Here is a 57,671-nt window from a genome sequence, read left to right as displayed (position 1 = left end):
TTGGTGGACTGTTTGATTACTTCGCCAATAATGTTTCTCGTGCACCTATTGCTGTCAGACAAGTAGGAATGGAATGGATATGGCGCTTAGCACAAGAGCCACAACGCATGTGGAAACGCTACGTGGTGGGTAACCCGCTATTTTTAGCGCGAGTGTTAAAGCAAAAACAACAGCTAAATTTGGCCTCAGCCACCAGCCAAGCTAAGGCTCAGCCGCTATCAGCTATTTCAAATCACAACCGTCATTGGTACTTCTTTAAAATCAAATGTGGCCAATTTGCAAAACGCACATTCGATATTGTTGCTGCTAGCATTTTGCTAATTTTATTAGCGCCATTATTTGCGTTAACCGCATTAAGTATCCGAATTGAGTCGAAAGGGGCGATCTTTTTTTCACAAACACGCAGTGGCAAAAATAACCAAGCATTCACCATGTGGAAGTTTCGCTCAATGTATATTGATGCCGAGCAAAGGTTAGAAAAAATCAAAGAAAACAATGAAATGCAAGGTGGCGTCATTTTCAAAATGAAGCAAGATCCGCGTATTACCACCATAGGAAAACTTATCCGCAAAGCTTCAATCGATGAGTTACCACAACTTTGGAACGTGTTAATTGGTGATATGTCACTAGTTGGCCCAAGACCTGCACTACCTAATGAAGTAAGCCAATATCAGTTAAGCGACCGTCGCAGATTAGGGGTAAAACCTGGCATCACCTGCATTTGGCAAGTTAGCGGACGCTCAGATATTCCTTTTGATAAGCAAGTAGAACTGGACATTGATTACATCTACAAACAATCGCTTAAAGAAGATATCACACTGTTATTAAAAACTATTCCAGCTGTACTTTTGGCGCGTGGCGCCTACTAGGAGACCTTATGCAAGCTATCGTATTTGCCAACCGCAATGGAAATGAATTAGCGCCGCTAAACCAGCAATATTGCCCAGCGCTATTACCGCTAGCAAACAAGCCTCTAGTGGAGTACACCCTAGAAGATTTAGCGGATGCAGGCATAAGCCAAGTCAAAATGGTGATTTGCGCTGATGCAGAACAACTGGAAGCCCAAATTGGTAATGGCCAGCAATGGGGTTTGAATATTGAGTATTTTTTAAGTAAGCCACAAGAAGCAGTTAATAGCGTGCTTGCCAGAATGCATATCGATAACACCACCCAGGCATTAGTGGTTCGAGGCGATATATTAAGAAGCCCTTGCCTAGAGCGTTTTGTGGCATTTTCCAGCATGGTACCCACCAAATTTGTTCACGCAACAATGGAGCAGCGTAACCCTGGAATGATGATGCTACCCGCTGGCTGGAAACACAATCAATTGCTTAACTGGCCACTGCAAACCACAGCGGTAGATCATGATGATAGTATCGCCCAAGTGCTTCATGGTCAGTGCTTTTATTTAGACAGCTTATCAGGCTATGTGGCAGCCACTGAATTTGTGATTTGTAGCAAAATATTTAGCAGTAAAGGTCGCAAACACCAAACAGGCTCAAGCAACCAAAGCCTTATGGTTGAAGCCCAATGCGAGCTGCCGCAATTAGATAGCGCCGAGGTGTATGGCGCAATTGGTGAATACACCAAAGTGTCTCATAAAGCTCAATTAACTGATGCGGTGGTGGTGGGAAAATACTGCTTTATTGAAGATAGCCAGATCCAAAACAGTATTATTTTGCCTAATACCTATGTTGGGCCGCAATTATCGGTTAACAATAAAATCATTTCCCAAGACTTGATGATAGACCCACAAACCAGCAGTTGGAGCAAAATTGAAGATCAAAGTTTAATCGCCACATCGACCCAAAGCGCCAGTAATTACCACACGCTAATGCAGCGTGGACTAATGATGATGTTTTATATCTTACTGTCACCACTATTACTGACCTTATTTGTGGGCGCATTGATCATCAAGCCCAATAAACCACTGCTGACTGAAACCGTGATTAACAACCACAATAAAGCCGTTAAAGCGCACAAGTTTAATTTTAACAACAAGTTTTTTTCACTACTGCCACAACTTTGGTTAGCAGCCAAAGGCGATTTAGCCCTATTTGGCGCATCCAGTAAACATAAGCATTTGCATGACAGCAACACCACTTATGGCGTCTATGGTCCGGTGCAATTGAACTTTGACCAGCACACCCCTGATGAAGAAATACAAATGGTTGAAATGGAATTTGCCCAAGCGCAAAAGCCACTTTACCTAGCAAACATATTGCAGCAAAAGTTTCACAGCAAACAAGCTGACATCATCATTAAAAGCTAAATTGATTTTAAATTAGAGATTGCAGCTAATTACTGATTAAAAAGGATATTCATTATGAAAACCATCATTACATACGGTACATTTGATTTATTCCACTTTGGCCATGTGAGATTATTTCAGCGCCTAAGCAAAATGTGCGATCAACTGATTGTTGGGGTTTCTACCGATGAATTTAATGCCCTAAAAGGCAAGGCAGCTTTCTTTAGCTACCAGCAACGGGTAGAAATTGTGGCGGCTTGTAAATATGTATCAAAGGTCATTCCTGAGCATAACTGGCAGCAAAAATCAGCTGATGTTAGCCGTTTTGATGTTGATATTTTTGCCATCGGCGATGATTGGCAAGGTGAATTTGATTTCTTAAAAAGCCAGTGCGAAGTCATGTACCTCACCCGTACCGACGATATTTCAACCACTGAGATTAAAAATAACCTCGCGGTTAAATCTGTTAATGCGGCCTAAGCTTATTAGCAGTTTAGTGCTAAACTTTGTATTAAAAGGAATTTACAGTCAAGGAGACATTGCATGAGCCAATTTATTGCCAATAGCATCAAATATGTCATGACTCAAAGCGTATATTTTTTATCTGGCTTAACGCCAAGAACGCGCAAAGCAGTGATGGGGTGTTATAAAAATAAATTTGCCGATAATAGCAAATACCTGTTTTTACATTGGCAGCGCACAAAAACGATCCGCGCGATTTGGATAAGTGGCGATGGCGATGTTATCAGCGCATTAAACCAACAAGGCTATGAGGCGTATCACCGCTGGAGCGCCAAAGGGATTTATCATGCGTTAACCGCTGAGTTTTATTTCTATACTAGTTATATTGGTGATATTAATCAGTATTTTGCTAAAGGTGCCACCAAGGTTAATTTATGGCATGGCTCGCCGCTAAAACGTATTGAGTATGATATTAACAACGGCCCCTTATTAACGATTTATCACCCTAAAAGCCTGAGCGAAAAGCTTAACTCTGCAAGTTTATACCACCAGCAAAAAGTAAAGCCTGATCATATGATTGCCCCCAGTGATTTAGTGGCCAACCTTTTTGCCAGCGCCTTTAACATCAACCTTAACCAAATGCTCAATTGCGGTAATCCGCGCACTGATTATTACAGCCACTACCCCGAATCAAATTCCTTAGCTGATGAACTTAAGCAAATTAATCACGCTGACAGTATTATTCTTTATGCCCCGTCATGGCGTGACGCCTCTGCCCTTGCTGAAAAACAATCGAATCCTTATTTGCAAGCATTTGATTTTGAGTTGTTATCGGCTTATTTAGTTGCTAATAAGAAGCTATTTTTATTACGGCTTCACCCTAATGAAGCCCAACTTGGCAATGATATATCCAATTACCCTAACATTATTAATATCAGTGATTGGCAAGATACCTATGAAATTATTAATGAGGTTGATCTATTAATTACCGATTATTCGTCTTTGTATATCGATATGCTGCAAAGCCAAGCGGATATTGTGTTTTATCAATTTGATCAGCAGCAATATAGTACTGACAGCCGCCAATGCTATGACTATGCAGCGTCTATTCCTGCTGCGGGTAGGGTGATAACTGAATTTAGCCAACTTATGGCTTACCTTGCTACGTCGTTGGATAAAAACGATGCTAGTCAGCAAGCTGAGCATAAAAAAAATAGAGCTGAGTTATCTCAGCTCTATTGGCAATATCAACATATCAATGTGTTTGATTGTTTGGATGAATTTGTTAAGGCTAAATAAAACCCCATCAATGACTTACTAACAAGCGACTAGCGACTAGCGACTAGCGACTAGCGACTAGCGAAGCAGTGACAGTAAATCATCTGCATTACCTGTCCACTGGCTTTTAGCGCTGCCTGCAAGAATGCTATCAGCTAGGCTTTGTTTGTGCTGCTGCATCTCTTGAATTTTTTCTTCTACCGTCCCTTGGGCAATCAGTTTATACACAAATACAGGGTTGAGCTGACCGATACGGTGCGCCCTATCTGTGGCTTGCTTTTCGGCAGCCGGGTTCCACCATGGGTCAAAATGGATCACGGTATCGGCGGCGGTTAAATTAAGCCCTGTGCCGCCCGCTTTTAGGCTAATCAAAAACACCGGAATTTCACCTTCTTGGAAGGCGTCAATTTCAACCTGACGGTTACGGGTTTGCCCTGTAAGCTTGCTATAGCTTATGCCTAAATCAATCAACTCTTGCTCAATTAGCGCCAACATACCGGTAAACTGGCTGAAAATAAGGATTTTACGGCCCTCTTCAACCATCTCGGGTACATTTTCAGTCAACCAAGTGAGTTTGGCGTTATCTTTGACGTACTGCGCTTGCTCTAGCTTCACTAAGCGTGGATCACAACAGGCTTGGCGTAGTTTAAGCAATGCATCTAAAAACTCAATGTGACTGCTTGATACACCTTGTTTAGCAAACAATTCACGTAATTTTTTCTCCATCACTAAACGGATACTTTCATATAAATTACGCTGATCTTTTTCTAACTCTAAGGTTTGAATGATTATGGTTTTTTCTGGTAGCTCCGACATTACTTCGCTTTTGGTGCGGCGCAGTAAAAACGGCGCAATACGATTGAGCAATATCGCCGATTTTTCAGTATCAGCTTGCTTTTCAATCGGGCCTCTAAATTCTTTATTAAAGTAATTATGCTGACCTAATAATCCCGGTAAACAAAAATCCATTAGTGATTTTAACTCGCCTAAATGGTTTTCAAGTGGCGTACCTGATAAGCATAATCTAAATTGGCCTTTGAAGGTTTTAAGCGCTTGAGTGACTTTTGCTTGGGCATTTTTAATCTGCTGTGCTTCATCTAAAATAATATGCTCAAAGCTGTATTCGCTATAGAACAATTCATCACGCAAGATCAAAGGATAAGTGGTCACAATCACATCGTAATCTGCAATCTGCTCAAGTAATGCCTGACGTTTACTGCCGTGTACCACCAGCACTTTTAAACTTGGGGTAAACTTTTGTGCTTCTTTAAACCAGTTGCCCACTAAACTGGTGGGACAAACAATTAAACTGGGCCTAAATGCCCGTGGATTAACTGCGCTGCTTTGTTGCTTTGATTGTTTCGCTTTAAGTAAAAAAGCGAGCGTTTGCAGAGTTTTACCTAGCCCCATATCATCTGCAAGAATACCGCCTAATTGGTATTCTTTTAAGAAACACAGCCAGTCATAACCTTGCTTTTGATAGTCACGTAAGGTGGCATTAAGCCCTTCTGGCAGCGGCGCTGACTCTATGCCTTTAAACTCGGTAAGTTTATTGGCTAACTGTCTAACGCGCTCACCATTAAGTAACCGAATATCGCTTTCTGATAACTCATTCAATAAGTCAGCCCGATTGCGAGGGACTTCTAGTTGGTCGCCACCACCACGCTGGAATAACTCTTGGATAACCGAAATAAGCGGTTTAATGGTTTTGGCTTTAATCTTCACAAAGCGGCCATTAGGCCCTGGCAGAATGAGCTCCTGCTCGTCATCTGGCTCGCCATTTTGCTGCAGCCAACGGGCAACTAAACTTAATAAAGGTACACTTTGGCCATCAATATCAGCATTAAGTGACAGTGAGAACCAGCCGCTGTCTTCATCATCGTCAAGGTCAACTTCAATGTCGGCTTCAACAATATTAAGGTCAAACTCTGGGGCAAACTCTACGTTATAGCCTAAGTCTTCTAAGGTCATCACCCCAAAGGTGGTGAGCTGGGCCCACTCATTCACCATATCAGGCATTAAGCCTAAACTGTAAAAGCTACTGGCATGATTATAAGTCAGCAGGCTGTTATCAATAAGTTGCAGTTGCAAGCTTTGTAGTATCTGCACCACTTGCGCTTCTTGCTCAGGATCACGATGAATTTGATACTGCACTTTACCTTGCTTAATCAAGGTGATTTTTTCGCGAGCTAATTTGCCTGACAACAGCATATCGCCATAGCCAAACTGCAGCTGTAATACCGGCTGCATAACTGCGCTGTCGCTTAATTGCACCATGGTAAAAGTCAGCTTTGCGACTAATGGCTGCTCAATTTCATAAAATTCAATTTCACTGGGTACAGGGACACTTTTAGGGGAAAAGTGACGCAACATTTTATCGCTGATATCGTCGACTTTATCTAATGGCACTGGCGGCATTTGTTGCAATAGCTTTAATTTTTCAACGCTTAAGTCAGTATCCAAATGACCAATCTTTAGATAGTCTAAATCCATAAACATCGGTGGATTGGTGGCAATAAACTCCCAGTTTTCAAGCTCAGGCATGGTCATACTGATTTGCGTATGACGGGTATCAGTTTCTTGCCAAATAAAGTCTGGGGTTAATGCGCGGGTCATCTGAATTGGGGTGCGGCTTTCTTCCCAAAAGCAACTGCCAAGTTGGATCATCTTATTTAATGCCAGTGCGCAAATTTCACCTTCAAGATAGATTTTTGAGGCACTTTTTGAAGACGATAATAATAAGCTGATGATTTGGCTATCTTCAGCGTTAATCCACCATGGCAGATGATACTTCACATCATTTAACGCAACTTTACTGCCTTTGTTGTACTGCAGTTTTTTGTTTAATTTACTGCGTTTAAACTCAACAAAAATACCATGATGATCGCTTGATAACACAAAGATTATCCGTTCTTTATCTTCATCATCTTCGGTCTGTGTGAGGGTATCTTGCTTATCTAATTGTAAAATCCATTGGCTAAGACGCTGCTCTTCAACTGGCTTTTTATCCACTAACGCCAGTAACGCTGCGGCAACGTGCTTACAATTGCTAGCAACAGGGCAAGTACAATGAGATTTCATCACGATTTTATGATTGACATTGACCAAGCTGATGTCTTGACGATAAGGCTCGGTGGCGGTTCCTACCACATAGGATTCAACATTGTGGTTATCTTGACTGGCGTGAACGTCGAGTACCCGCCCTTCAATCAAATAATTCTGCGCCTTTTGCAGTTGAGTAGATGAAAATAGCTTAGCAACAAGTTCTAAGGTAATTTTTATTGGAAGATTAAACAATTTGGCAGACATGCATTATTCCATACGAGCAGTAGCAAAAGATGGCTACACAACAACGAGCGTAACCATCCATTCTATGGAAGATGCCTGTAAAATTCTACCGTGACATGCGCTTTAATTATTTTTTTTAAGGCTAATATCATAGAGTGCGTAAGCTAATTGATGCTAGCCTTGCAACTAGCCTTGTAATAAGTGCTCTTCAATGGCTTCAATTGCACGGGGTTTTCCTACCACCATCACAATGTCACGGCGCTCAAACACCCAATCATCCGGCGGTGGACTTATCTCCTCACCTTTACGTCTAACAGCTCGTGCTTCAACACTAAACTGCGACCAGTCAATATCGGTGAGTTTCTTGCCGATAGCATCTGCACCTGTATCTAACGCCACAGCATGCAGCAGTTCCAAGGTAAAGTCGGTTTCGGCGCCAGTGAAAAAACCATGTAAATATTGGTAGTGATTACGGCGCTCAGACTCTAAACGTTTAATAATTCTTGGTAGCGGCACGCCACATTTATACAGCACTTGCGACACCAGCATTAAACTGCCTTCGAGCTTTTCTGGAATAACTTGAGTGGCGCCAGCTTCTGTTAAATTTTCTAATTCAGCATCATCTGTAGTGCGAACAATAATTTTAGTTTCAGGGGCTAATTTACGTGATAATGCTAAGCAGTCTTCAACTTGCCTTGACTCACCAAAGGTGATCACCACCATGCTGGCTCGGCGAATACCAATTTGCTTTAACAAGCCCATTTTACAGGCATCACCAAAATAGACCGGCTCGCCTGCAGCGCGGGCTTCAGAAACACGTTTGGGATCTAAGTCCAGCACCACAAATGGCACCGCTTCGGTTTTTAAAAAACGCGCAATGGTTTGCCCTACACGGCCATAACCTAATATTAATACCAAGTCGCCATCATCAGGGCTGGGTAAAATGAATTCTTCATCCATTTGATCTTTACTATTGGTTTTACCCTCAATTTTTGCCGCAATATCAACACAATGCCTGACTAACCAAGGTGCGATGGACATGGATAACACCGCCACCATCACTAAAATGGTACTCATTTGAGTTTCTAATAGCTGATAATTAACCGCCAAGGCTAATACCACAAAACTGAATTCGCCCACTTGAGCCAAACTGATAGCCGTACTTAATGCCACTTTAAATTGCTCGCCCCCAAGCTTTAATAAACCAAACACCACTAAGATTTTGGTCATTAACACTGCAATGAGGATTAATAAAATTTGCCACCAAAACTCAACAACAATAGCAAAATTTAATAGCATACCGATGGAGATAAAAAACAGTCCCATCAGTAAATCTCTAAATGGTCTAATATCCGCTTCTAACTGACGTCGATACTGACTTTCCCCTAACAGCATCCCCGCTATAAAGGCACCTAACGCCATGGATAATCCCAGCCACTGGGTAAACGCCCCAGTAACTAACACCACCACTAAGGTTGATAATACAAACAATTCGTTAGAGCGAGAGCGGGCTACTTCATCAAAAATACGCGGTAAAATCCATTTACCAAATGACATCAATGCTAAAAAGGCCAAAATACCAGTGAACAGCCCCCAAGCGATTTCAACAGCGCCCATGGCTTCACTGCTAGGAGATAACAAAGGTAATACAATCAGTAGCGGTACCACGGCAATATCTTGAAATAACAGCACACTGACAGAGAGCTCGCCATGTCGGCGACGCATCCAGCCTTGATCATTAACCAGTTTTAGCACAATCGCCGTTGATGATAGCGCCACAGCAGAGCCAATCACCACCGCAGCAACCATATTTTGACCGAATAAGTAGGCGACTAAACCGGCAATTAATGCGGTGAATGTCACCTGAGCACTGCCTAAACCGAATACTGTGCGGCGCATAGACCAGAGCTTAGGAACCGAAAACTCTAACCCTAGGCTAAACATCAGCAGCACCACACCCAATTCTGCCACTGAATGCATTTGCGCTTGAGTAAACCAATGAAAGCCACTAGGCCCGCTGAAAACCCCGGTTAGCAGATAAGCTAAGATTGGCGGTAACCCAACTCGGCGTAACAAAGAAATTGCCACAATCGCAATGACTAGCATTGAGAGAATATGGATGAAAATACTGTGCTCCATAAAGGCATGTTCTCCGAGTCAATAAAATAACGATTAGATAAACAGTCTATTAACAAAGTGGCAAATTAACAATAACCTTATGAAAATGGTAAACAAAAAATAACAGGCATAGTTATTGCTTAATAAATTTATCAAACGGATAACAATTAGAAACTTGAAATCATCATTGGGATAATAGCTATGGACTACGCAGTAACGTCACAACCATACCCGAAGTTAACTATAAGTAAATCAGAAGCTTATTATAAAATAACCGATGAAGAACCTAGGCTTAATTTACTGGCAGTGTTACAGCAATTACACTCAAATTTAGACCCTGAAAGCGTTTTTGCCCGCTATGGCAAAAGCATCGGACAAGTTTTGCCGATCCGCGGCATCCAGCTTAATCACCAATTAAAACTGAATTGGGGTCGTTGCCAGGGACTCAGTATTCAGCGAGTGATCACCGGTTTTGGTGAGCCCTATAGCATTAAATATTACTTATCTACGCCACTGACACCAAGTCAAACAAGATTGTTAAACACCTTAGAAGAACTGTTCAATCAGCCATTACATAATGCCTACCAATATGCGCAGATGTCGAACCAAGCGATGTTTGATGCCCTGACTGGGCTAGGTAATCGCTATTATTATCGGCAAAGTATTAAGAGTGCACTGGCAAGAGCTAACCGAAAACAAGCTGATATTTCTCTGATTGTGCTGGACTTAGATAACTTTAAAAACCTCAATGATCAACATGGTCATAAACTGGGGGATACGGTATTAAAAGAGTTTGCTGATTTATTAAATGATGCTATCCGCAATACTGACCAAGCATTTCGAATTGGTGGTGATGAATTTATAATTATAGCCCAAGGAAAAGAACATACGATGACACCATTGTGTGAACGTATTATTGCGGCAATAAATAGCCACCCATTAACCAGTGCATTTAAGGTGCAATGCAGTATTGGGGTGGCTGAGTTTTTACCACCACAAACCCAAGACAAACTTTATGAAACTGCAGATATGGCGTTGTATGCAGCAAAAGCCGCGGGTAAAAACGGCTTTAAATTAAGTATGCAAACAAACGCCTAACTCGTTATGGCTGGCAAGATAGCGTTTATCAACCCAAAAACCAATGGCGGCAACTAAGGTGTCATTGTAAAAAATAAGCGGTATTTTATGCCTTTGCCAAGGTGGCACGGCTAGCTCCTGCCAAACTTTTTTAAGCTCACGGCCTTTATCACGAAAATGCGGCTGACAGCGAATACTGCCTTTGGCGCCAAATGAGATAGTCACTTGCTCCGTTGTCGCTAACCTTAGTCTTACTCCCGTTTGCGTTAAACCAATAGCGCAGTCAGCTAGCTGATTCATCTGCACGGTTAAACTCAATTGCTTGCCAGTACACAATGACTGAATATTGCCAATCAACTCAACATCATCTGGCTTTTCATTACTAACAGGCACCACAAATGCCTTGCCAGCAAAACGCTTTATTGAGTAATCACCACAAAAAATATCCACCTTGGCATCATCAGCGGCATAGATCAGCTGCTGTAAAATTTGTTCCAGCTGCGATTGAGACGGCAAATTAAACCCTAAAGATTGAATAAAGCCCCGCAGCAACAGGGCTTGCCATTGAGGTGTTTGGTCTGACAATTGCTGTAATTTAAAAGCGGGCAACTCAAATGGTGTTGCTGTATCAAGCCATGCGGGTAAGCGTGTATCAACTTCATCTTCAATCACTTGCTGCTGCTCAGCGCATAATTTAGCACTGCGTGATGCGGTGGTGGCAATACTTGGCCAGCGAGCTTTTAATCTCGGAATGATGTCATGGCGCAGAAAGTTACGGTCAAATTGCTCATCTTGATTACTTTCATCTTCAATGTGCTTAAGTTGGTTATCACTGGCAAAAGCTTCAATTTGCTGGCGAGTAACATCAAGTAACGGCCTAACAATCCAACTTTGATGATTAAATGGCTGCATGGCGCCCATGGCCGCTAAGCCCTTGGGCCCTTGACCACGTTTGAGGGCTAACAGTAAGGTTTCCAGTTGATCATCTTGATGATGGGCGGTGAGTAATATATCGCCTTGGTTAAGGTATTTTTTGAAGACGTTATAGCGGGCATCTCTGGCGAGCGCCTCTAAACTTTGCCGCGCAGCTTTATTAATCGCTACACGTTCTATCTGAATGGGTAACTGATAGTGCTTAGCCTGAGTGAGACAATGATTGACCCAATGCTCTGCATTGTCACTAAGTCCATGATGAACATGGACTAATAAGCAAGGGATATTAGGGTGCTGCTGGGCAAACTGGCTTAAACCATAGGCAAGGCATTCAGAATCAACCCCGCCGCTGTAAGCTAATACTAACTTAGCCTGAGGCTGTGCGTTTAATAGCACTAGCGCATGCGCTTGTATCGCTTTGCAAATATCTACGCTCAATGGATGCCTCTATTGCCCAAATGGCTCAGCAATGTGAGCCCGAAACCAAAGCCAGTTTGCTAAATTAATTAAACACGATTTTGACGTTTTTAGAGCCCACTAGACTTTCAATTGCCAGCATCAGTTCATCGGTTGGATTCACCCGCCATTCATCACCAAGGCGTAATTGGCCTGCTGCTTGTTGCTGCTGATAATTAATGATAACCGGCACACTGCCGTTTTTCCATGGCGTTAATGCTTGCTCAAATTGCTCAAGCCAAGTTTGGTTGATGTCATCAGCAGTAATGTTTATTTCCACTGCATTGGCAAAGTGGCTACGAGCCTCGCCAATTTCAATGATGTTGCGGGCAGTCATGCGATTGCCACCAGCAAAATCATCAAAGCTGACCTCACCTTCACAGATCAAAATTTTATCTTTTTCAAGCAAGTGATTAAACTTTTCAAACGCTTCAGTAAATAGCATCACTTCTAAGCGTGAGCTTTTATCATCTAACGTCACCAGCCCCATTTTTGAGCCACGTTTGGTTACCATCACTCGAGTGGCAATAACTAGCCCCGCGGCCTTCATGGTTTTACCGCGGTCAGTCGGATGGACGTCTTTTAAACGCCCTGAAGTGTACTGCTTCAGCTCTTTTAAGTATTGATTTATCGGATGACCTGTAAGGTATAAACCTAAAGTATCACGCTCACCTTCAAGCCAAACTTTATCAGGCCAAGGAGTACATTCAACAAAGTTTTGTTTATTGTCTTCTGGTTCAGAGTTAAGTAGGCCAAACATATCGTTTTGGCCAATAGCTTCAGCTTTGGCATGCTGGGCCGCGGCCAAAATCGCTTCTGGTAAGGTGGCAATCATCGCCGCGCGGTGCGGACCTAAACTGTCTAATGCACCGGCACAAATCAGTTTTTCGATGACGCGTTTATTGAGCTTTTTAAGATCAATTCGGGCGCAGAAATCAAATAAATCAATAAATGGTCCGTCTTTTCGGGCATTGAGAATCGATTCCACTGGGCCATCACCAACCCCTTTAATCGCACCGATCCCGTAGACAATGTTAAGCTCGTCATCAACGGTAAATTTGAATAAGCCTTTATTCACATCCGGTGGAATAAGCGGTATGCCCATGCGTTCACATTCATCGACTAAGATAACGATTTTATCTGTGTTATCCATATCTGCTGACATTACCGCCGCCATAAACTCGGCAGGGTAATGGGTTTTAAGCCATAGGGTCTGATAGGAAACCAGTGCATAGGCAGCTGAGTGAGATTTGTTAAAACCATAACCGGCGAATTTTTCAACCAAGTCGAAGATCTTCATCGACAGGTCGCCATCAACACCGTTATTGATAGCCCCCTCTTTAAAGGTGCCGCGCTGCTTTGCCATTTCTTCTGGTTTTTTCTTACCCATTGCACGGCGTAACATATCCGCGCCACCTAGGGTGTAGCCTGCTAGCACCTGCGCAATCTGCATCACTTGTTCTTGATACAAAATAATGCCGTAGGTTGGCTCTAACAGCTCTTTTAATGACTCATGTTGATATTCTGCATCAGGGTAAGAGACCGCTTCACGGCCATGCTTACGCTCAATAAAGTTATCTACCATGCCTGATTGCAATGGGCCTGGGCGAAACAGTGCCACAAGTGCAATCATGTCTTCAAAACAATCGGGTTGCAGACGTTTAATCAAATCTTTCATACCACGGGATTCTAACTGGAATACCGCTGTGGTTTCATAGCGCTGAAGTAATCTAAACGACTTAGGATCGGTTAAGTCAATGGCCTCAATCCTGACGGGCTCTTTGCCCTGCTTTGCTAGGCGCGGGTTAATCATTTGCAGCGCCCAATCAATAATGGTCAGGGTTCTTAAGCCTAAGAAATCAAACTTAACTAGCCCTGCGGTTTCTACATCATTTTTATCGAATTGCGTTACTGGGTTTAAGCCTTCAGCATCACAATAAAGGGGCGAGAAATCAGTGATAACTGTCGGTGAGATAACCACGCCACCAGCATGCTTACCGGCATTACGAGTAACACCTTCAAGTCGTCGACACATGTCAATCAGCTCACGGACATCTTCATCAGCGTTATACGCTTCTGGTAATGATGGCTCCACTTCAAAGGCTTTGGTCAGAGTCATCCCGGGCTCTGCAGGGATCATTTTTGTTAACCGTTCAACAAAACCATAGGGGTGACCGAGTGCACGGCCAACGTCCCGTACCACAGCTTTTGCCGCCATGGTACCAAAGGTAATAATTTGTGATACCGCATCTCGGCCATACAATTCAGCAACGTGATCGATAACTTCATCACGTCTATCCATACAGAAATCGACATCGAAATCAGGCATAGAGACACGTTCTGGGTTTAAGAAACGTTCAAACAGTAAGTCGTACTCTAGTGGGTCAAGATCGGTAATTTTTAGTGCATATGCCACTAATGAGCCCGCACCAGATCCACGACCCGGTCCAACAGGAATATCGTTATCCTTACCCCATTGAATAAACTCCATTACAATAAGGAAGTAACCAGGGAAGCCCATTTGGTTAATCACTTTTAGCTCAATATCTAGGCGTTCATCATACTCGGGACGCTTTTCTAAACGTACCTGTTCATCAGGGAATAAAAATTCCAGCCGCTCTTCTAGGCCTTTTTCCGACACTTCGACGAGAAAGTCTTCAATGGTCAAATCGCCCGTTGGGAAGTTAGGCAAGAAATATTCGTGTAAACGTATAGTCACATTACAGCGTTTGGCGATTTCCACACTGTTTGCCAGTGCTGATGGAATATCAGCAAATAACTCACACATTTCTTCTTCTGTGCGTAAGTATTGTTCTTTACTGTATTTTTTCGGTCTGCGAGGATCAGCTAAAGTAAAACCGTCATGGATCGCCACCCGTATTTCGTGCGCTTCAAAATCATCGGCCTTTAAAAAGACCACCTGATTGGTCGCCACAACAGGTAGATTGCGATCAGAAGCTAATTTTACCGCCATGTGCAGATAGCGTTCTTCATCAGCTCTGCCAGTTCGCAAAAGCTCTAAAAAGTAACGATCTTCAAAATGGGTTTGATAGAAATTTATCAGCTGATCAACTTGGGTTTGGTTACCTTTTAATAATGCCTTACCAACATCGCCTTCTTTCGCCCCAGAAATAATCAAAATGCCTTTATTAAACTTAATCAGCCACTCTTGATCGATAACCACTCGCCCATCTATTTGGCCACGTAAATAGGCCTCACTGATGAGCTGGGTTAAATTTTGATAACCGTCGTTATCTAAGGCGATGATAGTTAAGGCGCAAAACTCTTTTTCAAAACCTGGGACTTTCATCCAAAAATCAGCGCCAACAATCGGCTTGATCCCTGCCCCATGACAGCCACCATAAAACTTTACCAGACCACAAAAGTTATTTTGATCTGTTATCGCTAGCGCCCCCATTCCAAGCTCTTCGGCTTTGGCAATAATAGGTTTAACTTTTGCCACGCCATCTGACATGGAAAAATCACTGTGAACGCGAAGATGAACAAAACGAGGATCGGACATAGATTATAGTATCTTTGAAATGCGTGATTAAAAGGAAAAAACTGCTAGCCAGATTAACAAACTAACCCCAAATTTAATAGAACAGATTAGGGCTATCATCGCTAAATAAGCCGATTAAACAGCGCCAATGCCGTAGGCAATACTTGGCGATGCTGTCTAATGCTATATTGTTATAACCAAAGCGGTTTAAGATTCAGATTTTGCCAGTACTGCCATGACTGGTTTAAAACTTTTGCGGTGTTCAGCTAATACCCCATGTTGTGCTAATGCTTCAAAATGGGCTTTAGTTGGGTAACCTTTATGATTGGCAAACCCATATTGTGGATATCTGGCATCAAGCTCAGCCATTTCCCTGTCGCGGGTTACCTTGGCAATAATCGATGCGGCGCTTATTGCTGCCACCAAGCCATCACCTTTGATAATGGCATGACTAACGATTCCAAACTCTGGACTACGATTCCCATCCACCAACACTCGCTCTGGGGTAATAGTTAAGCCTTGCACTGCCCGCTGCATAGCCAGCATGGTGGCATGGAGAATGTTAAGTTCATCAATCTCTAATGGGGATGCACGGCCGACACTAATGCATAAGGCTTTTTCACTGATTTCAGTAAATAGCAATTCACGGCGTTTTTCAGTTAATTTTTTTGAGTCATTTAAGCCTGATATCGGATTATTAGGGTCTAAAATAACTGCTGCGGTAACCACATCACCCACTAATGGGCCTCGGCCAACTTCATCAACACCCGCGACCACGCCGCGGCTAATGTATTCAACTTGTTCGGGGGTAATACCCTTTATTACTGCAGGAATACGACTCACAAATCACCTCTAAAATTGCCATAAAAAAACCTGCTTGAGCGAATAACATCACTCAATCAGGCTTTAAAAATTACTGATATTAATCGAGTAAGTTAATTACCGCGTCAGCAGCTCTATCGCTGGCATTGCAGCGTAAACTGCGATGAATTTGCTCAAACTCTTGCTTAAGCGGCGTAAAATCTGCATTTAACTGCTCAATCACTGCAGCTGAAATATTCTCAGGATTACACTCATCTTGAACAATTTCAGGAATAAGCTTTTTGCCCGCGAGCAAGTTTGGCAAAGAGTAATGCTCAACTAACATCATGCGTTTAGCAATTTTGTAAGTCAGCGCATTAACCCGATAAGACATCACCATAGGCCTTTTAACCAGCATGGCTTCAAGTGCTGCAGTGCCTGATGCTAGTAAAATAGCGTCAGCTGCGGCCATGACTTCCCTTGATTGCCCTTCAATTAAATCGATAACCAAATCTGGTGCATACAGCTCAAGGGCGGCAATAAACTGCTCCTTACGGGCCTTATTAACCAGTGGCGTGACAAACTTAATATCTGGATAAGCTTGCTTAACAATCAGCGCCGCTTTAATAAAAGGTTCAGCTAACTGTTTTAGCTCACCACCGCGAGATCCAGGCAAAATGGCTAAATATTCTGCATTAGGGTCTAAACCCAGCAGTTTACGGGCAGCTAACTTATCGCTTTCAAGCGGAATATCATCCGCTAAAGTATGACCGACAAAGGTACATGGCACCTGATGTTTGTCATAAAACGCTTTTTCAAAAGGTAATAACGACAACACCATATTGGTGGCTTTTTCGATTTTGAAAATACGTTTTGGACGCCAAGCCCAGACCGACGGACTCACATAATGGACCGTTTTTATGCCTTTATTTTTTAACTTGAGTTCAACCCCAAGGTTAAAATCTGGCGCATCAATACCAATAAAGCAATCAGGTTTTGCTGCACAAATTTGCTCAATCAAACTGGCGCGCACTTTAAGTAAACGCGGCAGCCTTGCTAACACTTCAACAATCCCCATAACGGCAAGCTCTTCAAACGAAAAAAAGCTCTCGAAACCAAGAGCCTCCATTTGAGGACCACCAATGCCAATAAAGCGCGCATCTGGGTAGTGATTTAGTAGCGACTTAATTAAGCCTGCGCCTAAAATATCGCCGGAGATTTCTCCGGCGACCATAGCAAATATACGAGGGGTATTATTTGTCATTATCAATACTATCGAATGATCCCGCGAGATGAACCATTAATGAATTCAACCATGCCTTTAACGTATTCATCGGCTTCAGCGTCTTCAGTAATTTCAGCTAATGCTTCTTCAATCGTTAAATTTTTACGATATAGCGATTTATAGGTACGACGAATAGCATGTTGGGTTTCTTTAGTGAAACCTCGGCGCTTCAAACCTTCAACGTTCAGACCTCTTGGGATAGCTGGGCTACCGGCTGCCATCACAAATGGCGGCACATCTTGAAAGATGGTTGAAGAGCCTGCAGTAAACGCATGGGCACCAATATGTACAAACTGATGTACACCAGTCATGCCACCTAAAATAGCCCAATCACCAACATGTACATGGCCTGCAATAGAAGCATTATTTGCCATGATAATATTGTCACCTAACACACAGTCATGAGCGATATGCACATAAGCCATAAGTAGGTTATTTGAACCTATACGGGTTTCACTATTATCTTGAATGGTACCGCGGTGAATAGTCACGTTTTCACGAATGATATTATTATCACCCATGATTAAAGTTGTTGGCTCACCAGCATATTTCTTATCTTGGCATTCTTCGCCAATTGAAGAAAACTGGAAGAAACGATTGCCTTTACCAATGACACTTGGGCCTTTGATAACGACATGTGAACTAACCCAAGTATCGTCGCCAATTTCAACGTCAGCGCCAATATAACTCCAAGGGCCAATCGTGACATTGTTACCAATTTTTGCGTCTGGGTGAACGAATGCTAACTTATCAATCACTTGTTGATCTCTCTGCGTGCACACATGATTTCGGCTGAACAGGCTAGCTCGCCATCGACGAATGCTTGTCCTTCAAATACACCAATTCCTCGGCGCTCTTTAATCATTTTAACGTGGAAATGAATCTGATCACCTGGAGATACCACCCGCTTAAAACGTGCTTTATCAATACCAGCAAGTAAATATAAGACATCTGGTGATGGATCTGGACTCATGGTTTTAAATGCAAGCAAACCTGTTGCTTGGGCCATCGCTTCAATGATTAATACACCAGGCATTACTGGTTTAACTGGGAAGTGACCTTGGAAAAAAGGCTCATTAAAGGTGACATTTTTAATCGCATGTAAAGACTCACCTACGGTGTAATCTAGAACACGGTCAACTAACAAAAAAGGGTATCTATGAGGAAGATACTGAAGGATCTCTTCAATATCCATGGTATTTAATTGGTTTGACACGCTAATTCCTCGCAATGGCAATCATGCCATGACTTCTAATCTTGTATTTTCTTTTCAATCACTTTGACGCGATTAAATAATTCATCTAAATGACGGAAACGAACAGTATTGCGACGCCATGATTTGTTATCCATTGCAATTGTAGCAGATGAATACAAACCTGGTTTACGAATTTCGCTTGTCACATTGGTGCTGCCAGAGACATGGGTGCCGTCTGCAACCTTCAAATGGCCTGCGATACCGCTACCGCCACCAATAATACAGTACTTACCAAGAGTCGCACTACCGGCTAGGAATGAGGTTCCTGCAATAGCGGTATTTTGGCCGACAACACAATTATGGGCAATTTGAACTTGGTTATCGATGATAACGCCATCATGAATTTCTGTATGAGATAAAGCACCACGATCTACTGTGGTATTGGCGCCAATTTCTACATTATCGCCAATTCTTACACCACCAGTTTGTGGGATTTTGATCCAGTTACCGCGCTCGTTCGCATAGCCAAAGCCATCAGAACCAATCACGCAACCAGAATGAAAAATACATTGCTGACCAACAATCACATCATGATAAAAAGTCACATTGGCTTTTAAAATACAGCCAGAACCTATGATAGATTGCTCGCCAATAACACTACCTGCAGCAATTTGTACGTCATTACCAATAATGACATTGGCATCGATGACAACATTAGCCCCTATAGCGACATTCTCGCCCAGTTGCGCTGAGGCATCGATTTGTGCCGAGGGGTGGATACCTTTGGTAACTTTTGGGGTGGTATCTAAAAGTTGTGCTACCCGTGCAAAGCCCACGTATGGGTCTTTTAACACTAAAGCATTGCCGCTGTAATCTTCGGCATCTTTTTCACTCAATAACACCGCACCCGCTTGAGATGTCTCAAGCTGGGCACGATATTTACTATTGGCTAAAAAAGAAAGTTGATCTGAGGCGGCATCTTCTAGGGTCGCAACACTGGTGATCACCAAAGTGTCGTCGCCTTTAACAGATGCGCCTAATAGCTGACCAAGCTCTTTTAAAGTCACGGTTTTCATTAGTTGCCTTTACTTAACGCTTGAACAACTTTATCACTGATATCAGCATCTGGCTTAACGTAGATAACTGCACCACGTTGCAATACGATGTCATAAGACTCTTTTGCAGCAATAGTATTAATCGCTTCTTGTACTTTAACTAAAAGCTTGTTTTGCTCTTCACCTTGACGACGACGCATATCTTCATCAAGTGCTTTGCCTTTTAATTGGAAATCAGACTTTAGTGATTCCATTTCACGTCCAAGCTCAGTTTTTTGACTTTCGCTCATTAACGCGCCATCACGTTGTTGCTTTTCAACTAATGTACGCATTTGTTCTTGCATTTTTTGTACGTCAGCAACTCGATCACCAAACTCAGTTTTTAGTGACTGTGAAATTTGTTCACGTTGAGGCAGTTGCTCAAATACTTCGCCCATATCAACCACAGCAATTTTTTCAGCATGTGCCATCATAGGTGCACTTAAAAATGCCATTGTTACTAACGCGCGATTTAACATCTTTTTCAAAATAGACTCCTTGTTATTATCAGCAAAACTTGCTGAGTGTATTTGTTTTAGAACGTTTTGCCAATGTTGAACGAAAATATCTCTGTTTCATCATCTTCGTACTCTTTAATCGGCCAAGCCAAGCTAAACACCATAGGTCCCATTGGTGATAACCATTGGACGCTCATACCCCAAGAGGCACGGATCCGACCTGGGTCGCTATAATCTTCCAGTTTGTCAAACTCATCCGCTGGAAGGTATCTATACGAGTCATAATCAAACTCGGTATCCCATACGTTACCAGCATCAACAAAGAAACTAGTACGTACTGAATTAGAATAAGCCTCATCCAAGAAAGGCGTTGGAACAATCATTTCCACACTGGCAGTCGCAATGGCATTACCACCAATAGAACGACCAGAACTCACTTGAATTCGGTTAGGATCACCTGGCAGTGTACAGCCGTCACCTGATGGATCTGGCGCACATGGCTCACTACCACGATATAAATAGAACGAACGAGGGCCGACAGAATTAGACTTAAAGCCACGTAATGAGCTACTACCACCTGAGTAATAGTTTTCCCAGAAAGGCAAAATTTGATCATTATCATTAAACTTACCATAACCATTGGCATAACCTAAGCGCGCTCGCGTTAGTAACACAAAGCTGTGGTTACGGGTTAATGGTAAGTAAAAGTTGGTATCAAAGTCAGTTTTAAAATACTGCAGATCCGACCCTGGAATGGTTGCTTTCGCACTTAGGCGCTGCGATGAACCATCTGTTGGGAAGGTGCCGCGGTTTAATGTACTGCGATACCAACCACCATTTATCTCAAAGTTATCAAAGGCTAAATCAGAATTCGGGTCATCAGACTCACGGTAAACATTATAGAAACGTAATGCTTGTTCGTAAGCAGAGATTTCTGAAATCGCGTTATGACGATAGCCGATACCACCATTTAAACGGTTATTTTCGTTTATCGGGAAGCCTGAGTTTACCGCGATGCCATAAGATTTATTCTTATAACGCTCAAGGTTAGCCTCGTTTGCATCAAACTCGTTCCAGAAGATACTGCCGCCTAAGCTCACACCATCTTTAGTAAAGTACGGGTCAGTGTAAGAGAAGTTAACGTTCTTAGAATACTTATTGGTATTTAAGTTAATACCCGCTTGGTTACCCGTACCTAAGAAGTTACTTTGCTGTACACCAAACTGCAGACTTAAGCCTGATTCAGTACCATAACCCACACCGGCGTTAAATGAACCAGATGGCTGTTCTTTCACATTGAAAGCCACATCCACTAAGTCATCACTGCCAGGTACTTGTACGGTTTCAGTATCAACTGTTTCAAAGTAACCTAAACGGTTTAACAATACTTTTGACTGCTCAACTTGAGCTGAGTTTAACCACGCACCTTCCATTTGACGTAGTTCACGACGCATTACTTCATCTTTAGTAACTGTGTTACCGCTGAAGTTAATTGAGCGCACGTAAACACGTTTACCAGGGTTAACATTAATGTTTAATGCAACCTCTTTGGTTTCGTCATTAATTTCTGGATAGGTTTTTACTTCAGGATAAGCATAACCAAAACGGCCTAAATACTTGCTGTACATTTCTTCGGTGAAGGTAACATCACCACCGTTGTACATATCGCCTTCTTTGATCGGCAAGATAGCCTTCATCAACTCTTCACGGCCCATTAAATCACCGGTTAAGTTAACTTCAGAGACCTCGTACTTATCACCTTCATCAACATTGATGGTGATGTACAAGCCTTTTCTATCAGGGGTCATTGCCACTTGGGTTGATGTTACCGCAAAGCGAATATAACCTTGGTTGTGATAGTAGGTTTTTACCGTTTCTAAATCAGCTTCAAGCTTTTGCTTTTGATAACGGCGCTCACCAAATAAGTCCCACCAAGCAACGTAATCTTTAAGCTCAAGTAAACCAATTAATTCAGAATCTGAAAAAACGGTATTACCCACTACGTTAATTTGGCGAATTTCAGCCGCTAAGCCTTCAGTGAAGTTAAATTTAAGTTCAACACGGTTACGAGGTAAGTTAATGACTTCTGCTTCAACTTTCGCGCCGTATTTACCCACACCGTAATAGAAATCTTGCAGGCCTTTTTCGATGCCTGACAACATGGTTCTATCAAGTGACTCACCGATTTTAATACCTGAGCCGTCTAAGCTTTCTTGTAACTGCTCATCTTTAATATCTTTGTTACCTTCAAAGGTAACAGCACTGATAGTGGCACGCTCTTTAACGGAAACAAGCAATACGCCATCTTCATGGCTAACACTGATGGTTTCGAAGTTGGTTGAGGCATACAAGCTTTTAATGGCTTGCTGTAATTTTACTTGGTCTACCGTATCGCCCACTTTAACGGGCAGGTTTAGCAAGGCAGCACCAAGTGCGACTCGCTGTAAACCATCAATCTGGATGTCGGTCACTTCAAATGGTTGGAAAGTTTCCGCCATACCATTGCCTGAAAATGACGCGCCGACTAAAATCATCGAGGCAAAAAGTTTATTCAATCTCATAGAGCACTTCTAATTATTTGTGTTCCCTGCTCAGAGTCTGGAAAAATCATTAAAGAGTGCAACACTCATCAACAATAACAGCATCGCTGCGCCAAACCTGAATCCTATGTCCTGTACCTTCTCCGGTACAGGCTTACCCGTAATCACTTCGATAAAGTAATACAGCAAGTGTCCCCCATCGAGCACTGGCAAAGGCATTAAATTAATGATGCCTAAGTTCACACTGATGAGTGCGATAAACCCAAGAAAGTACACAAATCCATAGTCTGCACTGGTACCAGCACCTTGAGCTATAGAAATAGGACCACTTAAGTTTTTCACCGACACATCGCCGGTAAACAGTTTTCCAATCATCTTAAAGCTGACAACCACCAGTTGCCATGTTTTATCAGCGGCTGCTGTGAAGGAATCTACTATGCCATACTCAAGCTGGAAGCGCATACTTTCCGGCCAATCAATTTGAGTAGGACTTACCCCGACCATGCCAATCATTTGGCCTGCAGCATTGGTTTGTGCTTGCGGGGTGACATTAAGGGTTAATGCTTGATTATCACGTAATATTTTTAGCTGCACCGTTTTATCGGCAGACTTTTGTATCACATCTACAAACGCATTCCAATCGCGGTATGGTTTACCATTGATGGCAGTAATTTCATCGCCAACCTGCATACCAGCATATTCTGCCGCGCTACCTTTGGTGATCAAGGCTATTATAGGCTCAATGGCTGGGCGATAAATACCTAAACCAATTGCACTAATTGGCGATTCTTTATCGGGGTCAAATGTCCATTGGCTAATATCAAGCGTATGGGATTGACCAAGCTGGGCATCTGTAACGGCCGCATTAAGCGGTGTAAGACTGATCTCTAACGAATCGCCGCCAATATGACTCACTAACGCTAAATTAACTTCTTCCCAGTTTCTGACTTTTTGACCAGATACCGATAAAATTTGCATTGGCTCTTTAATGCTTATCTGCGCCGCAGGAGTATTGGCTTTGGTGGTATCAATAACAGGCTTTAAAGAAGGTACGCCAATGATGTACATAAGGTATAAGGCAACAATGGCGAACAAAAAGTTGGCCATGGGCCCGGCTGCCACAACCGCAATACGCTGCCAAACGGTTTTTCGATTAAAAGCTTGGTCGAGTAATTCCTCTGGGACTTCTTCTACTCGCTCATCAAGCATTTTGACATAACCGCCAAGCGGGATCATCGCCACAACGTACTCAGTGCCGTCTTTACCAACCTTGCGCCAAATGGCTTTACCAAAGCCAATAGAAAAACGTTCGACTTTTATGCCGCAACGGCGTGCAACCCAAAAATGTCCGTATTCATGAACTGTAATCAAAATACCTAATGCGACAATAAATGACCCTAGGTTCCATAAAAAATCTAACATTGTTCTCCTAAGAACTAGTTAATTGAGTTAATTGCTTCATGAGCAATAGCACGTGCTTGTGCATCTAACTGTACAATATCTTCAATCGTCGATAACGACGACTGCGGCACTTTTAATAAACACGCTTCATTAACTTTAGCGATGTCAGTGAACTTGATTTGTTCAGCTAAAAAGGCTGCTACGGCAATTTCGTTTGCGGCGTTAAGTACTGTTGTCGCCTCTTGTCCCTGCTCACAAGCCTGCATTGCTAAGCCTAAACATGGGAAACGATTGAAGTCAGGTTCACAGAAGCTCAATTCTCGGACTTTGAAAAAGTCCAAAGGTTCAACTCCAGCGTTAATTCTTTCAGGAAAAGACATACAATGGGCAATAGGTGTACGCATATCTGGGTTACCCATTTGTGCGAGCACTGAACCATCTCGATATTGCACCATAGAGTGAATCACACTTTGCGGGTGAATAACCACTTTCAATTGCTCAGCCTTAGTATTAAATAACCAGCGCGCTTCAATAAACTCAAGACCCTTGTTCATCATGGTGGCTGAATCGACTGAAATTTTAGGTCCCATTGACCAATTAGGGTGATTACACGCTTGTGCTGGCGTCATGGATTGAAGCGCGGCTAAATCGGCGGTTAAAAATGGGCCACCAGAGCCTGTCAGTAAAATATGCGAAATACCAGATGCGGTTAAATCACAGTGCCCAAGGTTGGCTTGAATATCGGCAGGTAAGCACTGAAAAATAGCATTATGCTCACTATCGACCGGCAGTAGGGTCGCGCCACTTTGCACTGTAGCCTGCATAAACAATTCGCCAGACATGACTAAGGCTTCTTTATTTGCCAGCAATACCCGTTTGCCCGCTTTAACTGCGGCAAAGGTTGAAACAAGACCTGCTGCGCCGACAATCGCGGCCATAACCGTATCAACTTCAGAAGCCGTGACAAGACCTAATAACGCATCCTCACCTGTTGTCACCTTAGTGGCAATATTAGCAGGTATACGCTGCTGCAGCGCCTTAGCTGCAGATTCATCGACCATATGTGCATATACTGGTTTATGCTCGATACATAATGACAACATTTTATCGACGCTGGCATTGGCAACGAGACCATAAACCGCATATTGCTGTGGGTTTTGGCTAATAACACTTAACGTACTTGACCCAATGGAGCCAGTAGCGCCTAAAATGACCATATTTTGCATTGTATTAAATCCAGAATGCGATGTAGATAAGAGTGAAGATCGGTAGTGCAGCCGTTAAACTGTCCATTCTATCGAGTACTCCACCATGGCCTGGTAAAATAGTACCTGAATCTTTTATATCAGCAGCACGTTTAAACATGCTTTCAGATAAATCACCAAAGGCTGAAGCTAAAGCGGTTATCAGCGTAACGGTAATCACTAAAGCTAATTCTTGTTCTGGTGAGTAATACATCACCCCACATGCGACGACCAAGGTTGCTAATAAGCCACCAATCAAACCTTCAAGGGTTTTATTAGGGCTAACATTGGGCATCAATTTATGCTTACCAAATGCGCGACCAGCAAAATAAGCACCTGTATCAGCGGCCCAAACAACTAACATGACTAAAAAGACTAAGGTGCCGCCAAAATAAGGGTCAACATTACTGCTGATTGATTTGAGCGTAATGAGGGCAACAAAACAGGGAATAAGTGTTAGCTGACCAAACATCGACTTCAGCATTGGGCTGTTTTTCCATATGCTGTCAGTTTTAGGAAATGAAATAACTAAAAGTGCGCTTAAAAACCACCAAAAAGCACCAATAGCAATAATAGAGACAAAAATAGGGTGTAATTGGCCTTTAAGCCACATTGCATCCACAGGTACGATAAAGTTTAACGCTAATAAAATAACGGTGACTGTGACGGTAAATGTCCACTGGGTCACTTTACACTCAGGGTCAATAAAGCTGCCCCACTCTTTTGCGCCGATCATGAATACCGGCACCAAAACCCAAGCAAAATACTCTGCAGGCAGAAAGAAAATGGCCCCTATAACGAGAGGAAGTAACCATAATACTGTTATAATTCTTTGTTTTAACAAAAGTTTAGCCTCTTAATTCTTTATATAGCGCGAATTTCTTCGATTTGACTGCCTGTCAAACCAAAGCGGCGCTGTCTACTGGCAAATACAGCAAGGGCATCTTTAAACGCTTGCTCATTGAAATCTGGCCATAAGGTGTCAGTAAAGACTAACTCCGCATATGCAGCCTGCCATAAAATAAAATTACTGATGCGGTAATCACCGCCTGTCCGGATCATCAAATCAACTTCATTTTGTCCGTGCATGCACAGTTGTTGATTTAATAAATCTTCAGTTAACTCATCGGATGCTAAATCACCTTGGGCGACTTTATCCGCTAACTTTTGTGTCGCTTGTAAAATATCCCAGCGGCCACCATAGTTAGCAGCAACATTAAGCACTAAACCAGTATTGCCTGCCGTTTTTTGTTGTGCTTCATGGATCTGTTTTTGTAAACGTGCAGAAAAGCGGCTGATATCACCGATAATATTTAAACGCACTTGATTATTATGCAGTAGTTTGATTTCGCGCTGTAATACAGTGAAAAACAATTCCATCAGCAAACTGACTTCTTTATCAGGACGACGCCAATTTTCACTGGAAAAAGCAAACAAGGTTAACGACTCGATTTGTAACTGGCTCGCCACACTGACAGCCCGACGCACGGCCTTTACACCGGCCTTGTGGCCGAACACTCTTGGTTTACCTTGTTGCTGAGCCCAGCGGCCATTGCCATCCATAATGATGGCAACATGTTTAGGCAACGACTGTTTAACCACATCAGATAATTGCCCAGGCAATTGCTCTGATGAATCAATATCGGTATCTAATTGTGTTTCTGGCTCAAATCCAACAGTGGATGACATCTATTACAACCCTTTCAAATAGACAAACGCCGTGTAGTATAACCTTACACGGCGCTTCAACTCTAGCTTTGCTATGAGGAGAATTAGACTTCCATCAATTCTTTTTCTTTAACAGCTAAAATTCCATCAATATTCTTGATGCTAGCATCGGTGAACTTCTGAATTTCATCTTCGCTACGGCGAACATCATCTTCAGTACACTCTTTTGCTTTCTCAAGCTTTTTAATTTCGCTGATAGCATCACGGCGAACGTTACGGACTGCAACACGGCCATTTTCAGCTTCACCACGAACCACTTTGATGAAATCTTTACGACGCTCTTCAGTCAATGCTGGTAATGGAATACGCATTGAGTTGCCGGCAGTCATTGGATTTAAGCCTAAATCAGAGCTCATAATCGCTTTTTCTACAGCTTGCACCATAGTAGCATCAAATACAGTTACATTTAGCGTACGTGAGTCTTCGATACCAATATTAGCAACTTGCTTAAGTGGTGTCATAGAACCGTAGTAAGAAACCTGAATTGAATCAAGTAAACTTGGGTGAGCACGGCCGGTACGCACTTTGGCCATTTGGTTTTTAGTTGCTTCAACACATTTGCTCATACGTTCTTGAGCATCTTCTTTAATTGTATTAATCACGTTAAATATCCTTTTGGTCACAAACACTTAATACCTGAACGGCACCTTGATAATGGTACACGGGTTGCCCTATGTCGATACCCGTTCAAGTTAAATTTCTAAGCCTGATTTAGCTTGATTTTTTAGCGCTAATATACGTGCCTTCTTCTTCACCCATGATAACACGGCGCAATGCACCTGGCTTATTCATGTTGAATACTAATATTGGCATGTTGTGGTCACGGGCTAGCGTAAATGCTGCTAAGTCCATTACCTTAAATTCGTTTTCTAACACTTCGTTGAAGCACAGGGTGTCGTATTTAACCGCTTCTGGATCCTTCATTGGATCAGCTGAATAAACACCATCAACTTTAGTGCCTTTAAGTACAACTTCAGCTTCAATTTCAATGCCGCGTAAGCAGGCTGCTGAATCGGTTGTACAGAATGGATTACCGGTACCCGCTGCAAAAATCACAACACGACCCGATTTTAATAAACTGATTGCTTCAGCCCAGTTGTAGTCATCACACACACCTTTTAAAGGAATGGCTGACATCAAACGTGCATTTACATAGGCACGGTGCAGTGCATCACGCATTGCAAGGCCGTTCATTACGGTTGCTAACATTCCCATATGATCGCCAACAACACGATTCATACCAGCTTGCGCTAAGCCTTCACCACGGAATAGATTACCACCACCAATTACAACCCCAACTTGAATACCTAACTCAACCAGTTCTTTGACTTCTTGAGCCATACGATCAAGTACTTTAGGGTCAATACCGAAGCCTTCTTCGCCCATCAAGGCTTCACCACTTAATTTTAAAAGAACGCGTCTAAATGCAGGTTTTGGATTGGTGCTCATAACTTTTTCCTAATTATAACAAAACCGCAGCGGTTGCTGCGGCTTTAGGGTATGAAGAGATGTTGAATTACGCTTTTTTAGTAGCGGCGATTTGTGCAGCAACTTCTGCAGCGAAATCTTCTTCTTTCTTCTCGATACCTTCACCCACTTCTAAACGAATGAAGTTAGATACTGTTGCGCCTTTCTCTTTAAGAATATCGCCAACAGTTTTCTTAGGCTCCATGATGTAAGCTTGACCAGTAAGAGAGATCTCACCAGTAAACTTCTTCATACGGCCAATAACCATCTTCTCAGCGATTTCTTGAGGCTTACCTTCGTTCATCGCGATTTCTACTTGAAGCGCTTGCTCACGAGCAACAACATCAGCAGGTACGTCAGTTGGATTAACGAATTCAGGCTTAGAAGCAGCAACATGCATTGCGATGTGCTTAAGTGTTTCAGCGTCAGCTTCACCCGTTACAACAACACCGATACGGTCGCCGTGACGGTAAGTCGCTTGAGTAGCGCCATCGATGTACTCGATACGACGAACGTTGATGTTTTCACCGATTTTAGCTACTAAAGCAACACGAGTTTCTTCAAACTGTGCTTTTAGCTCTTCGATTGTTACTTTAGATGCAGCAGCAACTTCAAGTACTTCGTTAGCAAATGCTAAGAAGTTACCGTCTTTAGCAACGAAATCTGTTTGGCAGTTAACTTCTAATAATGCTGTGTAGCCTTCAGCTTGCTTGATTAGAATTGTACCTTCAGCAGCAATGTTACCTGCTTTTTTAGCAGCTTTTGCAGCACCGCTCTTACGCATGTTATCAATCGCTAGCTCGATATCACCGTTAGTTTCAGTCAATGCTTTTTTACAGTCCATCATGCCAGCGCCAGTGCGGTCACGAAGTTCTTTAACTTGGGCAGCAGTAATTGCCATTGTTAAGTCCTCAAATTTGATTCGTTTAATATTTCATCTATAAAACAGGGGCCTAAAGGCCCCTGTTCACCAATTAATTATTGGCAAATAAGGGAGATGGTAACCATCAACCTTATTAAACAGTTTCTACGAAACCGTCTTGCTCAGCTTGAACAGCTAAATCTTGACCACGGCCTGAGTTAGCAGCTGCAGCAACAGAAGAAGTGTACAAACGGATAGAACGCATAGCATCATCGTTACCAGGAACGATGTAGTTAACGCCATCTGGAGCAGAGTTAGTATCAACAACAGCAACAACTGGGATACCTAAGTTGTTAGCTTCTTTAATAGCGATATGCTCGTGGTCAGCACCGATAACGAATAATACGTCAGGTAAGCCGCCCATGTTTTTGATACCACCAAGAGATTTTTCTAACTTCTCTAGCTCGCGAGTACGCATTAACGCTTCTTTCTTAGTAAGCTTGTCGAAAGTACCGTCAACAGACTGGCTTTCTAGCTCTTTAAGACGTTTGATTGACTGACGAACAGTTTTCCAGTTAGTCAACATACCGCCTAACCAGCGGTGATCAACGTAGTACTGGTCACAAGAGATTGCAGCTTCTTTGATAGCTTCGCCAGCAGCGCGCTTAGTACCAACAAAAAGAACTTTACCTTTCTTAGAAGCAACATTGCTAATGAAAGCTAAAGCTTCGTTGAACATTGGTACAGTGTGCTCAAGGTTGATGATATGAACACCATTACGTGCACCGAAGATGAAAGGTTTCATCTTAGGATTCCAGTAACGAGTTTGGTGACCGAAGTGAACACCAGCTTGAAGCATGTCGCGCATTGAAACAGTAGTCATTTTATATACCTTAATTTGGGGGGTTAGACCTCCACGGATCCCATACCTTCGACCCTTGCCTAAAATAGACTAAGAGCACCCCGAAGAATGTGTCGATACGTGTGTGATTTAGTATTTAGTTAAATTGCCATCTATAACATGTATAATGGCCGCCATATTTTACTCTTAGTGAAGCAATAAGTGAAGAAAGCTTTGATGCTTAGTTCACTTTTATGTTTCGTTAAGACTTATACATAACGGCGCGCTTTATATCATAACTGGGTAAAAAGTACAAATTTTGCCACATTTTAAATGCGCTTTTTTGACAGCGACAACGGTAAGAGAAAATTCATGAGCATAGTTATCAAGACAGCAGAACAAATCGAAAAAATGCGTGTAGCAGGTAAATTAGCCGCTGACGTGTTAGAAATGATAGCCCCACATGTAAAAGTGGGAGTAACGACAGATGAGTTGAATGAAATCTGTGCTAAATACACTGAAGAACATGGAGCTATCTCTGCACCGCTGAACTATCACGGCTTTCCAAAATCAATCTGTACTTCGGTAAATGAAGTCGTGTGTCATGGTATTCCTGGCCCTTACATATTAAAAGACGGTGACGTGCTCAATATCGATATCACAGTGATCAAAGATGGCTTTCATGGCGACACCTCTAAAATGTTTTTAATTGGTGATGTTAGCCCTAAAGACAAACGTCTAGTTCGTATTGCTCAAGAAAGCCTTTATTTAGCCATTAAGAAAGTCAAGCCGGGTGCTAAGTTAGGTGAAATTGGCACTGCTATCGAAAAGTTCATTAAAGCCAGTAAATCTGGTTTAGACAAATACTCAATCGTGCAAGATTATTGTGGTCACGGCATCGGTGAAGGCTTTCACGAAGAGCCACAAGTGGTCCATTATAAAAACAACGACAAAACGGTTTTAAAAGAAGGCATGTGTTTCACAATCGAGCCAATGATTAATGCTGGACGCTACACAACGGTTTTAGATAAAGAAGATAACTGGACAGTGACCACTTCAGATGGTAAAAAATCAGCACAATGGGAACACACATTGCTAGTGACTAAAACCGGAGTCGAAGTACTCACACTACGTAATGAAGAAGAATTCCCAAGAACGCTTTAATTTTTAGGTAAAAAGGACGTCAATGAACACTGCGCTGGTAGCTAAAAACACCCTAGTCGATCTAAACCAGCGCTTATTGGCGCAATTTGCTCAAAAGCAGCCAATAACTGAACTCGTCAAAGAGCGATGTGTATTTGTTGATGAGCTATTAAAACAAGCTTGGCAATCGTTTTATACTAATGATCAGACGATTGCGCTCATTGCGGTGGGTGGATACGGCCGCGGTGAATTACACCCCCACTCTGATATTGATTTACTGATCCTGACCCAAATCGAAGCCAAGAACCTGCAAGCCCAAGAGCTTATCAGCCAATTTATCACTTACCTTTGGGATTCTGGCTTAGAGATCGGTCACAGTGTGCGCACCATTGAGCAAACCCTTGAGCTTGGCCTTAGCGATATCAGCACTGCTACTAACCTGCTTGAAGCTAGATTGTTATCAGGTGACGAAAGCTTATTTGATCAATTATATGACGCGATTCGTGAACATGATTTTTGGCCTTCTGACACATTCTTTCTTGCAAAAAAACAAGAACAGCAATATCGACATGCTAAAGCCAATGCCTTTGATTTAGAACCCAATATCAAGTCATGTCCCGGTGGCTTACGCGATATTCAAACTATAGCATGGGTGGCTATGCGCCACTTTGACGCCGCGTCATTACAAGAATTAGTCGGCTACGACTTTCTTGAGCCCATTGAATTAACCGAGTTACTGGAATGTCAGGATTTTCTCTGGCAACTGCGTTTTTCACTGCACATGATTGCTGGCAGAGATGAAAATAGGCTGCTGTTTGACTTACAAAGACAAGTTGCCGCAGCAATGGGTTATGAGGATGGGACTCAGCTCGCGGTCGAGCAAATGATGAAACGCTATTACCGCACAGTAAGACGGGTAATGGAATTAAATGAGATGTTGCTGCAGTTATTTAAGCGTGCAACCTTGCATCAAACTGCGCCGTTAACCATTCAGCCAATCAATGAAAACTATCAGCGCCGTGGTCACTTCATTGAAGTGCTCGATAATCAACTGTTTGAGCAACAACCTGAACAAATTATTAATTTATTTTTGTTAGTGGCCAAAAATTCTAATATCCAACGCATTTATGCCCCAACGCTGCGGCTTTTACGTAAAGCACGACGTGGCCTTAAGGGGCCACTACAAGATAACCCAGAGTGCAGAAAATGCTTAATGAGTATTTTAAAGCACCCTCGTGGCATAACAGCTTTATCCTTGATGCATAAACACGGCATATTATCTTCATACTTACCCGCATGGCGTAACATCGAAGGTCAAATGCAGTTTGATTTATTTCATGCGTACACGGTTGATGAGCACACTCACCGCTTACTGCTCAACATTGACCGCTTTTCGCAAACTGAGCAGATAGATGAATTCCCCTTAGGCGCGATTTTAATTAATCAGTTGCCTAAAAAAGGCTTATTAGTTTTAGGCGCTATATTCCATGACATTGCTAAAGGACGAGGCGGCGATCATAGTAAGTTAGGCTCTAAAGACGCGCTGGATTTTTGTAAGCTTCATGGATTAAACGATCATGACGGCCGTTTAGTGGCTTGGTTGGTTGAAAACCATTTAGTGATGTCAGTCACCGCACAGCGCCGTGATATTTCAGATCCTGATGTGGTGGCCGTTTTTGCAGATAGAGTCCAAGATGCGGTGCATTTAAGTTATTTATATTGCTTAACTGTGGCCGATATTTGCGCGACAAACCACAAAGCATGGAATAATTGGAAAGGCTCGTTACTGCGGGATTTATATTTTTCAACTCAGCGCGTGTTAGCCAGAGGCAAAGAAAAGCCCATTGATGTGGCTGAGCGAGTCCAAGAAACCAAACAAAAAGCGCAAAAAGAGCTGCTACGACGTGGCGTAAAACAAAAAAATATTGATGCGTTATGGCTAAGGTTTAAAGACGATTACTTTTTACGTCATCAACCTAATCAGGTTTCATGGCATACAGAAGCCTTGTTGAAACACGACAAGCAAAAACCATTGGTGCTTATTTCAAAGCATACAACCCGTGGTGGCAGCGAGCTGTTTGTTTACGCCAAAGATAAACCCAAGTTATTTGCCACTGTTATGGCGGTGTTAGACAATAAAAACATTAATGTTCATGATGCTAACGTTATGACATCAAATGATGATTACGCCTTAGATACATTCGTTATCCTAGAGCAAGATGGCAAACCAATCAGCCAGCTTTCCCGCATTCAGTCGATTAAAAAGTCACTTGAGAAGGCGTTAGCAGCACAAAAACCTAAACCGTCAAAATTTAGAAAGCTGTCACGGATCATGAAACCTTTTAATGTTCGTACCCAAGTAAGTTTCCTACCTGGGACTAACCATGATACAAGTATGATGGAACTAATCGCATTAGACTTCCCGGGCTTATTAGCCAGCGTCGGAGAAGTGCTGCATCGCTGCGATATCACCTTATTATCAGCTAAAATTACCACCATTGGAGAGCGCGCCGAAGATTTCTTTATCTTACAAAATAATGCCGGCAGCGAGCTCAATGAAACGCAACAAGCGCAACTATCTGAAGCCCTCTTAGGAGCGCTTTCAACACCTTTACCACAATAAACTAATCGGGAGAAAGTAATGGAGGCATTACGCCAACGCATAGAAGCTGCATTTGAGGCTCGTCAGGACATCACACCTAGCACGGTAGAGCCAAGTGTTCGTGCAGATATCGAAACTGTTATTAGCATGCTAGACAAAGGTCAGGCTCGCGTAGCAGAAAAGATTGATGGCGAATGGCATGTACACCAGTGGTTAAAGAAAGCGGTACTGCTTTCTTTCCGTATCTTTGATAATCAAGTTATCGACGGTGGTGATACCAAGTACTTTGATAAAGTGCCGCAGAAGTTTGCTGACTACACAGCTGAACGTTTCAAAGAAGAAGCAATTCGTGTTGTACCACCTGCAACGGTTCGTAAAGGCTCATTTATCGGTAAAAATACCGTATTAATGCCTTCTTATGTCAACCTAGGTGCATTCGTTGACGAAGGTACTATGGTCGATACATGGGCGACTGTGGGTTCTTGTGCACAAATTGGTAAGAACGTACATTTATCTGGCGGAGTGGGCATTGGTGGCGTTCTAGAGCCACTACAAGCAGGTCCTACTATCATTGAAGATAACTGTTTCATTGGCGCGCGCAGCGAAATCGTTGAAGGCGTAGTTGTTGAAGAAGGCAGTGTTATTTCAATGGGCGTATACATAGGCCAAAGCACACGTATTTTTGACCGTGAAACAGGTGAAGTACATTACGGGCGTGTACCTGCAGGCTCTGTTGTTGTTTCTGGTAACTTACCTTCTAAGTGCGGCACTTACAGCTTATATGCTGCTATTATCGTTAAAAAGGTTGATGCGAAAACGCGCGGAAAAGTGGGTATTAACGAATTACTGCGTATCGTAGATTAATCGTTAGTCACCCAATTAAAAGGGCTTCTATTGAAGCCCTTTTTAATGGGTAAAATCTGCCAACTGATGATTAATTAGCTCATTTAATGATTAACTTTTCCATTGGTATACAAGCAAGTTCAAGGCCTCTTGGGGAATGGTAAATTGAATGCTTGTCACCTTTAAAACCACAAGCGCGATAAAAATCAGCTGCATTTAAAGAAGCATCCAATATTAATTTTTTACAGCCTGCTTCAATTGCGACGGTTTCGAGTTGTTGTAACATCGCCCTGCCAACACCTTGACCAAAAGCACTGGGGTGCACAAACATCCCATCGACCATGCCAGTAGCAACAGCGAAACTTTTGCCGGCATCATGGTTAACGTCAATCATGCCAACACCTACCACTGCATCATTGACCACAGCAACATAGCCATGCTCCGAAAATGCATCGACAAATGTTATTGGCAGCTCACCATCCGTCCAAGCTACCAGCATTGCGTCATCATAATGCCCTTTGCATTGGCTTAGTATTGCTTGGTTTCGAATATCAAATGCCACTGTGGCATCATGGCGCTGTGCTTTTCTGATCTGCATCCTTGCTCCGTGTAAATATCATGCTTAATCATTACACATTATTGTTTTACTGATATAAAAACAACACATCAAGCTTGATAAATTGACCTTGATAAATTGACCTTGATTAATTGACCTTGATTAATTGACCTTGATTAATCGACGTTGAGTGCGGTTAACTCGCGGCTTTCAGTTTTTCGACATTATCGGCAATCTCCATAAAGCTGGGATTTAAATTCACATCAATGGGGAGTTTTAAGGTTCGCACAATATCATTAGCCGAAATTAAGCCACGAATAACGTGGGCTCGTTCGTCAACCACTAAGCAGTGCTGATGCTGGGAATGCTTCAGCGTTTCAATGACATCAATAATTCGCGCTTTAACCAGTTCCACATAATCAATGGCTTTTAGCTTATTTTTTGGCAACATAAAGTCACTCAATAAAAGTTGATCTCGCGAAAAACCTGCGGCGACCTGCTTAAGCATTTCTTGGCTATGAAGCATTTGTAAACTCACCAGCCCCATAAAATGCCCTTGTTGATCAATGACAATTTTTAACCTGACATGGGATTGTTTCATTAAATGTTCAACGTCTACCGCAGCGGTATTCATTTCAATTACAAAAGGTTTTAGCTGGCTAAAATCAGTAAACACCGCAGCGGCGGCTGAATAAATATTGATATGCTCAGACACTTCAGGGCGGGCAAGCTCATCGACTTTGTCAACTGAATATAAATTTAGTGTTTTCATTAAAAACTTCCTTTTTTGACAAAACAACCGATATTTCTGGGTGTTATCGAGTCTAATTGAGGGAAGTTATCAAGCTTATTACAATTAAAGCTTCTAAATTATAATCACTTGCAATGACTTCATAGTTTAATTTGCCACTATCAGGTTTTGGCATAGGCAAACTTGATAGTGGTATACGACGGCTTAATTTAGACAGGTTAACCTGTAAATTATAGTGCAAAATGTATAATTTAAAGGTTTAAAACAATTATAAGCTCTTTGGTTGACCTTACTTTAAACGCTCAGGTTGAACCATCAGGCTATTGGCTTCATCAGACAACCAAATTTCGCCATCAGTAATACTCACCTGCAATTTCATGTTGCGGTTAACAAACACTTCCATTGCTGCAACACTTTCTTCAGCTATATTAAATACACTTAAGTTTTTATAGCGTTGCAGTGCTTGTTCATTTTGCTTCCACCAAATAGGCACACTGCGACCACTGTAGGTGATTAACTGAACCTGCTTTGACCGACCACAAGCTTTACGCAGCCACTTCTCATCAGCTTGGCCAAATTCAATCCATAAATTGATTTCATCAGATAAGCTTTTTTCCCATAGCTCAGGTTCATCTTCAACACAAAGCCCTTTGCTAAATTGCAGCGAGTCCGACGCATTCATAATAAACGCTAAAATTCTCACCATCATGCGGCTATCCGTTTCTGAAGGATGCTGGGCAATGGTAAGTTGATGATCGGCATAGTAATGTCTATCCATATCAGCGATTTGAATTGTTGCTTTATAGACGGTAGCTTTAGGCGCCATGGGAGTTCCATACAAATAAAAAAACCGAGTCTAACCTGTTTAGCACAAGTATGAAACTCGGTTTAGAATATGTTTTTAGCTCAGTCAATTTACCATTAAGCTAGGCAGTAAATATCCCCACAAAAATGACTATAAAGCCCCAGGTTGAAGATGCTTCGCCATGGGGAAATGTGCTTTAAATTTTTTTAACTTTTCAGTGTCTAGCAACAATAGCATGCGCTCGCCATGGTGATATTTTGCTGCAATTTCACTGAGATTAGGGACAGCTTCGCGGCTAGCATCACGTCTTATAAGTTCATTAATATCGGTACTAACGCCATTTTCAGTCAGCGGACTGTCCCGATAAATTACTTCAATTTTCTGCAATAATGGCATAGCGGCAATAGGCAATAAGGCCGCGTTATCGTTTTCATCTAACAATAATATTTCGCCATCGGCAGCTAAACTGCTAAATGCATCTTGATAATGAGCTTCTGTCACACTATCAAAACGATCACTGTTTAGTTTAAAGAATCGCTCCCAAAATAAACGTCTATCTTTACCAGAACTGATTTTTTGCTGCACTTCAGTGCGCTTTGACGCAACAAAATCAAATAGAGGGCTCAATGACTGGGGCAATAGCGTTTCAAGTCGGCAACGAATAGTGCGAGCAAACACTGGCGCGGCGCCAGCGGTACTGATGGCAACGACTAAGCGACCTCTGTCGACGATGGAAGGTGTTATAAAGCGGCAAAAACTGGGATTATCAACCACATTGACCCAAATGCCTTTTTGGGTGGCTAAAACGGCATAGTCTTTATTGAGTTGTTCATTGGCTGTGGCCATGTAGATCACATCATAATCTGCAATATCAGCTGCTTCAATAACGCGCCTATGTAATCGAATTCGCCCTTTTTGATGATAGCTTTGAATTTCTTGAGCGATATCCGGGGCAATAACAGTAATGTCAGCTTCGGTACGTGACAGCAAATCAAGCTTTCTAGTGGCCACTTCTCCGGCACCAACAACTAGTACCTGTAAATTTTTGGTATCCACAAATAATGGAAAATACTGCATCGATCACTCGCAAAATAATTAAGATAATCAACTATAACCAGTTAATAGTGCCATTGTCATCGTCTTATTTAGTATCAATAATAATGATTCAATCTTAAGACTTTTACAGCAGTAAAAGGTCAATGTTAGTTGTGGGTGGTACTTTGTGGCGAGCTGCATTGCCAGCACAGTTCAAAACTGCCTTCATTCATCTCATGACATTGAAGGCATTGCCATTGCGGACTGTCCATATTATGAGACTCTAACAGCGTTTTAGCTTGCTCGAGTTGATTTTGACAAACCCAGATATCCACAGTTTGCATTTCAGTGGGTAACTCACCAACACCACCGAGTAAAGCTTCACCGGTCAATTCTACCAATATGCCATTTGTTTCAAGCAGCCCTTTCCAAGTATGCGCTTGGAGTAAATTACCGCCCGTTAAGAGTACTTTTCTATTGTCCATTATTATTCCTACTGCATTGCTCTGATGGCAAATTTTTAATCATCGTACTTGTAAATGGTTCTTGCTGTCGAGCATTGATTAAACTTTATACTCATTATATGCTCTTGATAGCCTTTAAAGGAGAATCATATGAATCTGCAAATATCCGGTGTATTTCAAATTACAAATTGGGATGAAGCCACAGATATAGAACACCCTGATGGTGCTAAGCAAACCTCAGCAAGTATTAGCCAAATGTACTCAGGCGATCTTGAAGGTGTCAGCCAGCCCAAATATATCATGTGTTATACCGCAGATGGCAAAGCAGTGTTTTGTGGTTATGAAAACGTGGAAGTCAGCATTAATGGCAAGTCCGGCAGCTTTGTATTGCAACACAATGGTAAGTTTGAAAGTGGTGTCGCCAGCAGTGACTTCATTATCGTGCCAAATTCTGGCCAAGGCGAGTTGATTAACATTGCTGGTAAAGGCGCATTTACTTCTGGTGAAAAAGGCCAAGCTGAGTACCAAATGGAATTAAGCCAAATATGATGGGGTTTTCTATTAGCCGCTTACACTCTTCGGTTGGCATAATTAAAGCTACTGGGCAGTGGGATGCTGACACTATTTCAGGCACTAAATTTACTCAGTTAGAACAAATGTCCACTGATGGCTGGGTTGCATTGGATATTCATCACCCGACTAACAGCCAGTTCATTGCATCCATTAAAGCTGAAGTTTATAGGCACTTGTTATCCCAGCAAGTTATCCCTGCAAGCAGCTTAAACATCAGTATTTAAATTTAAGAAATACATTCCAATAAAAAAGCCACTCGATTGAGTGGCTTTTTTGTGTTGCGGCTTAAGATTAAGGCATCATTGAAGGTTGATCAGCACCTTCTTTCTCAATCTCAACTGGCATCATATGCTCGCGACAAATACCCAATTTAATGGCTAAGTAACTTGCCACGTAAATAGATGAGTAAGTACCAACAAAAATACCACACAGTAGCGCCGTTGCGAAACCATGGATCATGCTACCGCCCTTAAGGAATAGCGCAATCACCACCACTAAGGTAGTACCTGTAGTAATAATAGTACGGCTCATTGTCTGCGTGATAGACGTATTAACCACTTCATCAGGACCGCCTTTACGCATCTTCAAGAAGTTCTCGCGGATACGGTCATAGACTACGATGGTATCGTTCAACGAGTAACCCACTACCGTAAGCAAACCTGCTAATACCGTTAAATCAAACTCTAATTGTAAAATAGAGAAAATGCCTAAGGTGACGATGACATCGTGAGCAAGTGCGGCAACAGAGCCCATTGCTAAACGCCATTCGAAGCGGAATGATACGTAAATGAGAATACAAATTAACGCCACAATCACGGCTAAGCCGCCTTGCTCTGCTAACTCTTTCCCCACTTGAGGGCCAACAAATTCAACACGCTTTTGAATAACGTTGGCATCAATAACTTGAGCACCGTGCACAATCGCAGCGACTTGATCATCACTTTTTAGATCATCACGAACAGGTAAACGTACTAAGATATCTCGGCTTGAACCGAAATTTTGCACTACTGCTCCGTCAGCGCCATCAGTACTGTATTCAGCACGTAGCTCTAATAAGTCTACTGGTTTTGAAAACTCTAACTCAACAACCGTACCACCAGTAAAATCAAGACCCCAGTTGATGCCTTTTGTGCCTAATGACACAAAAGAAGCCACCACCAAAATCATTGATAAAACACTGATTGGCATTGCATGTTTTAGAAAGTTGATCGTTTTCTTTACTGAAAATATTTGTAACATGGTCAACTCCTTAAATTGATAGTTTCTTAACGCGTTTACCACCCCACATGAGATTCACGATAACGCGCGTTCCCACGATAGAAGTAAACATTGACGTTGCAATACCAATCATCAGAGTAATTGCGAAACCTTTAACCGCGCCCGTACCCACAGCAAATAAAATTAATGCCGTCATAAAGGTGGTAATGTTTGCATCAGCAATGGTTGAAAATGCATTGGCGTAACCTTCATGAATCGCTTGTTGAACACTGCGTCCAGCAAGTAACTCTTCACGGATACGTTCGTAAATCAGCACGTTACCATCTACTGCCATACCAACGGTCAATACCATACCGGCAATACCAGGCAGGGTTAATACGGCACCTGGGATCATTGACATCACGCCAACAACCATCACTAAGTTAGCGGTAAGTGCTAAGTTTGCGATAACACCAAATGCACGGTAATAGATAAGCATAAAGACTAAAACAACTGCCAAGCCCCAAATCATTGCTTGGATACCATTTTCAACATTTTGTGCACCAAGGCTTGGACCAATAGTACGTTCTTCTACAATCGTCACTGGCGCAATAAGCGCACCTGCACGAAGTAATAACGCTAAGCTTTGTGCTTCAGAATGATCAAGACCGTTAATAACGAAATTTCGGCCTAGACGAGCTTGAATGGTAGCAACTGAAATAACTTCTTCAATTTTAGTCATTTTCACTGAGCCATCAGGATTGCGAATACCGCTATCCTTATACTCAATAAATAAAGTCGCCATTGGGTTACCAATGTTGTCTTTAGTGACGTTAGAGAAGATGTTGCCACCTTTAGCATCTAAGTTAATCGATACTTGTGGGCGACTATATTCATCAAAAGAAGGTTGGGCACCGGTAATATGATCACCAGTTAACATCACTTCTTTTTTCAGCACCGCAATGCCACCTGAACGACGAGGAAATACCTCTGAGGTCGCAGGTACGCGGCCATTTGCTGCTGCGCTTTGATCAGTGTTTTGATCAACCATGCGAAATTCAATTGATGCTGTAGCACCTAAAATTTCTTTTGCACGCGCAGTGTCTTGTACACCTGGCAGTTCAACAATAATACGTTCAGCGCCTTGACGCTGTACTACCGGCTCAGCAACACCCAGTTCGTTAACACGATTACGAATAGTCGTCATGTTTTGCTGTAGTGCTTCTTCCTTAATTTGACTAAGGTAGCTATCACTCATGGTGGCATACAGGGCAAAGTTTTCACCGCTGCTACCATCATTAAATACCATTTCATTATTATTGCGAGACTTTAAGAAGCGTTCTGCTTTGGCTAAGTTTTCAGCATCACGGAATTTAATCTCAAGGCCTTTTGCAGTTTTACGAACACCTGCGTAACGAATTTTCTCTTCACGCAATTGGCTTCTAAAATCAGCAATTTTGGCTTCTTCCATCTTACGAATAGCTTCGCCCATATCCACTTCCATTAAGAAGTGAACACCGCCGCGTAAATCCAAACCAAACTTCATTGGTGATCCACCAAGGGCTTCAAGCCACTCAGGTGTCGCCGGCGCTAGGTTTAATGCAACGGTATATTTATCACCTAATGAATCAGCAATGGCTTCTTTAGCAAGCAATTGCTGCTCAGAATTTTGAACACGGACAAGTAATTGCCCATCTTCGAGCTCAGAGCGCTTTACCGCAATGCCTTTACTTTCAAGTAATCCGTTTACTGTCGATAGAGTTGAAGTTGTCACTTCTGCACCACGAGTCGCTACGACTTGTACTGCATGATCCTCACCAAATAGGTTTGGAGTTGCGTAAAAAGCACCAATGGCGATGACTAGCATCACCATGATGTTCTTCCACATTGGGTATTTATTTAACACACCTGAGCCCTCTTGGCTTACAACGACTGGATAGAGCCTTTTGGCAATACCGCTGCAATATAGTCCTTTTTAATGGTGATCTGACTGGTTTCATTAATGCTTAATAAAACATAATCACTATCATCGCTGATTTTAGCAATCTTGCCTAAAATGCCACCGCTTGTAAGCACTTCATCACCTTTACTTAATGCAGACATTAAGTTTTTGTGCTCTTTTACACGCTTAGACTGCGGACGGAAGATCATGAAGTAGAAGATCAAGCCAAAAATAACTAGCATGAAAATCAGTTCCATGGTGCCGCCACCTTGAGGAGCGCCTGCTGCGTTTGCGTATGCATTTGAAATTAACATATTACTCTCTTCTTATTTTCTAAAAAAAATCAGTCAACTATAGTTCTGGTACTTCACGACCCAGTTTGCTGTAAAACTCTGTCACGAAGGCGTCTAATGTACCTGTCTGAATTGCGCCACGCAAACCTTCCATCAACATTTGATAGTAACGTAGGTTGTGAATGGTGTTTAAACGCGCACCTAAGATCTCATTGCAGCGATCTAAGTGATATAAATACGCGCGGGTGTAGTTTTTACAGGTATAACAATCACAATTTTCATCAAGGGTAGAAGTATCATCGCGATGACGAGCATTACGAATTTTAATCACGCCTTCAGAAGTAAATAAGTGACCATTACGTGCGTTACGGGTTGGCATAACACAATCAAACATATCCACACCACGACGGACGCCTTCAACTAAATCTTCTGGCTTACCAACGCCCATTAAGTAGCGAGGCTTATCTTCAGGGATCTGAGGACAAACATGCTCTAAAATACGGTGCATATCTTCTTTGGGCTCTCCAACAGCTAAACCACCTACGGCGTAGCCATCAAATCCGATTTCAGTTAAGCCCTTAATACTTTCATCACGCAAATCTTCGTACACACCGCCTTGGATAATACCGAATAACGAGTTCGGATTTTCTAAACGGTTAAATTCGTCACGTGAACGCTGTGCCCAACGTAATGACATTTGCATCGACTTACGCGCTTCATCATGTGTTGCAGGATATGGCGTACATTCGTCAAAAATCATCACCACATCGCTGCCTAATGAGTCTTGAATTTGCATCGACTTTTCAGGGTCTAAGAAAATCTTCTCACCATTGATAGGCGAACGGAAATGCACCCCTTCTTCTGTGATTTTACGAATATCACCCAAGCTAAATACCTGGAACCCGCCAGAGTCAGTCAAAATTGGACGCTGCCAATTCATAAAATCATGAAGATCGCCATGCTTACGCATGATTTCTTCACCTGGGCGAAGCCATAAATGGAAGGTGTTACCTAACAGAATATCAGCGCCTGTGGCTCTAACTTCTTCAGGCGTCATCCCTTTCACAGTACCGTAAGTACCTACTGGCATAAATGCTGGGGTTTCAACGGTGCCGCGCTCAAAAATCAGACGACCACGACGTGCGCGACCATCAGTTGTATCTAATTCAAATTTCATAAATCACCTTGCCAGATAAACAGTCTGACTCGCTGTTGTTTCATTAAGACATGAGGGCAAATGTTGCAACTTCAAGTGAGGCTACAAAATAAACCCAAAAAAATACCCACCTCTGTGGGCGGGTATTTTAGATCAAAATCAATCGTTACGGGGCTTTTTTCGTTAAAAACATGGCATCGCCATAGCTAAAAAAGCGGTATTTGTGCTCAATCGCATGCTGATAAGCCTTCATCACATTTTCATAACCCGAAAATGCGCTGATTAACATAATCAAGGTTGACTCTGGTAAATGAAAATTAGTCACCATGGCATCAATAACTTTGAACTGATATCCTGGATAAATAAAAATATCGGTATCGCCTTTAAATTCCGTCAACGGGTCATCACCACAGGCTTTCGCAGCGCTTTCTAATGAACGCACTGATGTAGTGCCTACAGCAACAACGCGTTTGCCCGCCGCTTTAGTTTGAGCAATTAAGTCGACAACCTCTTGGCTAACTTCAGCCCACTCAGAATGCATCACATGTTCATCGATGGTATCCACTCGCACTGGCTGAAAAGTACCCGCGCCTACATGCAAGGTTACAAAAGCGATATTAACGCCTTTGTTTTTTAGCGCCTCAAGCATGGCATCATCAAAGTGCAAACCTGCTGTAGGTGCTGCCACAGCGCCGGGGGTTTGGTTATAAACCGTTTGATAGCGCTCTTTATCAGCATCCTCATCGGGACGATCGATATACGGCGGCAAAGGCATATGACCAACTTCTTCAAGTACTTCTAAAATGGTTTTATCATCTTCAAGGGCTAACTCAAATAAAGCGTCATGACGGGCTAGCATTTTCATTTTGTAGCCACCGTCAACAATAATCATAGAGTCAACTTTAGGAGACTTAGAGCAACGAACATGGGCAAGAATACGCTTATCATCAAGCATTCTCTCCACCAACATTTCCAATTTACCACCGCTTGCTTTTTGACCAAACAAACGTGCTGGAATAACACGGGTATTATTAAATACCATCAAGTCACCGCTATTCACTTTCGACAGGACATCGGTAAATTGCTTATCGGCCAACTCACCTGAATTGCCATCTAAGGTCAATAAACGCGAAGCATTTCGCTCAGCCATTGGATATCGAGCAATAAGCTCATCTGGTAATTCAAAAGAAAAGTCTGCTACGCGCATTTTCGATACTCTTTTATAGACAATAAAAACCGCGCTAGTCTAGGACTAGTAACTGCTAATATCAAGCAAAGGGTATGAAATAGTGATCGATTAATGCACGCCAGCGGCTAATGGCTAACGCCAACATTAAAATCAGTTGGGGATCTGGCTTAAGCGCGGCGTTTAAAAAACCACGAAATAGGGTTATTTTGAATTCGCTGATTGTACATTTGCTAAATTATCATCAACTTCAGATACTGATGAAAACAAATTTTTATCGGCAGAATTACATAAACTGTCAGGTTTAAAAGAATGGCTTTCAATCTTGAGGTCTATGTCAACTTTTTTACGTTTTTTAGCAGACTGCTGCCTTAATACTGATTTTATCCAGTTTTTCATCATCCATGATCCCTACAGCCCAAATTTCAACAGGCATAAAATATCTTCCATAAGTACAAATTGTAAATAATAGCCATGACTTTTAAAGAGAAATCTATATGATGAATCTTACAGTCAGTTGTTACTATATTTCCAATTTTGTTGTTTAGTATCATACTGTAAATTTTCAAAAATAAAAGTACAAAATATGAACTTTCTAGCGCACCTACATTTAGCTGATATTAGCGACAGCCACTTAGCAGCCAATCTTGCTGGAGACTTTGCCAAGGGCGATATAAAACACTTCCCAAAGCATTTGCAACAAGGTTTATGGCTACATCGACAAATCGATCAAATTACTGACAGCCATGAATTAATCACCGATTTAATCAAATTATTTCCAAAAAGTTCACGCCGTGTGGCGCCAATTTTAATTGATTTAGTGTTTGATCATTACCTTGCTTTCTACTGGGATGAGTATCATCAGCAATCGTTATCTGAGTTTACTCAAAAGGCATACCATAGCCTGCAACATACCGCCGAACTGCCGGAAAAGCTGCAATTGATCATCCCAAAAGTCATCGAACAAGATTGGTTAATGAGCTACCAAACAAGAGCTGGGCTAAACAAAGCAATTGAAGGTGTGAGTCAACGTATTTCAAAACCTGAGCTTTTTAAGACGGCCATCAGCGACGTTGACAAGTTATATGTTGAAATTGAGATTGCTTTTCGTACTTTCTATCCACAGTTAATGGCCTATAGCCGTATCTATAGCCGTAAGACACCTGAACAATACCTGCCATAACTGATTTGCCGCAATCAAATAGCCGATTAATTGAGGCTATTTTACTTTAGCGGTTGATATCCATTACTGCAGCGCCGTTTATTTGCTAAAATAGTCACCTATTTTTGTAAACCGATGCGACTAAATGCAAATTTTTGACTACCAACCACCTAGTATTCCATGGCTTGATATCCGTTATAAAGACCGAGATATCATTGTTATTAATAAACCTGCCGGCTTATTAGCAAATCCTGGCAAAGCTGCCAATACCCATGATTGTGCTATTACTCGTTTACAAAAACTCTACCCTGAAGCCATTTTGGTACATCGCTTAGACTGCGACACCTCTGGCATCATGGTATTTGCCCGCAATAAAAAAGCCGAGTCTCATCTTAAAACTCAGTTTCAAGATAGAAAAACCAAGAAAGTTTATATCGCTGAAGTAGATGGTGTTATGGGCGCTGACAGTGGCACGATTGATTTATCGTTAGCTGGCGACAAAGAAAACCCACCATTTCAAGTGGTATCAGATCAAGGTAAATCAGCGATTACTCACTATGAAGTCATCGAGCGTTTTGCAAATCATACCTTGGTTAAGTTGATGCCAGAAACAGGCCGTACTCATCAGTTACGTGTTCATATGCTAGCACTTAACCATGTGATACTTGGTGATAACTTTTACGGTGATGACATTACAGCTAAAGCCAAAAAGCGCCTTAGCTTGCATGCGCAAATGCTGACAGTTATTCACCCGTACACTCAAAAGCAACGCACTTTTTTTAGCAAACACCCTTTTTGCTAAAAACAATTTAACTGGCGCTAAAATAAGTATGCAGATACAAAAAAACCGACAAGTTGTCGGTTTTTTATTATCTCACATTAGAGGTTGAAGCTTTTTAAGCTTAACCCTTAACCGTTTGCTTTATTCTCAGCCGCTTCACAAGCTGCAGCGGTGAATACCACATCCGTTGAGCTATTTAGCGCAGTTTCCGCAGAATCTTGAATAACGCCAATAATAAAGCCTACAGCAACAACTTGCATCGCCACATCATTAGAGATCCCAAACAAGCTACACGCAAGCGGAATAAGCAGTAATGAGCCACCAGCAACGCCTGAAGCGCCACATGCCGATACTGCAGCAACCACACTTAATAACACTGCTGTTAAGAAGTCAACTTGAATACCTAAGGTATGAGCAGCTGCAAGAGTCAGTACGGTAATAGTAATTGCCGCGCCGCCCATATTAATGGTTGCGCCTAATGGGATTGACACTGAGTAAGTATCTTTATGCAGCTTTAACTCTTCACATAAAGCCATATTCACTGGAATGTTGGCAGCACTTGAACGGGTGAAAAACGCCGTTACGCCACTTTCACGTAAACACTTAAACACTAATGGATAAGGGTTACGTTTGATTTTTACGTAAACCATAATCGGGTTAACCACTAAAGCAATAAAGGCCATAGCGCCTACCAATACTGCAAGTAATTGCGCATAGCCTGCTAATGCATCAAAGCCTGTTGCCGCAATGGTGCCCGACACTAAGCCAAAGATACCAATAGGCGCAAAGCGGATCACAAAGCGTACGATTGCGGTTACGCCATCGCTTAAGTCTGAAATAACTTTCTTTGTCGACTCATTGGCGTGGTGTAAAGCAATACCTAAACCAATACTCCAGGCTAAAATACCAATATAGTTACCGGTAAGCAGTGCATTCACTGGATTATCAACAATTTTAAATAACAAGGTATTTAACACTTCTGCGATACCTTGAGGAGGATTAGTCCCCTCAACGCCGCCAACAAGTACTAATGTTGTCGGAAAGGCAAAACTAAACAGTACTGCAGTTAACGCGGCAGCAAATGTGCCCGCTAAATACAAACCAATAATAGGACGCATATTGGTATGGGCATTTTTCTTTTGATTTGCAATTGATGATGCCACCAGTACAAACACTAAGATCGGTGCGACTGCTTTTAATGCTCCAACAAATAAATCACCAAGGAAGGAAACCTGCCCTGCTGCTGAAGTTGAAAATGTGGCGAGAAGAACACCCAGTACAATACCGGCGAGAATTTGTAACACTAAACTGCCATTAGCTAATCGCGCTAACAGTGATGGATTTTGATTCATTGCTTGACCTATATTTTTATATTTATGGCTTTTATTAAGCTCTAATATTTGTGACTTTTTAAAAATCGAATAACGGGATTTTAATAAGCTCTGATAGGTATATATCGGATGGGATGGCTAAAGTCTAGTTTCGCTGCAAAATGATGCACTAATATTACCGTACATTCCCAAACAAACCACATTTAGCCAACATGTGATGAAATTTAGCGCGTTTCATTATTGGCAAATTATTGTATTAGATGAAAATTGTTATTTTGCCCCTCGGAGAATAGCATCAATTAATTCATGGGCATCAAATTTTGTTAACGCTTCATCGGCGCCAACTTGTTTAGCCTGGCTGACACTAATTTCACTGGATAAAGAGGTATGTAAAATAATATAGGCATTGGCAAGTTGCGGGTTATTTTTGACTTCAAATGCAAGCTCATAACCATCAAGTCCTGGCATTTCAATATCACTCACTAACAAATCTATAGGTTTTTGGTTATCTGCAGCCCGCTGCATGATCTGTAGTGCATCATGGCCATCTGCGGTGACAGAATAAGGGATATTGATAGAATCGAGTGCATCTGAAAGTTGCTTTCGAGCGACTTTAGAATCATCCACTAATAAGATATTCAGAGGCTTTAATTTCTCTCGTTGAATATCTGTCAAAATAGCTCGATTAGCGTCGGGATCATAGGGGAATAATTTTGCCATTAATAACTCGACATCCAACAATTGCACTAATTTGCCATCAAGGCGAGCAACCCCAGTAAGAAAAACCTGATGGCCTAAGTTCGCTGCCGGCGCCTCAATATCTCGCCAGTTACACTCAATTATTTTGTCAATTCCTCTAACCAAAAAGCCTATCACCATTCGCTGGCAATCAGTGATGATAATATTGCATTTATCATAGTCGCTTGGATCTATCGGCTTAAAACCAATCGATGCAGCCATATCAATCACCGCAATGGTTTTACTGCGTATGGTTGCTGCACCTAATATTGACGGATGGGATTTCGGAATAACCGACAAACGCGTGTACGGGACAATTTCGCGAACTTTTAAGGTGCCCAAAGCAAACTGCTGAGTATGGGAAAGGTGAAACAGTAACAATCCTTGTGACTGGCTTGCTTTACTTTTCATAATATTGCCGATTAAAACTGATTATTTAAAGTTAACCACAGCCTTTTCGTCATATCAAATTCAAATCTGAATTTCGGGGGTTAAGTCGCTAATTTGCTTTATCAATTAGAAAACTACAGCTGGGACTCTATTGGCAACAATGCTAAAAAATCAGCTAAAAACTTACGCCAAAAGCCAGCACCGGGCTCTGCATAAATAATTTTATGATGCTGATGGTCAAGCCACACCAGCTCGCCATTTTTTAACACCACTTCATAAGCTTTATCATTTGCTGACAGCGCAAGCCCTGCAAGGATCTCTTTAGCCAGCATCTCATTATCAATAATTAAGCCCATTTCGGTGTTGATCAGTGCTGAGCGGGGATCAAAATTAAACGAACCAACAAAGAGTGTTTGCTCATCAATAATAAAGGTTTTGGCATGTAAACTCGTGCGACTGCTACCTTTCCAACTGGTTTTTTTAGATTTTTGGCCCTTGGCATTGCCTTTTACTTCATAAATCTTAACCCCGCCTTCAATGAGTTTTTGGCGGTACTGCTGATACCCTGCATGAACCGCTAATACATCCGTTGCAGCTAAACTGTTAGTCACTATGGTGACCTCTTTACCCCGTTTTACTTCATTGATTAATGCATGGGTTGCCGCATCGCCTGGGACAAAGTAAGGCGAGACAATCAGTAATTGATGCTGCGCTTGCTTAAAAAAATAACTTAAGTCATCTAATAAAATGCTGTCATTAGGGTTTCTTTCAAGTTTATTTGGCGGATCATACACCACTTGGGCTTCGCCCCAATACCACTGTAACCCTTGATTTTGCAGGCGATCTAATAAGGTATTTTTTTCTAAACGAGTAACATATTCATCGGTCATTAAGCTCTTCTCAAGAATGCTTGCTCTGGCATCCAGTTTCGCTAGCACGTTATCTTGCTCAGGATTTGTATTATTGCCTTGATATGGCTCAGCGGCCTTTACCAATTGCTCAATGCTATTAACTTGGGCCGAGTTCCAATAAGTATCAAATTGGGTTGATACCTTATCAACAGCGTCGCCAATGGCCAGTAAATCAAAATCACCAAAATCGACATTCTCATCTGCTGAAAAGTATTCAGCGCCAATATTTCTCCCCCCAACCACTGTCACTAAATTATCAATGGTCAGTGATTTGTTATGCATACGATGATTGAGGCGGCTAAAGTTCCATAAAAATGCCAGTCCACGATACTGACGTTCATAGGATGGATTAAACAAACGCACTGAAATATTAGGGTGAGTTGCAATGGCCATTAAGCCATCGTCGCCATTTGCTGTGGTTAAATCATCCAGCAACACCCTAACTCGCACCCCGCGCTGAGCGGCTTTATAGAGAAATAAACTGAGGATTTTCCCGGTTTCATCATTGCGATAAATGTAGTATTGCAAGTCGATGCTTTCAGTGGCTGCTTCAATCATGGCTAAACGAGCAATAAAAGCATCAATGCCATCACTAAGGGGGTTAACTCCCGTTAAACTTAACTCTGCTTGAGTATCATCATTGCTTTGGCTGCTAGTTTGAGAGTACTGAAGTGAAGAGTACTGAGGTGAGGACTGCTGCAGTTGAGATTGAATGTATTGTGCTAAAGGAGAGTCAGTGACAGGCGCGAGTTTATACTGCTGAGAAAGAGGCTTGAATTCAGCGCGATTGGCGCAGCCAATGAGAGTTAAACACAATACACAACAAACGAATATGACAGAATTGTTTTTGGGCATTGATGGCTTCCTTTCAATTTGACTCAGGTTTTACTGGGGCTCTATTATCAGGCAGCCTTTTACACTATGGTTTAAGCGTATTGCTAACATGACCGCTATCATAAGCCGTCACAGATGCGCTGTATAACTATGGTTTAATCTTGCAGCGCATACAAGACATCAAATACAAATTGATCCCAACCTTCAGCGCTAAAAGCAATGTCTCTTACACTGCGCACTTGACTCACAGCATGGACTGGCGCTGCGCCATTATCCATTAAGTAATACGCCATCATGATGCCCGTGCGGTCTTTACCGGAGCGGCAATGGATAAGTACCGCAATATTTTGCGCTTCACACTCTCTGATAAAGGCCAACGCTGTTGGCATTTGCGCAACGCAAATAGCCTCATCCCCCTCTTGCGGTGGGATATTATTTGAAAAAGGAGTGCAGCAATATTTTAGCCCTAACGCTTCTATGGCGGCAGCAGCGACCTCGTCACCATCATTAACCGATAAAATAGCGCCAATACCTACCGCTTTTAATTCCGCTAAATCCCAAGGGTGTTTATTAGGGCCACTGCGACCTGCAATGACCCCCTCTACTAACCAAAATAACTGCTTCATAAAAACGTTAATACTCTTGTTAACTATGAAATGGGGCGTTCTCTCGGGACTAAGGCTGAATTAGTCTTGTTCAGGTTTTTTAATATGAGCCCAAAAATCGACATTGACTTCGGCTTTCTTTTTACGCTTTTTCTTACCTGTGCCTTCAGGTTTTGCCATTGGCTTATCAAGCTCTAACAAGTCATCAGGCATTTGCTCATCGGCTTCAAAGCCAGCAACTTGCTCACGCTCTAAACGCAGGGCATTTTTTTTCTCAATCACTTTAAAATGATGGTAATCCGCATGGGCTAATAATGATATCGCCAAACCAACTTCACCGGCACGACCACTTCTGCCAATACGATGCATGTAATCAGCAGGACTTCTTGGTAAATCGAAATTGATAACCACTGGGAGCTTATCAATGTCTAAACCACGTGCGGCGATATCGGTGGCAATTAATACCTCAATCTCACCTGACTTAAATCCATCTAGCACACGATTACGGGCGCCTTGGGCTTTGTCGCCATGGAAAACTTCAGCGCTAATACCCCGTTTTGATAGTTTTTCAGCCAAGTGCTTACAGCTATTTTTAGCATTAACGAAAATCAATGCTTGGCGCCATTTATGCTCTTTGATCAAATGGGCTAATAATGCGGTTTTACTTTCACGGTTTACGGTAAATGCCCGTTGCACTAAGGTGCTTTCTTCGGCGCTTTGCAACTGAATGTCTACTGGCTCAACCAGTAAACTCGCCGTAAGGGTGCGAACTTCCTCTGGGAAAGTTGCTGAAAACAACAGTTTTTGCTTTTTCTCAGGCATTAATTTTAATATTGAAGCCAGCTCGTCAGTAAAACCAAGGCTTAACATACGATCGGCTTCATCAAGCACTAAGGTTTTTACCTTATCAAGCTTAATGGCGTTACTTGAGATTAAATCTAATAATCGCCCAGGAGTTGCCACAAGTACATCTGCGCCGCCGCGAAGGGCCAGCATTTGAGTATTCACTGACACGCCGCCAAACACGGCAACGGTTTTAATGGCGCCATTAAAATGCACCGCATAGGATTTAACGCTATCGGCGACTTGCTTTGCAAGCTCGCGGGTCGGCACTAAAATCAACGCTGAAACAAAGTTACCTTTATTTTTTGACGCCCCAGCAGACTGACTTAACTGCTGCAAAATCGGTAAAGCGAATGCTGCGGTTTTACCAGAGCCAGTATTAGCACCAGCCAGTAAATCTTTACCCGCTAATACGTGAGGAATGGCCTGCGCTTGGATCGGCGTTGGAGTGAGGTACTCAAGTTCAGTTAACCGCGCTAATAATGGCGAGATTAAGCCCATTTCGGTGAAACTAACGGTATTAGTTTCAGATTGCGTCGCTAAAAGGGTGTCAGCATTTAGGCTCGTTTGGGTATCATCTTTGCGATCAGTAGCAGAGGTCATTAATTTCAAGTGCTCAAAATAAGGTATAGCCAGCTATTTTAGCGTATTTATGCCGCTTAAGTTAGCGAAATAGATCAAGCAATGATGAATTACTGCTCATAGATGATGAAACAAGCCGCATTCGATTAATCAGCTGATTCTAATGACAACAAAGCTTGTTTCATTTTAAGGCCATAGGCATAACCGGTTAAGGTACCATTTTTACCAATCACTCGATGACACGGCACGATTATCGCTATGGGATTAGCACCATTGGCAGCGCCCACCGCCCTAACTGCTTTAGGTCGATTAATTTTATTGGCGATATCGCCATAACTGCATACCTGCCCAAACGGCAGCTCTCGCAGCGCTTGCCAAACCTCATGCTGAAACACAGTACCAGTGGCTGCAAGCGTGACGTCAAATTCACTGCGCTTACCGGCAAAATATTCATTAAGTTCTGTGATGGCTTGCTGCACATGTTTTTGAGCTTGCTCAATTGAGTCAGCACTTGCATCGATAATATCGCCACTATCGACAGCGTCAGCCTCACTGACCACTTGCAAATGGGTAAGGCCTAATTCTGAGGCTCGCAGCTTCAAGTAACCCACAGGGCTTAGCTCAATTTGCAGGTAAATCGGCGGTTGATTATTAACTTTCATTACTATTCCATAATTGAAAAGTGACATAGCTGCCCCATGGGCTGACATCCTTGGCAATCTTGTCGCAAAATTGTCGATAGGCTTTACCGGTAAGCGCTTCTGTCTGCCCATCAACCTTCCCATGCTGGCAGCGCAGAACTTTCAAGCGGTTTTTTATCACTAAATCGCCACTTAAAAAGATATCCGGATCGCCTTGACCGCGCATTTTGGCATAGGCAATAGTCCATGGGCCAATACCTTTAACGCTGAGCCAATCATCAGGGCTTGCGTCTGGGTGCTCAGCGACAAACTGACCTAACAAATTAAGCGCGGCTTTGCGTGATGCTGGCATGTTAAATTCAGTTAAACTTGCCGCTGCTATCGCTTGCGGGGTTGGAAATAAGATAAGCTCACGATCTGAAATTACGAGCTTTTTACCATAACTCCTCACCAAGATATTCAGTAGCTTACTTGCCTGTACCACACTCACTTGCTGACCTAATACTGCCCGGCATCCGGCTTCAAACACCGAGGCTGTGGCAGGGATCCGTAAACCCTCTGTAGGGGTTAACCCCATGTCGACAAGTGACTTAAATGATTGATGGATAACCGCCATATCCGCATCTAAATCCAATAACTTACGCACAAACAGCACCACATGATGTAAATAGTCTAAGTCGTCAGCACGTTCAAATTTCACCGTAAGTGACAATTGGTGTTTATCTTTTAGCGGTAATACATCAATGGTGCCGCTAACCTGCCGATGATTAACATTTAAACAAAAACTGCGGCCATAAGCCTTTGATGCCTCATCAAGCCACTCCATGTTTTCAACGCTTCTTAACTGGTAAAACGACCACAGTTTCGACCAATTAAACGGCGGGCGGTAATCTAATAACAGGCTAATACCGTCAGCTTTGGTAGCAACATTTGCCTTGGCGCTATCATGCCTTAATTGGGATGGGGTCAATTGCAACTGCTCCTTAAAAACTTCATTAAAGCGTCTGATACTATTAAAACCTGCAGCTAATGCCACGTCCGTTATTGGCAAGCTGGTTTGATGTAACAGCTGTTTAGCAAACATCAGTTGTCGATAAATAGCATATTTTTTTGGCGAGGTGCCTAGCTGCTTATTAAAGAGTTGGCTTAAATAGCGGCTACTAATACCCAGCCGTTGTGATAATGATGCAAGTGTTTGACCCTGTTCGCCACTTAAACAACCGCCATCAATCAGGGCTATCGCTCGCTGCAAACTGGTTTGAGTGCCCTTCCATGCATTGGATTGTGGCGCACTATCAGGGCGGCAACGTAAACAAGGCCTAAGCCCCGCCTGAGCAGCTTTAATCGCAGAGTCAAAGTAACGCACGTTTTGCTCTTTAGGTGCCGTCGCAGGGCAAATTGAGCGGCAATAAATCCCTGTGGTTAAAACCCCAGTAAAAAAATGCCCATCAAAACGCGCATCACGGCTTAGCCTTGCTTGACGGCAAACATTAGCAGCTAAACTGCACGCCTGACTGCTGGCTATAGGTGCTAAAGACTTCTCGCTGTTTAGCACTGCTTTAGGAGACATGTTATCGTTACCCGTTTATGTAAGCTGGTTAATAGCAGCTTGAAGATTATTAGCGTCACTTTAGCGAATAATGACGCTAGTCACTAGCGGAAAACGGAACTCAACCACTGACCCCATTTAATGCTAGCCTACAAGTATCGAAACAATCTAACTAACACTTAGCTAACAAGTCAGCACCAAGTTAAGGTATCCTCTGTATATATTGCTGTTCCCGTTTCAAATATTGAGAAATAGATGTTTAAATTCTTTGAATCCCTTACCAACCCATTACCTTCAGAAGAACCCAGCCAAGCCCCAAAAGGCGTTTATGCCTTTTGCCGTCATTACACCCGCGGTTTTGAAAAACACTTAATCATCATGTCAATTTTGACAGCGACTTTGGCGATTTTAGAAGTGTCATTATTTGGCTTTATGGGCAAATTAGTTGACTGGTTAGTCACTAAAAACCCACAGACCTTAATGCAAGATGAAGGTAGCACCTTAATATTGATGTCTGTGGTAGTACTGGTGATTATTCCGTTATTAGTGGCTTTGCATGCGGCTATCGTGCATCAAACCTTGCTGGGTAATTACCCTATGGCCATCAGGTGGCAAGCACATCGATACTTACTAAAACAAAGCGTTTCATTTTATCAGGATGACTTTGCCGGCCGCATTGCCACTAAAGTAATGCAAACCTCATTAGCAGTGCGTGAAACCGTCATGAAACTGTTAGATGTATTGATGTATATCATCATCTATTTCACTTCAATGCTGGTGATGATCGCCAGTGCTGACGTGCGCTTAATGCTGCCAATGCTGGTGTGGCTATTTGCGTATATTGCTATTCAGTGGAAGTTAGTGCCAAAGCTAAAAGCCATTTCAGCCAAGCAAGCAGATGCCCGCTCGACCATGACTGGCAGGATCGTTGATAGTTATACCAATATTTCCACCGTGAAGCTGTTTTCTCATACCAAGCAAGAGGCTGAATACGCCCAAGACAGCATGATGGGCTTTCTTAAAACCGTCTACGGCCAAATGCGCCTTGTGACCATCATTAACGTTTTAGTGCAGATCATAAATTACCTTTTAGCATTTACCATTGCGGCGGTTTCAATTTGGCTTTGGGCAGATAATGCGATTACTGTGGGTGCGATTGCTATTGCTGTTAGCTTAGCACTGCGTTTAAACGGCATGTCTCAATGGATCATGTGGGAAATAAGCTCACTGTTTGAAAATATCGGTACTGTCACTGATGGGATGAATACCTTATCAAAACCCATTGAAATTGAAGATAAACCTGGCGCTAAAGATATTGTTGTTAGCAAAGGTAAAATTGACTTTAACGATGTTAGTTTTCATTACGGCGAAAAATCAGGGGTGATTAGCAATCTGAATTTAAACATTAAAGCCGGTGAAAAGGTCGGTTTAGTAGGTCGTTCTGGCGCTGGTAAATCAACGCTCGTTAACTTGCTAATGCGCTTTCACGATGTTGAAAAAGGTCAAGTGAGTATTGACGATCAACCGATTACCGATGTTACCCAAGATTCGCTGCGGGCTAAAATCGGCATGGTAACTCAAGATACCTCACTACTGCATCGCTCAATTCGAGAAAACATCCTCTATGGCGATCCTAATGCTTCGGAGCAACAGCTTCAAGCAGCCATTGCGCAGGCTCAAGCAGCCGAGTTTATTGATGATTTATCAGATCCCTTTGGTAATACAGGCTTAGATGCACAAGTGGGTGAACGTGGGGTAAAACTCTCTGGCGGTCAACGCCAACGTATTGCAATTGCCCGAGTATTATTGAAAAATGCCCCGATTTTACTACTAGATGAAGCCACTTCAGCATTAGATTCCGAAGTTGAGGCGGCAATTCAGGAAAGTTTATATGAATTAATGGAAGGTAAAACCGTGATTGCCATTGCTCACCGACTATCAACCATCGCGGCTATGGACAGACTAATTGTCATTGATAAAGGCCAGATCGTTGAGCAAGGAACTCACCAAGAGTTGATCAAGTCTGAGGGTATTTATGCCCAACTTTGGTCCCATCAAACTGGCGGCTTTTTAGGCGTTGATTAACATTCCACAATAAATAACACACTTTTATGACGCTCACTTTTGACTTCTATCGAAACTGGGCGTTTTTTATGTCATTAAGCGGCAAGAGTTACTTTATCTGCAGCGGTTAAGCTAAGAAAACACAAGAAATATTAAATAAATTTATAACTGATGAATGAGTGTTCATTGAGAGTAAAATATTATGACTTGAAGAGGATAAATCGAAGAAAATGGTGGTCGATACTGGGCTCGAACCAGTGACCCCCTCCTTGTAAGGGAGGTGCTCTCCCAGCTGAGCTAATCGACCTGGGGATTTATAATGTTTTAATTCTTTATAAAAAGAATGGTGGTCGATACTGGGCTCGAACCAGTGACCCCCTCCTTGTAAGGGAGGTGCTCTCCCAGCTGAGCTA

The 57,671-nt window shown here is 42.4% G+C and carries 50 protein-coding genes and 1 tRNA gene (1 of these 51 running past the window's edge); 13 read left to right on the top strand and 38 right to left on the bottom strand.

The annotated features are described in order from the left end of the window. The 4 genes from Q4546_RS13075 to Q4546_RS13060 form a co-directional block, all read left to right on the top strand. On the top strand, nucleotides 1–869 hold the 3' portion of the coding sequence (locus Q4546_RS13075) for a WecB/TagA/CpsF family glycosyltransferase (RefSeq protein WP_303446388.1). 1,060 nt of this gene lie to the left of the window's left edge; the window shows 869 of its 1,929 coding nt (coding positions 1,061–1,929); its start codon lies off the left edge, out of view; the stop codon is at nucleotides 867–869. 8 nt (nucleotides 870–877) lie between these two features. Further along, nucleotides 878–2,272, top strand: coding sequence for a sugar phosphate nucleotidyltransferase (locus Q4546_RS13070; RefSeq protein ID WP_102439636.1), 1,395 nt, complete (start codon nucleotides 878–880; stop codon nucleotides 2,270–2,272). 54 nt (nucleotides 2,273–2,326) lie between these two features. Continuing rightward, nucleotides 2,327–2,731: a glycerol-3-phosphate cytidylyltransferase gene (tagD, locus tag Q4546_RS13065; RefSeq protein WP_102439637.1), complete on the top strand. Its 405-nt coding sequence runs from the start codon at nucleotides 2,327–2,329 to the stop codon at nucleotides 2,729–2,731. 63 nt (nucleotides 2,732–2,794) lie between these two features. After that, on the top strand, nucleotides 2,795–4,012 hold the full coding sequence (locus tag Q4546_RS13060) for a CDP-glycerol glycerophosphotransferase family protein (RefSeq protein WP_303446387.1): 1,218 nt from the start codon (nucleotides 2,795–2,797) through the stop codon (nucleotides 4,010–4,012). Between the two features lie 57 nt (nucleotides 4,013–4,069). On the opposite strand, the gene Q4546_RS13055 is transcribed toward Q4546_RS13060, so the two are convergent. After that, nucleotides 4,070–7,300, bottom strand: a complete 3,231-nt coding sequence (locus Q4546_RS13055) for a DEAD/DEAH box helicase (RefSeq protein ID WP_102439638.1) — start codon at nucleotides 7,298–7,300, stop codon at nucleotides 4,070–4,072. Nucleotides 7,301–7,465: 165 nt separating this feature from the next. Next, a complete protein-coding gene (locus Q4546_RS13050) occupies nucleotides 7,466–9,418 on the bottom strand; it encodes a monovalent cation:proton antiporter-2 (CPA2) family protein (RefSeq protein WP_102439639.1) in 1,953 nt (650 codons plus the stop codon). A gap of 180 nt (nucleotides 9,419–9,598) precedes the next feature. Between Q4546_RS13050 and Q4546_RS13045 the strand changes: the two genes are divergently transcribed. Further along, nucleotides 9,599–10,495 (top strand): GGDEF domain-containing protein, encoded by an 897-nt coding sequence (locus Q4546_RS13045; protein WP_102476168.1) that lies wholly within the window; start codon nucleotides 9,599–9,601, stop codon nucleotides 10,493–10,495. Here Q4546_RS13045 and tilS read toward each other — a convergent pair. The 17 genes from tilS to rpsB form a co-directional block, all read right to left on the bottom strand. Further along, nucleotides 10,472–11,845 (bottom strand): tRNA lysidine(34) synthetase TilS, encoded by a 1,374-nt coding sequence (gene tilS, locus Q4546_RS13040; RefSeq protein WP_102476169.1) that lies wholly within the window; start codon nucleotides 11,843–11,845, stop codon nucleotides 10,472–10,474. The genes Q4546_RS13045 and tilS overlap by 24 nt on opposite strands. A 64-nt stretch (nucleotides 11,846–11,909) precedes the next feature. After that, nucleotides 11,910–15,386, bottom strand: a complete 3,477-nt coding sequence (dnaE, locus tag Q4546_RS13035) for a DNA polymerase III subunit alpha (protein ID WP_303446386.1) — start codon at nucleotides 15,384–15,386, stop codon at nucleotides 11,910–11,912. 186 nt (nucleotides 15,387–15,572) lie between these two features. Beyond that, the gene (rnhB, locus tag Q4546_RS13030; protein WP_241900949.1) at nucleotides 15,573–16,199 is read right to left on the bottom strand and encodes a ribonuclease HII; all 627 of its coding nucleotides are present in this window, start codon (nucleotides 16,197–16,199) and stop codon (nucleotides 15,573–15,575) included. Nucleotides 16,200–16,287: 88 nt separating this feature from the next. Then, nucleotides 16,288–17,430, bottom strand: coding sequence for a lipid-A-disaccharide synthase (gene lpxB / locus Q4546_RS13025; RefSeq protein WP_303446385.1), 1,143 nt, complete (start codon nucleotides 17,428–17,430; stop codon nucleotides 16,288–16,290). A gap of 8 nt (nucleotides 17,431–17,438) precedes the next feature. Further along, the gene (gene lpxA, locus Q4546_RS13020) at nucleotides 17,439–18,209 is read right to left on the bottom strand and encodes an acyl-ACP--UDP-N-acetylglucosamine O-acyltransferase (protein ID WP_102439644.1); all 771 of its coding nucleotides are present in this window, start codon (nucleotides 18,207–18,209) and stop codon (nucleotides 17,439–17,441) included. Further along, nucleotides 18,206–18,667, bottom strand: coding sequence for a 3-hydroxyacyl-ACP dehydratase FabZ (fabZ, locus tag Q4546_RS13015; RefSeq protein ID WP_076542894.1), 462 nt, complete (start codon nucleotides 18,665–18,667; stop codon nucleotides 18,206–18,208). The genes lpxA and fabZ overlap by 4 nt, the downstream gene beginning before the upstream one ends. Before the next feature lie 35 nt (nucleotides 18,668–18,702). After that, nucleotides 18,703–19,722 (bottom strand): UDP-3-O-(3-hydroxymyristoyl)glucosamine N-acyltransferase, encoded by a 1,020-nt coding sequence (gene lpxD / locus Q4546_RS13010; RefSeq protein ID WP_102439645.1) that lies wholly within the window; start codon nucleotides 19,720–19,722, stop codon nucleotides 18,703–18,705. Then, nucleotides 19,722–20,219 carry an OmpH family outer membrane protein gene (locus Q4546_RS13005; protein ID WP_102439646.1) on the bottom strand — a complete coding sequence of 166 codons (498 nt, stop codon included), beginning with the start codon at nucleotides 20,217–20,219 and terminating at the stop codon, nucleotides 19,722–19,724. The genes lpxD and Q4546_RS13005 overlap by 1 nt, the downstream gene beginning before the upstream one ends. 56 nt (nucleotides 20,220–20,275) lie before the next feature. Beyond that, nucleotides 20,276–22,759 carry an outer membrane protein assembly factor BamA gene (bamA, locus tag Q4546_RS13000; protein WP_102439647.1) on the bottom strand — a complete coding sequence of 828 codons (2,484 nt, stop codon included), beginning with the start codon at nucleotides 22,757–22,759 and terminating at the stop codon, nucleotides 20,276–20,278. A gap of 30 nt (nucleotides 22,760–22,789) precedes the next feature. Beyond that, nucleotides 22,790–24,160, bottom strand: a complete 1,371-nt coding sequence (rseP, locus tag Q4546_RS12995) for a sigma E protease regulator RseP (RefSeq protein WP_102476173.1) — start codon at nucleotides 24,158–24,160, stop codon at nucleotides 22,790–22,792. Nucleotides 24,161–24,174: 14 nt separating this feature from the next. After that, on the bottom strand, nucleotides 24,175–25,365 hold the full coding sequence (gene ispC / locus Q4546_RS12990; protein ID WP_303446384.1) for a 1-deoxy-D-xylulose-5-phosphate reductoisomerase: 1,191 nt from the start codon (nucleotides 25,363–25,365) through the stop codon (nucleotides 24,175–24,177). A gap of 4 nt (nucleotides 25,366–25,369) precedes the next feature. After that, nucleotides 25,370–26,227 carry a phosphatidate cytidylyltransferase gene (locus Q4546_RS12985; protein WP_102439650.1) on the bottom strand — a complete coding sequence of 286 codons (858 nt, stop codon included), beginning with the start codon at nucleotides 26,225–26,227 and terminating at the stop codon, nucleotides 25,370–25,372. 20 nt (nucleotides 26,228–26,247) lie between these two features. Further along, the gene (locus Q4546_RS12980) at nucleotides 26,248–27,072 is read right to left on the bottom strand and encodes an isoprenyl transferase (protein WP_102439651.1); all 825 of its coding nucleotides are present in this window, start codon (nucleotides 27,070–27,072) and stop codon (nucleotides 26,248–26,250) included. Nucleotides 27,073–27,155: 83 nt separating this feature from the next. Then, nucleotides 27,156–27,713, bottom strand: coding sequence for a ribosome recycling factor (gene frr, locus Q4546_RS12975; RefSeq protein ID WP_076542902.1), 558 nt, complete (start codon nucleotides 27,711–27,713; stop codon nucleotides 27,156–27,158). 109 nt (nucleotides 27,714–27,822) lie between these two features. Further along, the gene (gene pyrH / locus Q4546_RS12970; RefSeq protein WP_076542903.1) at nucleotides 27,823–28,560 is read right to left on the bottom strand and encodes a UMP kinase; all 738 of its coding nucleotides are present in this window, start codon (nucleotides 28,558–28,560) and stop codon (nucleotides 27,823–27,825) included. Between the two features lie 67 nt (nucleotides 28,561–28,627). Next, nucleotides 28,628–29,479 carry a translation elongation factor Ts gene (gene tsf / locus Q4546_RS12965; RefSeq protein ID WP_076542904.1) on the bottom strand — a complete coding sequence of 284 codons (852 nt, stop codon included), beginning with the start codon at nucleotides 29,477–29,479 and terminating at the stop codon, nucleotides 28,628–28,630. A 115-nt stretch (nucleotides 29,480–29,594) separates the two neighbouring features. After that, nucleotides 29,595–30,323 (bottom strand): 30S ribosomal protein S2, encoded by a 729-nt coding sequence (rpsB, locus tag Q4546_RS12960; RefSeq protein ID WP_076542905.1) that lies wholly within the window; start codon nucleotides 30,321–30,323, stop codon nucleotides 29,595–29,597. 330 nt (nucleotides 30,324–30,653) lie between these two features. On the opposite strand from rpsB, the gene map reads away from it, so the two are divergent. From map to dapD, 3 genes are read left to right on the top strand one after another with little or no spacing between them, the layout of a single operon-like run. Next, on the top strand, nucleotides 30,654–31,445 hold the full coding sequence (gene map / locus Q4546_RS12955; protein WP_076542906.1) for a type I methionyl aminopeptidase: 792 nt from the start codon (nucleotides 30,654–30,656) through the stop codon (nucleotides 31,443–31,445). 22 nt (nucleotides 31,446–31,467) lie between these two features. Beyond that, nucleotides 31,468–34,047, top strand: a complete 2,580-nt coding sequence (glnD, locus tag Q4546_RS12950) for a bifunctional uridylyltransferase/uridylyl-removing protein GlnD (protein ID WP_303446383.1) — start codon at nucleotides 31,468–31,470, stop codon at nucleotides 34,045–34,047. Between the two features lie 18 nt (nucleotides 34,048–34,065). Beyond that, nucleotides 34,066–34,890, top strand: coding sequence for a 2,3,4,5-tetrahydropyridine-2,6-dicarboxylate N-succinyltransferase (dapD, locus tag Q4546_RS12945; RefSeq protein ID WP_076542908.1), 825 nt, complete (start codon nucleotides 34,066–34,068; stop codon nucleotides 34,888–34,890). A gap of 79 nt (nucleotides 34,891–34,969) precedes the next feature. Here dapD and Q4546_RS12940 read toward each other — a convergent pair whose 3' ends face one another. The 5 genes from Q4546_RS12940 to Q4546_RS12920 form a co-directional block, all read right to left on the bottom strand. Continuing rightward, complete coding sequence (locus Q4546_RS12940) at nucleotides 34,970–35,467, bottom strand: GNAT family N-acetyltransferase (protein ID WP_102439653.1); 498 nt, start codon at nucleotides 35,465–35,467, stop codon at nucleotides 34,970–34,972. 154 nt (nucleotides 35,468–35,621) lie between these two features. Next, a complete protein-coding gene (locus Q4546_RS12935) occupies nucleotides 35,622–36,197 on the bottom strand; it encodes a CBS domain-containing protein (protein WP_102439654.1) in 576 nt (191 codons plus the stop codon). 268 nt (nucleotides 36,198–36,465) lie between these two features. After that, nucleotides 36,466–37,002, bottom strand: a complete 537-nt coding sequence (locus tag Q4546_RS12930; RefSeq protein ID WP_102439655.1) for a YaeQ family protein — start codon at nucleotides 37,000–37,002, stop codon at nucleotides 36,466–36,468. 129 nt (nucleotides 37,003–37,131) lie between these two features. Beyond that, nucleotides 37,132–38,058 carry a bifunctional precorrin-2 dehydrogenase/sirohydrochlorin ferrochelatase gene (locus Q4546_RS12925; RefSeq protein ID WP_303446382.1) on the bottom strand — a complete coding sequence of 309 codons (927 nt, stop codon included), beginning with the start codon at nucleotides 38,056–38,058 and terminating at the stop codon, nucleotides 37,132–37,134. Between the two features lie 125 nt (nucleotides 38,059–38,183). Next, on the bottom strand, nucleotides 38,184–38,501 hold the full coding sequence (locus Q4546_RS12920) for a DUF2007 domain-containing protein (RefSeq protein WP_303446381.1): 318 nt from the start codon (nucleotides 38,499–38,501) through the stop codon (nucleotides 38,184–38,186). A gap of 129 nt (nucleotides 38,502–38,630) precedes the next feature. Between Q4546_RS12920 and Q4546_RS12915 the strand changes: the two genes are divergently transcribed. Together Q4546_RS12915 and Q4546_RS12910 are read left to right on the top strand one after the other, a co-directional pair. After that, nucleotides 38,631–39,029: a DUF3224 domain-containing protein gene (locus tag Q4546_RS12915; RefSeq protein WP_303446380.1), complete on the top strand. Its 399-nt coding sequence runs from the start codon at nucleotides 38,631–38,633 to the stop codon at nucleotides 39,027–39,029. Beyond that, entirely contained in the window at nucleotides 39,026–39,277 is a 252-nt protein-coding gene (locus Q4546_RS12910; protein ID WP_303413671.1) for a hypothetical protein, read from the top strand. The genes Q4546_RS12915 and Q4546_RS12910 overlap by 4 nt, the downstream gene beginning before the upstream one ends. Nucleotides 39,278–39,344: 67 nt before the next feature. Here the strand turns inward: Q4546_RS12910 and secF are convergent, their stop codons facing one another. The 6 genes from secF to Q4546_RS12880 form a co-directional block, all read right to left on the bottom strand. Then, a complete protein-coding gene (secF, locus tag Q4546_RS12905) occupies nucleotides 39,345–40,292 on the bottom strand; it encodes a protein translocase subunit SecF (protein ID WP_076542916.1) in 948 nt (315 codons plus the stop codon). Between the two features lie 10 nt (nucleotides 40,293–40,302). Beyond that, nucleotides 40,303–42,156 carry a protein translocase subunit SecD gene (gene secD / locus Q4546_RS12900; protein WP_102439660.1) on the bottom strand — a complete coding sequence of 618 codons (1,854 nt, stop codon included), beginning with the start codon at nucleotides 42,154–42,156 and terminating at the stop codon, nucleotides 40,303–40,305. 17 nt (nucleotides 42,157–42,173) lie between these two features. Next, a complete protein-coding gene (gene yajC, locus Q4546_RS12895) occupies nucleotides 42,174–42,506 on the bottom strand; it encodes a preprotein translocase subunit YajC (RefSeq protein ID WP_076542918.1) in 333 nt (110 codons plus the stop codon). 37 nt (nucleotides 42,507–42,543) lie between these two features. After that, nucleotides 42,544–43,662 carry a tRNA guanosine(34) transglycosylase Tgt gene (gene tgt, locus Q4546_RS12890; protein ID WP_303446379.1) on the bottom strand — a complete coding sequence of 373 codons (1,119 nt, stop codon included), beginning with the start codon at nucleotides 43,660–43,662 and terminating at the stop codon, nucleotides 42,544–42,546. A gap of 145 nt (nucleotides 43,663–43,807) precedes the next feature. Then, nucleotides 43,808–44,848 (bottom strand): tRNA preQ1(34) S-adenosylmethionine ribosyltransferase-isomerase QueA, encoded by a 1,041-nt coding sequence (gene queA / locus Q4546_RS12885; protein ID WP_102476181.1) that lies wholly within the window; start codon nucleotides 44,846–44,848, stop codon nucleotides 43,808–43,810. Nucleotides 44,849–45,031: 183 nt separating this feature from the next. Then, on the bottom strand, nucleotides 45,032–45,229 hold the full coding sequence (locus Q4546_RS12880) for a hypothetical protein (RefSeq protein WP_102476182.1): 198 nt from the start codon (nucleotides 45,227–45,229) through the stop codon (nucleotides 45,032–45,034). Between the two features lie 184 nt (nucleotides 45,230–45,413). Between Q4546_RS12880 and Q4546_RS12875 the strand changes: the two genes are divergently transcribed. Both Q4546_RS12875 and Q4546_RS12870 read left to right on the top strand, forming a co-directional pair. Beyond that, on the top strand, nucleotides 45,414–46,010 hold the full coding sequence (locus Q4546_RS12875; protein WP_102439664.1) for an ACP phosphodiesterase: 597 nt from the start codon (nucleotides 45,414–45,416) through the stop codon (nucleotides 46,008–46,010). Nucleotides 46,011–46,134: 124 nt separating this feature from the next. Beyond that, entirely contained in the window at nucleotides 46,135–46,791 is a 657-nt protein-coding gene (locus tag Q4546_RS12870; RefSeq protein WP_303446378.1) for an RluA family pseudouridine synthase, read from the top strand. 107 nt (nucleotides 46,792–46,898) lie between these two features. On the opposite strand, the gene sstT is transcribed toward Q4546_RS12870, so the two are convergent. The 7 genes from sstT to Q4546_RS12835 all read right to left on the bottom strand — a co-directional run bounded on the left by sstT (nucleotide 46,899) and on the right by Q4546_RS12835 (nucleotide 55,215). Beyond that, a complete protein-coding gene (gene sstT / locus Q4546_RS12865; RefSeq protein ID WP_102439666.1) occupies nucleotides 46,899–48,122 on the bottom strand; it encodes a serine/threonine transporter SstT in 1,224 nt (407 codons plus the stop codon). Between the two features lie 249 nt (nucleotides 48,123–48,371). After that, on the bottom strand, nucleotides 48,372–49,250 hold the full coding sequence (locus tag Q4546_RS12860; RefSeq protein ID WP_102476183.1) for a chemotaxis protein CheV: 879 nt from the start codon (nucleotides 49,248–49,250) through the stop codon (nucleotides 48,372–48,374). Between the two features lie 113 nt (nucleotides 49,251–49,363). Further along, complete coding sequence (locus Q4546_RS12855; RefSeq protein WP_303446377.1) at nucleotides 49,364–50,995, bottom strand: phospholipase D family protein; 1,632 nt, start codon at nucleotides 50,993–50,995, stop codon at nucleotides 49,364–49,366. 134 nt (nucleotides 50,996–51,129) lie between these two features. Next, entirely contained in the window at nucleotides 51,130–51,600 is a 471-nt protein-coding gene (locus Q4546_RS12850; RefSeq protein ID WP_303446376.1) for a dual specificity protein phosphatase family protein, read from the bottom strand. Between the two features lie 60 nt (nucleotides 51,601–51,660). After that, nucleotides 51,661–52,923 (bottom strand): DEAD/DEAH box helicase, encoded by a 1,263-nt coding sequence (locus Q4546_RS12845; RefSeq protein WP_241900950.1) that lies wholly within the window; start codon nucleotides 52,921–52,923, stop codon nucleotides 51,661–51,663. A gap of 227 nt (nucleotides 52,924–53,150) precedes the next feature. Then, nucleotides 53,151–53,666 (bottom strand): methylated-DNA--[protein]-cysteine S-methyltransferase, encoded by a 516-nt coding sequence (locus tag Q4546_RS12840; protein WP_102439671.1) that lies wholly within the window; start codon nucleotides 53,664–53,666, stop codon nucleotides 53,151–53,153. After that, the gene (locus Q4546_RS12835; RefSeq protein ID WP_102531432.1) at nucleotides 53,656–55,215 is read right to left on the bottom strand and encodes an Ada metal-binding domain-containing protein; all 1,560 of its coding nucleotides are present in this window, start codon (nucleotides 55,213–55,215) and stop codon (nucleotides 53,656–53,658) included. The genes Q4546_RS12840 and Q4546_RS12835 overlap by 11 nt, the downstream gene beginning before the upstream one ends. A 234-nt stretch (nucleotides 55,216–55,449) precedes the next feature. On the opposite strand from Q4546_RS12835, the gene Q4546_RS12830 reads away from it, so the two are divergent. Beyond that, nucleotides 55,450–57,279 (top strand): ABC transporter ATP-binding protein, encoded by a 1,830-nt coding sequence (locus tag Q4546_RS12830; protein ID WP_102439673.1) that lies wholly within the window; start codon nucleotides 55,450–55,452, stop codon nucleotides 57,277–57,279. Nucleotides 57,280–57,489: 210 nt separating this feature from the next. Here the strand turns inward: Q4546_RS12830 and Q4546_RS12825 are convergent. Then, nucleotides 57,490–57,565, bottom strand: a tRNA-Val gene (locus Q4546_RS12825). Between the last annotated feature and the right edge of the window lie 106 nt (nucleotides 57,566–57,671).

It is taken from the genome of Shewanella sp. 4_MG-2023, from assembly GCF_030548015.1.
Lineage (GTDB): Bacteria > Pseudomonadota > Gammaproteobacteria > Enterobacterales > Shewanellaceae > Shewanella.
This window is presented reverse-complemented; position numbering and strand designations above follow the sequence as displayed.

Bases quoted from the DNA above. Each gene is read 5' to 3' on its own strand.
- Q4546_RS13060 (WP_303446387.1), top strand. From the start codon at position 2,795: ATGAGCCAATTTATTGCCAATAGCATCAAATATGTCATGACTCAAAGC.
- ispC (WP_303446384.1), bottom strand. From the start codon at position 25,365: ATGCAAAATATGGTCATTTTAGGCGCTACTGGCTCCATTGGGTCAAGT.
- Q4546_RS12850 (WP_303446376.1), bottom strand. From the start codon at position 51,600: ATGAAGCAGTTATTTTGGTTAGTAGAGGGGGTCATTGCAGGTCGCAGT.
- secF (WP_076542916.1), bottom strand. From the start codon at position 40,292: ATGTTACAAATATTTTCAGTAAAGAAAACGATCAACTTTCTAAAACAT.
- rseP (WP_102476173.1), bottom strand. From the start codon at position 24,160: ATGTTAGATTTTTTATGGAACCTAGGGTCATTTATTGTCGCATTAGGT.
- tsf (WP_076542904.1), bottom strand. From the start codon at position 29,479: ATGGCAATTACTGCTGCCCAAGTTAAAGAACTTCGTGACCGCACTGGC.
- Q4546_RS12910 (WP_303413671.1), top strand. From the start codon at position 39,026: ATGATGGGGTTTTCTATTAGCCGCTTACACTCTTCGGTTGGCATAATT.
- Q4546_RS12920 (WP_303446381.1), bottom strand. From the start codon at position 38,501: ATGGACAATAGAAAAGTACTCTTAACGGGCGGTAATTTACTCCAAGCG.
- tagD (WP_102439637.1), top strand. From the start codon at position 2,327: ATGAAAACCATCATTACATACGGTACATTTGATTTATTCCACTTTGGC.
- Q4546_RS13050 (WP_102439639.1), bottom strand. From the start codon at position 9,418: ATGGAGCACAGTATTTTCATCCATATTCTCTCAATGCTAGTCATTGCG.
- Q4546_RS12930 (WP_102439655.1), bottom strand. From the start codon at position 37,002: ATGGCGCCTAAAGCTACCGTCTATAAAGCAACAATTCAAATCGCTGAT.
- dnaE (WP_303446386.1), bottom strand. From the start codon at position 15,386: ATGTCCGATCCTCGTTTTGTTCATCTTCGCGTTCACAGTGATTTTTCC.
- Q4546_RS12855 (WP_303446377.1), bottom strand. From the start codon at position 50,995: ATGCCCAAAAACAATTCTGTCATATTCGTTTGTTGTGTATTGTGTTTA.
- Q4546_RS12860 (WP_102476183.1), bottom strand. From the start codon at position 49,250: ATGAAAAGTAAAGCAAGCCAGTCACAAGGATTGTTACTGTTTCACCTT.
- Q4546_RS12915 (WP_303446380.1), top strand. From the start codon at position 38,631: ATGAATCTGCAAATATCCGGTGTATTTCAAATTACAAATTGGGATGAA.
- Q4546_RS13055 (WP_102439638.1), bottom strand. From the start codon at position 7,300: ATGTCTGCCAAATTGTTTAATCTTCCAATAAAAATTACCTTAGAACTT.
- glnD (WP_303446383.1), top strand. From the start codon at position 31,468: ATGAACACTGCGCTGGTAGCTAAAAACACCCTAGTCGATCTAAACCAG.
- Q4546_RS12830 (WP_102439673.1), top strand. From the start codon at position 55,450: ATGTTTAAATTCTTTGAATCCCTTACCAACCCATTACCTTCAGAAGAA.
- rpsB (WP_076542905.1), bottom strand. From the start codon at position 30,323: ATGACTACTGTTTCAATGCGCGACATGCTTCAAGCTGGTGTTCACTTC.
- Q4546_RS12940 (WP_102439653.1), bottom strand. From the start codon at position 35,467: ATGCAGATCAGAAAAGCACAGCGCCATGATGCCACAGTGGCATTTGAT.
- tgt (WP_303446379.1), bottom strand. From the start codon at position 43,662: ATGAAATTTGAATTAGATACAACTGATGGTCGCGCACGTCGTGGTCGT.
- Q4546_RS12840 (WP_102439671.1), bottom strand. From the start codon at position 53,666: ATGAAAGTTAATAATCAACCGCCGATTTACCTGCAAATTGAGCTAAGC.
- Q4546_RS12925 (WP_303446382.1), bottom strand. From the start codon at position 38,058: ATGCAGTATTTTCCATTATTTGTGGATACCAAAAATTTACAGGTACTA.
- bamA (WP_102439647.1), bottom strand. From the start codon at position 22,759: ATGAGATTGAATAAACTTTTTGCCTCGATGATTTTAGTCGGCGCGTCA.
- Q4546_RS12845 (WP_241900950.1), bottom strand. From the start codon at position 52,923: ATGGGCTTAATCTCGCCATTATTAGCGCGGTTAACTGAACTTGAGTAC.
- queA (WP_102476181.1), bottom strand. From the start codon at position 44,848: ATGCGCGTAGCAGACTTTTCTTTTGAATTACCAGATGAGCTTATTGCT.
- Q4546_RS12980 (WP_102439651.1), bottom strand. From the start codon at position 27,072: ATGTCATCCACTGTTGGATTTGAGCCAGAAACACAATTAGATACCGAT.
- Q4546_RS12875 (WP_102439664.1), top strand. From the start codon at position 45,414: ATGAACTTTCTAGCGCACCTACATTTAGCTGATATTAGCGACAGCCAC.
- lpxB (WP_303446385.1), bottom strand. From the start codon at position 17,430: ATGACAAATAATACCCCTCGTATATTTGCTATGGTCGCCGGAGAAATC.
- lpxD (WP_102439645.1), bottom strand. From the start codon at position 19,722: ATGAAAACCGTGACTTTAAAAGAGCTTGGTCAGCTATTAGGCGCATCT.
- yajC (WP_076542918.1), bottom strand. From the start codon at position 42,506: ATGTTAATTTCAAATGCATACGCAAACGCAGCAGGCGCTCCTCAAGGT.
- Q4546_RS12880 (WP_102476182.1), bottom strand. From the start codon at position 45,229: ATGATGAAAAACTGGATAAAATCAGTATTAAGGCAGCAGTCTGCTAAA.
- Q4546_RS12935 (WP_102439654.1), bottom strand. From the start codon at position 36,197: ATGAAAACACTAAATTTATATTCAGTTGACAAAGTCGATGAGCTTGCC.
- Q4546_RS13070 (WP_102439636.1), top strand. From the start codon at position 878: ATGCAAGCTATCGTATTTGCCAACCGCAATGGAAATGAATTAGCGCCG.
- Q4546_RS13005 (WP_102439646.1), bottom strand. From the start codon at position 20,219: ATGTTAAATCGCGCGTTAGTAACAATGGCATTTTTAAGTGCACCTATG.
- sstT (WP_102439666.1), bottom strand. From the start codon at position 48,122: ATGAATCAAAATCCATCACTGTTAGCGCGATTAGCTAATGGCAGTTTA.
- Q4546_RS13045 (WP_102476168.1), top strand. From the start codon at position 9,599: ATGGACTACGCAGTAACGTCACAACCATACCCGAAGTTAACTATAAGT.
- dapD (WP_076542908.1), top strand. From the start codon at position 34,066: ATGGAGGCATTACGCCAACGCATAGAAGCTGCATTTGAGGCTCGTCAG.
- Q4546_RS12870 (WP_303446378.1), top strand. From the start codon at position 46,135: ATGCAAATTTTTGACTACCAACCACCTAGTATTCCATGGCTTGATATC.
- Q4546_RS12835 (WP_102531432.1), bottom strand. From the start codon at position 55,215: ATGTCTCCTAAAGCAGTGCTAAACAGCGAGAAGTCTTTAGCACCTATA.
- map (WP_076542906.1), top strand. From the start codon at position 30,654: ATGAGCATAGTTATCAAGACAGCAGAACAAATCGAAAAAATGCGTGTA.
- pyrH (WP_076542903.1), bottom strand. From the start codon at position 28,560: ATGAGCACCAATCCAAAACCTGCATTTAGACGCGTTCTTTTAAAATTA.